58 protein-coding genes (1 of these 58 running past the window's edge) are annotated in these 57,671 nt (G+C 44.1%); 41 read left to right on the top strand and 17 right to left on the bottom strand.

Annotated elements, in window-relative coordinates; genetic code table 11:
* The 9 genes from PCH02S_RS28040 to PCH02S_RS28000 form a co-directional block, all read left to right on the top strand.
* Positions 1-640 carry the 3' portion of an amidohydrolase family protein gene (locus PCH02S_RS28040; RefSeq protein ID WP_127457402.1) on the top strand. The gene continues 491 nt to the left of window position 1, outside the view, so 640 of the gene's 1,131 nt are visible here — the last part of the coding sequence; the start codon falls outside the window, past its left edge; it ends in the stop codon at positions 638-640.
* Between the two features lie 2 nt (positions 641-642).
* Positions 643-1,014 (top strand): Rieske (2Fe-2S) protein, encoded by a 372-nt coding sequence (locus PCH02S_RS28035; protein ID WP_127457401.1) that lies wholly within the window; start codon positions 643-645, stop codon positions 1,012-1,014.
* A gap of 309 nt (positions 1,015-1,323) precedes the next feature.
* Positions 1,324-3,018, top strand: coding sequence for a DHA2 family efflux MFS transporter permease subunit (locus tag PCH02S_RS28030; protein ID WP_127457412.1), 1,695 nt, complete (start codon positions 1,324-1,326; stop codon positions 3,016-3,018).
* 61 nt (positions 3,019-3,079) lie between these two features.
* On the top strand, positions 3,080-3,640 hold the full coding sequence (locus PCH02S_RS28025; protein ID WP_127457400.1) for an NAD(P)H-dependent oxidoreductase: 561 nt from the start codon (positions 3,080-3,082) through the stop codon (positions 3,638-3,640).
* Between the two features lie 119 nt (positions 3,641-3,759).
* Positions 3,760-4,866, top strand: a complete 1,107-nt coding sequence (locus PCH02S_RS28020) for a GntR family transcriptional regulator (RefSeq protein WP_127457399.1) — start codon at positions 3,760-3,762, stop codon at positions 4,864-4,866.
* Between the two features lie 239 nt (positions 4,867-5,105).
* The gene (locus tag PCH02S_RS28015; protein ID WP_127457398.1) at positions 5,106-6,548 is read left to right on the top strand and encodes an ABC transporter substrate-binding protein; all 1,443 of its coding nucleotides are present in this window, start codon (positions 5,106-5,108) and stop codon (positions 6,546-6,548) included.
* An 87-nt stretch (positions 6,549-6,635) separates the two neighbouring features.
* The gene (locus PCH02S_RS28010) at positions 6,636-7,523 is read left to right on the top strand and encodes a carbohydrate ABC transporter permease (protein ID WP_407670137.1); all 888 of its coding nucleotides are present in this window, start codon (positions 6,636-6,638) and stop codon (positions 7,521-7,523) included.
* 19 nt (positions 7,524-7,542) lie between these two features.
* A complete protein-coding gene (locus PCH02S_RS28005) occupies positions 7,543-8,376 on the top strand; it encodes a carbohydrate ABC transporter permease (RefSeq protein WP_127457396.1) in 834 nt (277 codons plus the stop codon).
* Positions 8,377-8,504: 128 nt separating this feature from the next.
* On the top strand, positions 8,505-8,981 hold the full coding sequence (locus PCH02S_RS28000; protein ID WP_127457411.1) for a DinB family protein: 477 nt from the start codon (positions 8,505-8,507) through the stop codon (positions 8,979-8,981).
* Between the two features lie 111 nt (positions 8,982-9,092).
* On the opposite strand, the gene map is transcribed toward PCH02S_RS28000, so the two are convergent.
* Together map and PCH02S_RS27990 are read right to left on the bottom strand one after the other, a co-directional pair.
* Positions 9,093-9,839, bottom strand: coding sequence for a type I methionyl aminopeptidase (gene map / locus PCH02S_RS27995; RefSeq protein ID WP_127457395.1), 747 nt, complete (start codon positions 9,837-9,839; stop codon positions 9,093-9,095).
* 7 nt (positions 9,840-9,846) lie between these two features.
* On the bottom strand, positions 9,847-10,431 hold the full coding sequence (locus PCH02S_RS27990; protein WP_127457394.1) for a TetR/AcrR family transcriptional regulator: 585 nt from the start codon (positions 10,429-10,431) through the stop codon (positions 9,847-9,849).
* A 237-nt stretch (positions 10,432-10,668) separates the two neighbouring features.
* Here PCH02S_RS27990 and PCH02S_RS27985 point away from each other — a divergent pair, with 237 nt between their 5' ends.
* The 4 genes from PCH02S_RS27985 to PCH02S_RS27970 all read left to right on the top strand — a co-directional run bounded on the left by PCH02S_RS27985 (position 10,669) and on the right by PCH02S_RS27970 (position 14,969).
* Entirely contained in the window at positions 10,669-11,064 is a 396-nt protein-coding gene (locus tag PCH02S_RS27985; RefSeq protein WP_127457393.1) for a VOC family protein, read from the top strand.
* Positions 11,065-11,543: 479 nt separating this feature from the next.
* Complete coding sequence (locus PCH02S_RS27980) at positions 11,544-13,016, top strand: stalk domain-containing protein (protein WP_127457392.1); 1,473 nt, start codon at positions 11,544-11,546, stop codon at positions 13,014-13,016.
* A gap of 295 nt (positions 13,017-13,311) precedes the next feature.
* On the top strand, positions 13,312-14,088 hold the full coding sequence (locus PCH02S_RS36175; RefSeq protein WP_176589897.1) for a hypothetical protein: 777 nt from the start codon (positions 13,312-13,314) through the stop codon (positions 14,086-14,088).
* A 329-nt stretch (positions 14,089-14,417) separates the two neighbouring features.
* Complete coding sequence (locus tag PCH02S_RS27970; protein ID WP_127457410.1) at positions 14,418-14,969, top strand: cupin domain-containing protein; 552 nt, start codon at positions 14,418-14,420, stop codon at positions 14,967-14,969.
* A 481-nt stretch (positions 14,970-15,450) separates the two neighbouring features.
* On the opposite strand, the gene PCH02S_RS27965 is transcribed toward PCH02S_RS27970, so the two are convergent.
* Complete coding sequence (locus tag PCH02S_RS27965; RefSeq protein ID WP_127457391.1) at positions 15,451-16,545, bottom strand: DUF5667 domain-containing protein; 1,095 nt, start codon at positions 16,543-16,545, stop codon at positions 15,451-15,453.
* A 202-nt stretch (positions 16,546-16,747) separates the two neighbouring features.
* Between PCH02S_RS27965 and PCH02S_RS27960 the strand changes: the two genes are divergently transcribed.
* The 5 genes from PCH02S_RS27960 (at position 16,748) to PCH02S_RS27940 (ending at position 20,640) form a co-directional block, all read left to right on the top strand.
* Positions 16,748-17,587 (top strand): copper amine oxidase N-terminal domain-containing protein, encoded by an 840-nt coding sequence (locus PCH02S_RS27960; protein ID WP_127457390.1) that lies wholly within the window; start codon positions 16,748-16,750, stop codon positions 17,585-17,587.
* Positions 17,588-17,768: 181 nt separating this feature from the next.
* Complete coding sequence (locus PCH02S_RS27955) at positions 17,769-18,680, top strand: glycosyltransferase family A protein (RefSeq protein WP_127457389.1); 912 nt, start codon at positions 17,769-17,771, stop codon at positions 18,678-18,680.
* 205 nt (positions 18,681-18,885) lie between these two features.
* Complete coding sequence (locus PCH02S_RS27950) at positions 18,886-19,227, top strand: VOC family protein (protein WP_246069285.1); 342 nt, start codon at positions 18,886-18,888, stop codon at positions 19,225-19,227.
* A gap of 48 nt (positions 19,228-19,275) precedes the next feature.
* Positions 19,276-19,731: an NUDIX hydrolase gene (locus PCH02S_RS27945; protein WP_127457388.1), complete on the top strand. Its 456-nt coding sequence runs from the start codon at positions 19,276-19,278 to the stop codon at positions 19,729-19,731.
* Between the two features lie 270 nt (positions 19,732-20,001).
* The gene (locus PCH02S_RS27940) at positions 20,002-20,640 is read left to right on the top strand and encodes a hypothetical protein (protein WP_127457387.1); all 639 of its coding nucleotides are present in this window, start codon (positions 20,002-20,004) and stop codon (positions 20,638-20,640) included.
* A 14-nt stretch (positions 20,641-20,654) separates the two neighbouring features.
* Here the strand turns inward: PCH02S_RS27940 and PCH02S_RS27935 are convergent, their stop codons facing one another.
* On the bottom strand, positions 20,655-21,266 hold the full coding sequence (locus PCH02S_RS27935) for a hypothetical protein (protein ID WP_246069284.1): 612 nt from the start codon (positions 21,264-21,266) through the stop codon (positions 20,655-20,657).
* 160 nt (positions 21,267-21,426) lie between these two features.
* Between PCH02S_RS27935 and PCH02S_RS27930 the strand changes: the two genes are divergently transcribed.
* From PCH02S_RS27930 to PCH02S_RS27890, 9 genes are all read left to right on the top strand, one after another.
* On the top strand, positions 21,427-21,951 hold the full coding sequence (locus tag PCH02S_RS27930; RefSeq protein WP_127457385.1) for a DUF4275 family protein: 525 nt from the start codon (positions 21,427-21,429) through the stop codon (positions 21,949-21,951).
* Between the two features lie 41 nt (positions 21,952-21,992).
* Positions 21,993-22,181, top strand: coding sequence for a hypothetical protein (locus PCH02S_RS27925; RefSeq protein WP_246069283.1), 189 nt, complete (start codon positions 21,993-21,995; stop codon positions 22,179-22,181).
* Between the two features lie 339 nt (positions 22,182-22,520).
* Complete coding sequence (locus tag PCH02S_RS27920; protein WP_127457384.1) at positions 22,521-23,318, top strand: lipid II flippase Amj family protein; 798 nt, start codon at positions 22,521-22,523, stop codon at positions 23,316-23,318.
* A 42-nt stretch (positions 23,319-23,360) separates the two neighbouring features.
* Positions 23,361-23,765, top strand: coding sequence for a hypothetical protein (locus PCH02S_RS27915; protein ID WP_127457383.1), 405 nt, complete (start codon positions 23,361-23,363; stop codon positions 23,763-23,765).
* A 127-nt stretch (positions 23,766-23,892) separates the two neighbouring features.
* A complete protein-coding gene (locus PCH02S_RS27910) occupies positions 23,893-24,165 on the top strand; it encodes a hypothetical protein (protein ID WP_127457382.1) in 273 nt (90 codons plus the stop codon).
* The gene (locus PCH02S_RS27905; protein ID WP_127457381.1) at positions 24,143-24,838 is read left to right on the top strand and encodes a glutamine amidotransferase-related protein; all 696 of its coding nucleotides are present in this window, start codon (positions 24,143-24,145) and stop codon (positions 24,836-24,838) included. Before PCH02S_RS27910 ends, PCH02S_RS27905 begins: the two co-directional genes overlap by 23 nt.
* A gap of 132 nt (positions 24,839-24,970) precedes the next feature.
* Positions 24,971-26,059, top strand: coding sequence for an endospore germination permease (locus PCH02S_RS27900; protein WP_127457380.1), 1,089 nt, complete (start codon positions 24,971-24,973; stop codon positions 26,057-26,059).
* Positions 26,056-27,528: a spore germination protein gene (locus PCH02S_RS27895; protein WP_164819767.1), complete on the top strand. Its 1,473-nt coding sequence runs from the start codon at positions 26,056-26,058 to the stop codon at positions 27,526-27,528. Before PCH02S_RS27900 ends, PCH02S_RS27895 begins: the two co-directional genes overlap by 4 nt.
* Complete coding sequence (locus PCH02S_RS27890) at positions 27,525-28,679, top strand: Ger(x)C family spore germination protein (RefSeq protein ID WP_127457378.1); 1,155 nt, start codon at positions 27,525-27,527, stop codon at positions 28,677-28,679. Before PCH02S_RS27895 ends, PCH02S_RS27890 begins: the two co-directional genes overlap by 4 nt.
* Before the next feature lie 186 nt (positions 28,680-28,865).
* Here PCH02S_RS27890 and PCH02S_RS37070 read toward each other — a convergent pair whose 3' ends face one another.
* Positions 28,866-29,000 (bottom strand): DUF3973 domain-containing protein, encoded by a 135-nt coding sequence (locus PCH02S_RS37070; RefSeq protein WP_407670138.1) that lies wholly within the window; start codon positions 28,998-29,000, stop codon positions 28,866-28,868.
* Between the two features lie 276 nt (positions 29,001-29,276).
* On the opposite strand from PCH02S_RS37070, the gene PCH02S_RS27885 reads away from it, so the two are divergent.
* A complete protein-coding gene (locus PCH02S_RS27885) occupies positions 29,277-30,077 on the top strand; it encodes a hypothetical protein (protein WP_127457377.1) in 801 nt (266 codons plus the stop codon).
* Between the two features lie 60 nt (positions 30,078-30,137).
* Here the strand turns inward: PCH02S_RS27885 and PCH02S_RS27880 are convergent, their stop codons facing one another.
* Positions 30,138-31,028, bottom strand: coding sequence for an AraC family transcriptional regulator (locus PCH02S_RS27880; protein WP_127457376.1), 891 nt, complete (start codon positions 31,026-31,028; stop codon positions 30,138-30,140).
* 145 nt (positions 31,029-31,173) lie between these two features.
* Between PCH02S_RS27880 and PCH02S_RS27875 the strand changes: the two genes are divergently transcribed.
* The gene (locus PCH02S_RS27875) at positions 31,174-32,088 is read left to right on the top strand and encodes a DMT family transporter (protein WP_127457375.1); all 915 of its coding nucleotides are present in this window, start codon (positions 31,174-31,176) and stop codon (positions 32,086-32,088) included.
* A 72-nt stretch (positions 32,089-32,160) separates the two neighbouring features.
* Here the strand turns inward: PCH02S_RS27875 and PCH02S_RS27870 are convergent, their stop codons facing one another.
* Positions 32,161-32,958 (bottom strand): AraC family transcriptional regulator, encoded by a 798-nt coding sequence (locus PCH02S_RS27870; protein ID WP_127457374.1) that lies wholly within the window; start codon positions 32,956-32,958, stop codon positions 32,161-32,163.
* Positions 32,959-33,182: 224 nt separating this feature from the next.
* Here PCH02S_RS27870 and PCH02S_RS27865 point away from each other — a divergent pair, with 224 nt between their 5' ends.
* Positions 33,183-34,595, top strand: a complete 1,413-nt coding sequence (locus tag PCH02S_RS27865; RefSeq protein WP_127457373.1) for a sulfatase family protein — start codon at positions 33,183-33,185, stop codon at positions 34,593-34,595.
* A 118-nt stretch (positions 34,596-34,713) separates the two neighbouring features.
* Here PCH02S_RS27865 and PCH02S_RS27860 read toward each other — a convergent pair whose 3' ends face one another.
* From PCH02S_RS27860 to nikC, 9 genes are all read right to left on the bottom strand, one after another.
* Positions 34,714-35,793, bottom strand: a complete 1,080-nt coding sequence (locus tag PCH02S_RS27860; protein ID WP_127457372.1) for a stalk domain-containing protein — start codon at positions 35,791-35,793, stop codon at positions 34,714-34,716.
* A 120-nt stretch (positions 35,794-35,913) separates the two neighbouring features.
* On the bottom strand, positions 35,914-36,801 hold the full coding sequence (locus PCH02S_RS27855; RefSeq protein WP_127457371.1) for a DMT family transporter: 888 nt from the start codon (positions 36,799-36,801) through the stop codon (positions 35,914-35,916).
* Positions 36,802-36,816: 15 nt separating this feature from the next.
* The gene (locus PCH02S_RS27850; protein ID WP_127457370.1) at positions 36,817-38,130 is read right to left on the bottom strand and encodes a sodium:solute symporter family transporter; all 1,314 of its coding nucleotides are present in this window, start codon (positions 38,128-38,130) and stop codon (positions 36,817-36,819) included.
* Between the two features lie 2 nt (positions 38,131-38,132).
* Positions 38,133-38,831, bottom strand: a complete 699-nt coding sequence (locus PCH02S_RS27845; protein WP_127457369.1) for a response regulator transcription factor — start codon at positions 38,829-38,831, stop codon at positions 38,133-38,135.
* 12 nt (positions 38,832-38,843) lie between these two features.
* On the bottom strand, positions 38,844-39,599 hold the full coding sequence (locus tag PCH02S_RS27840; protein WP_127457368.1) for a sensor histidine kinase: 756 nt from the start codon (positions 39,597-39,599) through the stop codon (positions 38,844-38,846).
* A gap of 77 nt (positions 39,600-39,676) precedes the next feature.
* Complete coding sequence (locus PCH02S_RS27835) at positions 39,677-40,684, bottom strand: ABC transporter ATP-binding protein (protein ID WP_127457367.1); 1,008 nt, start codon at positions 40,682-40,684, stop codon at positions 39,677-39,679.
* Positions 40,681-41,712: an ABC transporter ATP-binding protein gene (locus tag PCH02S_RS27830; protein ID WP_127457366.1), complete on the bottom strand. Its 1,032-nt coding sequence runs from the start codon at positions 41,710-41,712 to the stop codon at positions 40,681-40,683. The genes PCH02S_RS27835 and PCH02S_RS27830 overlap by 4 nt, the downstream gene beginning before the upstream one ends.
* A gap of 14 nt (positions 41,713-41,726) precedes the next feature.
* A complete protein-coding gene (locus PCH02S_RS27825) occupies positions 41,727-42,647 on the bottom strand; it encodes an ABC transporter permease (protein ID WP_127457365.1) in 921 nt (306 codons plus the stop codon).
* A 60-nt stretch (positions 42,648-42,707) separates the two neighbouring features.
* Positions 42,708-43,607: a nickel transporter permease gene (nikC, locus tag PCH02S_RS27820; RefSeq protein WP_127457364.1), complete on the bottom strand. Its 900-nt coding sequence runs from the start codon at positions 43,605-43,607 to the stop codon at positions 42,708-42,710.
* A 192-nt stretch (positions 43,608-43,799) separates the two neighbouring features.
* Between nikC and PCH02S_RS27815 the strand changes: the two genes are divergently transcribed.
* The 7 genes from PCH02S_RS27815 to PCH02S_RS27785 all read left to right on the top strand — a co-directional run bounded on the left by PCH02S_RS27815 (position 43,800) and on the right by PCH02S_RS27785 (position 53,262).
* Entirely contained in the window at positions 43,800-45,026 is a 1,227-nt protein-coding gene (locus PCH02S_RS27815) for an amidohydrolase (protein ID WP_127457363.1), read from the top strand.
* Positions 45,023-46,507, top strand: coding sequence for an amidohydrolase family protein (locus PCH02S_RS27810; protein WP_127457362.1), 1,485 nt, complete (start codon positions 45,023-45,025; stop codon positions 46,505-46,507). The genes PCH02S_RS27815 and PCH02S_RS27810 overlap by 4 nt, the downstream gene beginning before the upstream one ends.
* A gap of 39 nt (positions 46,508-46,546) precedes the next feature.
* Positions 46,547-47,773 (top strand): amidohydrolase family protein, encoded by a 1,227-nt coding sequence (locus PCH02S_RS27805; RefSeq protein WP_174806831.1) that lies wholly within the window; start codon positions 46,547-46,549, stop codon positions 47,771-47,773.
* Between the two features lie 300 nt (positions 47,774-48,073).
* A complete protein-coding gene (locus PCH02S_RS27800) occupies positions 48,074-48,607 on the top strand; it encodes an RICIN domain-containing protein (RefSeq protein ID WP_127457361.1) in 534 nt (177 codons plus the stop codon).
* A 354-nt stretch (positions 48,608-48,961) separates the two neighbouring features.
* The gene (locus PCH02S_RS27795) at positions 48,962-50,530 is read left to right on the top strand and encodes a glutathione ABC transporter substrate-binding protein (protein WP_127457360.1); all 1,569 of its coding nucleotides are present in this window, start codon (positions 48,962-48,964) and stop codon (positions 50,528-50,530) included.
* Positions 50,531-50,540: 10 nt separating this feature from the next.
* The gene (locus tag PCH02S_RS27790) at positions 50,541-51,839 is read left to right on the top strand and encodes a purine/pyrimidine permease (RefSeq protein WP_127457359.1); all 1,299 of its coding nucleotides are present in this window, start codon (positions 50,541-50,543) and stop codon (positions 51,837-51,839) included.
* 229 nt (positions 51,840-52,068) lie between these two features.
* Positions 52,069-53,262, top strand: a complete 1,194-nt coding sequence (locus tag PCH02S_RS27785) for an MFS transporter (RefSeq protein ID WP_127457358.1) — start codon at positions 52,069-52,071, stop codon at positions 53,260-53,262.
* Positions 53,263-53,943: 681 nt separating this feature from the next.
* Here PCH02S_RS27785 and PCH02S_RS27780 read toward each other — a convergent pair.
* Positions 53,944-54,132 carry a sporulation protein Cse60 gene (locus tag PCH02S_RS27780; RefSeq protein ID WP_246069282.1) on the bottom strand — a complete coding sequence of 63 codons (189 nt, stop codon included), beginning with the start codon at positions 54,130-54,132 and terminating at the stop codon, positions 53,944-53,946.
* A 302-nt stretch (positions 54,133-54,434) separates the two neighbouring features.
* Between PCH02S_RS27780 and PCH02S_RS27775 the strand changes: the two genes are divergently transcribed.
* From PCH02S_RS27775 to PCH02S_RS27760, 4 genes are all read left to right on the top strand, one after another.
* Positions 54,435-55,478 (top strand): LLM class flavin-dependent oxidoreductase, encoded by a 1,044-nt coding sequence (locus PCH02S_RS27775; protein WP_127457407.1) that lies wholly within the window; start codon positions 54,435-54,437, stop codon positions 55,476-55,478.
* Positions 55,479-55,595: 117 nt separating this feature from the next.
* Positions 55,596-55,955, top strand: a complete 360-nt coding sequence (locus PCH02S_RS27770; protein WP_127457356.1) for a DUF1304 domain-containing protein — start codon at positions 55,596-55,598, stop codon at positions 55,953-55,955.
* A gap of 153 nt (positions 55,956-56,108) precedes the next feature.
* Entirely contained in the window at positions 56,109-56,909 is an 801-nt protein-coding gene (locus PCH02S_RS27765; protein WP_407670136.1) for a putative protein N(5)-glutamine methyltransferase, read from the top strand.
* Between the two features lie 32 nt (positions 56,910-56,941).
* Positions 56,942-57,451 carry a GNAT family N-acetyltransferase gene (locus PCH02S_RS27760; protein WP_127457355.1) on the top strand — a complete coding sequence of 170 codons (510 nt, stop codon included), beginning with the start codon at positions 56,942-56,944 and terminating at the stop codon, positions 57,449-57,451.
* The last annotated feature ends 220 nt before the right edge of the window (positions 57,452-57,671 follow it).

The following is a 57,671-nucleotide window of genomic DNA, read 5'->3' as shown; positions in this document are numbered from 1 at the left end:
CGGAATGGTTCAGGCGTATGTTCCGTCGGGTTCGCCTCATCCTTACGGAAATAAAATGTATCATCCGATCTATGAGGCTTGCTTGAAGCACGGCATCAATTTCACTATGCATGTAGGAGCTATAGGCGATGGGATGAACGCGCCCGCTACGAATGTCGGTTATCCATCTTACTATATTGAATACCGCGCGGCACGTACCCAAGCTTACATGGCCCATATGGCCAGCTTTGTCTTTGAAGGCGTATTCGAAATATTTCCTGAGCTGCAGGTGGCTTTTATTGAAGGAGGCGTCTTCTGGGTCGCTCCTTACTTGTGGCGTCTCGACCAGGATTGGAAAGCGCTGCGCGAGCAGACGCCATGGGTGAAGAAGAAGCCTAGCGAATATTTGCTCACCAACATGTACATCGGCTCCCAACCGATTGAGGAAACGCCGAACCGTCAAACGTTCGATACGTTGTTCGAGGCTATGCACGCGAAGGAACGGCTGCTCTTCTGCAGCGATTATCCGCACTGGGATTTCGACTCGCCGAAACTCGTTTTCCCAAAAATGGACAAAGAAACGACAGATAATGTCTTTTACAATAATGCTGCCAGGTATTATGGTCTGCCGATACCTATGCCGGACAGAACGGAGGAGTAGCGATGGCGCAACATTATGTAGGAACATGGGATGAATTCCTAGACGGCGAACCCAAAATTGTTGATGTAAAAGGGCGAAGCGTAGGCATTTATAAAGTATCCGGGAAACTTCATGCCATTCTTAATTACTGTCCACATCAGGGGGCGAGTTTATGCAAAGGACCGGTTACATCATGGGTCACATCGCCGTTGCCCGGGCAATTTGTATATGAACAAGAAGGGGAGATCGTTCGTTGTCCCTGGCACCATTGGGAATTTGACATTAAAACCGGTGCTCTTGTTGTCGATCATAAAGTCCGCACGAAAACTTACGAGGTTTTCGTAGAAACGTTTGACTTGTCGGTAGAGCAGGGAAACGTATACATCGAGATGTAGCAGATCTAATGAAAACCTTATCCGAGAACGGGAAGACTGTTTGCAGGTCTTTTGTTCGGATAAGGTTTTTACTTTAAGTAGCAGTTTCGCGACCTTACAAAATGATAAACGGAAGTTGATCTTTTTGAGCTAGGGGGTATAGATGTTTTGAACCTGCGTTTGGATACAAACCTGCCGTTCTTAACATACTAATATCAAAATTTTATATGGCAGTTAATTTAAAGTATCTGGAGAGGATCGATAGCATTGAGTGTTGCAAATAAGGAAACAGCAAGCAGTTCAATCAGAAAAGGGCCTATTTTGTTTGTTATGATTTTGGGGGCCTTCTTGGCCACATTGAATCAAACGGTTATGAGTGTTGCAACCCCCGAACTCATGAAGGACTTTGGTATTACGGCCACAACCGCCCAATGGCTGACAACCGGTTACCTGTTGGTTAACGGCGTGCTGATCCCCATTACGGCGTACCTCATGCAGCGATTCAGTACAAGACAGCTGTTTCAGGCTTCGATGATCATTTTCCTTCTCGGTACTGTAGTTGCTGCAATTGCAGTCGACTTCCCAACTCTCCTTACGGGCCGAATGATTCAAGCAGCTGGTGCAGGCATTGTTATGCCCCTCCTCTCAATGGTTATTTTAACGCTATTCGAGCCCGAAAAAAGAGGGGCCGCAATGGGCATGATGGGACTTGCCATCATTTTTGCTCCAGCCATTGGACCTACACTAGCGGGTTATATTTTGGAACACTACAAATGGGAGGTCATGTTTTATGGCATGATTCCATTTGCTGTTATTGTTATCGCCTGCGGGTTCATTTTTTTGAAAAATGTATCCCAACGAATCAACGCTCGCTTCGATATACTTAGCGTCACTTTCTCTACCATTGGATTTGGCTCCCTGCTGTATGGCTTTAGCAGAGCGGGAAGCTTGGGTTGGTCGAGTACGGAGGTTCTTGGAACAATTGCTGTTGGTGTTGTTTCGCTTATTATTTTCTCCTGGCTTCAGTTGACATCTAAGACTCCTCTGCTCGATTTGCGGGCATTCAGTTACAGTATGTTTTCCTTGACAACGATCATCGGTATCGCAGTGACCATGATTATGTATGCAGATATGATGCTGCTGCCGCTTTATTTACAAAATGCACGAGGATATACCGCTCTGGAGTCCGGACTTTTGTTGCTTCCTGGAGCTCTCGTGATGGGTTTTCTCATGCCTGTAACCGGTAAAATGTTCGATCGATTTGGTGCAAAATGGTTGGCAATCATTGGATTGCTCATTACGATTGGAACAACGCTTGGTTTTGTCGAATTAACAGACTCAACGACTTACACCTATTTGGTGCTCATGTCTACTGCACGGCGAATTGGCATGGCTTTATTATTAATGCCAATTCAAACCGCAGGTTTGAATCAATTGCCACCACGATTGAATCCTCATGGGACAGCAATCTCAAATACCATGCGTCAAGTAGCGGGAGCTATCGGTACCTCTCTGCTTGTAACTGTCATGAGCGATCGAACAAAAACGCATCTTCAGGATATGATGGCTAATGGTGGAGCAGCTGCGGGTGCAACACAGGCTCAAATGATAACAAATGCAACCATAGAAGGAATTAACGATGCCTATCTTGTTATTGTTGCCATTGGTGTTGTCGGTCTGGTGCTGTCCTTCTTTATCAAAAAAGTAAAACAAGGTACTGATGAAGTTCCATCACTACAGGAAAGTGAAATAACGCCTGCATATAAACCAACAGAACGAGTTGGAGAAATTAAATATGCGGCTCAGCACACGGCTGCTGATAATGAATTTCGTAATGCAATAAAAGGTTTTTCAAACAAATCTCAATCTGCAAAAAAAGATATGTTTTTTAACGATAGTGATTACAGGAAGGCTCTTCACGGGTTAAAGGGAAATGAGAAGGATGCGAGTGATGCGGTTGTCATTGACGATAAAGCCTATCGAGATGCGCTAAAAAAACTGAAAGAAGAGTCAGACCAGCTTTAAGTTTTTAAGAGATGGGCTATGGGAAATAGGGACAAAACTACTGTATGTAGGAGGGAATACGATGAAGATTTATATCGTTTACGATAGCGAGGTTGGGCATACAGAAAAGCTTGCTCGATCTATTGCTAAAGGCGCTAAAAATGTGGAAGGGACAGAGGTTTTTATCCATCATGTCAATAACGCAAATGTAAGGGATCTTGCTCAGATGGATGCAATTATCTGGGGATGCCCCGGACACTTTGGCACCATTAGTTCCGGCTTAAAAGCTTGGATAGATAGGCTCGGTTCGTTATGGGCGGAAGGAAATCTAGTTGATAAAATCGGTGCAGTATTCTGTACAACAGCAACCGTACATGGTGGCATCGAGGCGACTCTACTTAATTTGATAACACCGATGTTACATCAAGGCATGATGGTTGTCGGATTACCGGCTAGTATTCCAGGGAATGCTTTTTACGGCAGTTATTATGGAATAGGGGTTACCTCTCCTGATGAAGATACCGATGATGAGCTTAGTCATGCACTTTATGACAAGGGGATCTTATTAGGCGAATCTTTAGGTACACGCGTGGCTAATATGACCAAAATCTTTTTAACCGGTAGGGAGAATCTTTCCAGATAAGGCAGCTGATGATGTTCAGCTGTTTTTTTTCATTGACCGTTGGATAATAGATTAGAATTGATATTCATCCCTGAAATGATATATTAAATATATCAACATAAAGCGTTAGGGTGAATAAGATGGAGACGCATTTATACAAACAGTTGTATATGCATATCGTGCATGAGATTCAACAGGGGAAATTAAAGACTGGGGATCGTGTTTCATCCGAAAAAGAATTGGCCGAACAATTTGGTGTTAGCCGCATTACTTCTAAAAAGGCGCTCGAAAGGTTGGCAGAAGCGGGTGTTATCAAACGTATCCAGGGAAAAGGGTCGTTTGTGGCGAATGGTTATACTTCGAGTTTGGAGCAAATGCGCCAATCGGAGGAAAGAACGAATGCGGAGATCCCTGCTCAAGAAAGACCACTCATTGGATTAATTATTCCAGGCTTTTCGGATGAATATGGGTTGAAGCTTCTTCAATCCATGGAAAAGCAGAGCGCGCGGCATGGGTGCGATTTAATCATCAAGAGGACTGGCGGCAGCAAAGAGGATGAAGAGCAGGCGATCCAACTTTTTGTCAGATTAGGTGTCAAGGGATTAATCGTGACCCCCGTCCATGGCACGCATTATAATGCGGAACTCATTCGTCTGGTCTGGGACAAGTTTCCTGTTGTATTGGTCGATCGGTATTTGAAAGGCATTCCGGTATGCTCCGTTTATACGGATAATAGAAAAGCAGCGGAAGAACTTACGCTTCATCTCATCGGGAAAGGCCATCAAAACATCGGCTATCTATCTCCACCGGTCGAAAATACGTCAGCGCTGGAAGATAGGCTTTTGGGGTATACGTTGGCTTTTACCCGGGAAGGATTGAAGTTGGATCAGGATTATTGTTTAACGAATATTACAGGGACCCGTTCAGGTTCATGGGCAGAGGATTTAGAGACGCTCAAAAGTTTTTTGGAACAAAACATCCATGTAAAAGCATTTGTTGTTTCGGAATATTTGGTCGCCACCATGTTGGCTCAAGCCATTGATTCACAAGGAAAGAGGTTGGAGACCTACGATATCGTGTGCTTTGACTCCTTAAACGATTTTTTGGGAAAACCAATTTTCACTCACATTAGGCAAGATGAGAAACGGATGGGCGAAGAAGCGGTGGACTTGTTGGTCTCGCAGTTATATGGAGAAGTTGTCACTGAACAGAGAATTGTCGAACATAGAATGATTGTGAAAGAATAGCAAGTAAATTTATGAACAGAGAAACCGTGGAATACAAATTCCATGGTTTTTGTTTTTCTAATTTCTCTATCGCTGTCTACTACCGTCGAAACAGCAAAATTTTGTACATGCATGTCGCAAAATCGTAGTGGACATGGTAGATTTGCCCATATTATTATACTTAGTATACAAACACATTTACCGGCTTGTTTGTATCAGGAAGTGTCATACTATTCTTACTTTTCTGAGGAGGTAACAGTATGTATCGGAGCAATAAAAAAATGTTATCCATCTCCACCTGTGTCTTGTGTGCAACTGTGTTATTCGGCTGTTCGAAGGGGACTGAAACGACAAACACCACAGCCAGTACAACGGCCCCGGCAGCAACTAGTGCAGCTACAGCTGCAGCAAAGGAAACGAAAGCACCCGATGCTGCAAAAAAAACCATCACCATCACATATAGAGACGATGGTACTGGTGAGAACGGAACGCTCTTCAAATGGTTTAAAGATGCGGCTGCCAGCTATCCGAACAAAGATGTCATCATCAAGCAGACGCCGATCCAGGCTTCTGAAGGTGATTACTTCGCGAAAATTGCGCTAGCCCTCAAATCCAAAGACACAGCACCGGATATCGTTACAGAAGACACCTTCATGTTAAACTCCGATGCCAGCGCCGGCCTCTTATCTCCTCTGGATGACAAAGTAAAAAGCTGGGCCGACTGGACAAATGGTTCCTTCATCGAAGCGATGAAAAAAGGGGTAACAGCCGCCGACGGTAAAATTTACGGCGTACCGTATAACACGGACTCCCGGGGACTCTGGTACAACAAGCAAATTTTCAAACAAGCCGGATTGCCTGAAGATTGGAAACCAAAAACTTGGGATGAAGTCTTGAGCGCAGCAAGAACAATCAAGGAAAAAGCAGCCAAGGACGTTGTACCTTTCTGGATGAACATGGGTAAAGCGACTGGCGAAGCGACTTCCATGCAAACTTACGAAATGCTGCTTTATGGAACAGGCGAAAGACTTTATGATGATGCGACTTCAAAATGGACCGTTAAAAGTCAAGGTATTGTGGATGCGCTTACATTTGTCGATACCATTAACAAAGAGAAACTTGGCCCACCTCTTTCCAAAGTATTGAACGGCCAAGCGGGCAACTCCTCTGCTCGTGAATATTTGCCAAAGGGTAAACTCGGTATCTCCTTGGACGGTTCCTGGATTGCAGGCAACTATCTGCCGAATGGTGCAGCTCCATGGCCGGAGTATAAAGACGTGTTGGGCTTTGCTCCAATGCCGACAAGTAAAGGTCAAGCTCCTGGTACCATTACATTAGCTGGCGGGTGGGCGCTGTCTGTTCCTGCTAACGCTCAACATAAAGACGAGGCTTGGGACTTCATCAAATATGCCCTTAACAAAGAAAACACGCAGAAACTTGTAATTGCAAGCGGTAACATTACGGTTCGGGCCGACGTTGCCAAAGATCCGGGTTATACGCAAATGCCGTTTAATGCCATTGCTACGGATTATTTGAAAAATGCAGAGTTCCGACCTGCTCGTGATAAATATCCAGAAGTATCCACACAAATTCAGGCTATGGTTGAGTCTGTAGCGACAGGCACCTCACCTGCCGATGCGATGAAGAAGTATCAGCAAGACGTAACCCGTATTGTTGGAGAGGATAAAGTCAGCGTGAAGTAATGGCAACACCTTGCCCTGGCGCCCTATTTCAGACGGGGGTCAGGGCAAGCTTGGTTTGCCCTACATCCAGGGAGAAAGGAGAGAACTATGATGAGCAGTTCGGCAATCCCGATAACCTCTAGAAAGACGTACACATGGTTGTATTTTTTATTTCCTTCGTTGGCCGTTATGCTGGTTTTCTTCATTTATCCGATCTTGCTAACGTTTTTCTACTCATTTACGAACTTGGCATTGACCGGAGAATCGGCCAAACAGCTGAAATTTGTTGGTTTTGACAACTATGTCCGCATGTTTGCGGATCCAACCGTACGAGTCAGTATCTGGAACACGTTAATTTTCCTAATCGGCTCAGCTGTCATCGGTCAACAAGTGCTGGGATTTCTAATCGCAATCTTGATGAAACGTAAAAATAAAACGTTCCGCCGTGTGATTGGAACTGTCGTTCTCGCCGGTTGGGTCACACCTGAAATTGTCTGCGCATTATGTCTTTACAGCTTTTTCGGCGACGAGGGTACGTTAAACGCCATTCTAAGTACACTAGGCATTCCCACGGTCACATGGCTATACACCGTTCCGATGCTCACGATTATTTTAGCCAACGTCTGGCATGGAACAGCCTTCTCTATGCTTGTCTTTCAAGCAGCACTTGACGATGTTCCGAAAGAAATCGAGGAAGCGGCGCTTGTCGACGGAGCATCACGTTGGAAGATTTTAACTTCCATTATCCTTCCTTATATTAAAGGCACCATTACTACCAATGCGATGCTGGTCACTTTGCAGACCCTGGGCGTATTTGGCCTCATCTATGCGATGACCGGCGGGGGTCCAGGCACGGCAACGACGACCTTACCTATCTTTATGTACAACCAGGCCTTCATTAACTATCAGCTCGGTTACGGCACGGCCATTTCATTATTACTCTTGCTTCTGGGTATTGTGTTGAGTTTGTTCTATATCCGCACTTTAAAAGAGTAAAACCACAAGGAGAGTTGGTATGACTGAGATCTACCGTAAAGTCGTTTATCGCACCTTGCCCTACGCAGCCCTCACCTTTATCGGCATTTGTTTCCTGCTACCACTCTTATGGGTGCTAGTTGCCTCCGTGGATCCTAATGCCATGCAATCGCTCAAGGTTCCCAGCTCTTTGACAGCAGGCAACTATATCGATGTGATCACTAGTCGCGCGAACCAGCGCGCATTTCTAATAGGACTCTTCATTTCGGTCGGTCAAGCTTTGATTGTCGTTATAATAGGTCTGCTAGCGGCTTATCCACTTTCCAGATATCAATTGAAGTATAAAAAGCCGTTCATGTTGACCATCTTATTCATGACCTCACTGCCGATCACAGCCGTTATGGTCCCAGTGTATCAGTTGTTTTTGACTTTAAAGCTTTATGACAATATTTTCGGTGTCATTCTTTTTAAAGTCGCCTCGGCCATGCCGTATGGCATCTGGATGCTCAAAAATTTCATGGATTCCGTACCGAACGAGTTGGAAGAAGCGGCATGGGTGGACGGTGCGTCCATTCTAGCAGGCATCCGCAGGATCGTCACTCCATTGATGATTCCGGGCATATGCACGGTTGCTATCTTTACCTTCTCCGGCAGCTGGGGGAACTTTTTCGTTCCCTACATTCTCTTGAGTACGCCTGAGAAGTTCCCGGCAGCGCTCAAGTTATATCAATTCTTTGGGCAGTACGGCATGGTGAGTTATGGCAAATTAGCAGCGTTTTCTACGCTCTATGCCATTCCGTCCGTTATCATGTATATTCTCTCTCAGCAATTTATGTCCAAAGGTTTTGGCCTTCAGGGCGGGACTAAAGGGTAGGGTGAATGGTTACCATGCTTCAATTAAGGTCGGAGCGATCCAGGAACTCATTGGAGAGGATAACACAGCTTCCCCTTCACGGACTGGAAATTATCAGACGCAGCGAGCAAATGAAGGAGAGGGAATCTATGATGAAACGATTGATTGTCGGAGACTTCATGCATGAGCTGGCCACTACGCGCCTCATCCTGGAGCGTTTGCCCGAGGAGCATATGGCGTGGAAGCCTCATGTAAAATCGATGACAGTAAGCGGGCTGGCCACGCACCTGATCAATCTGCTGAACTGGCAAGTGGCTATTTTTCTTTACCCAGAATTCGATCTTTCGACCGTTCCGCTTCGGCGCGAACCTTTGGAAAGACGCGATGACATGCTGGAGGAATTCGACGCGAACGTCGTCAAGCTTGAGAATCTGTTAGCCGAATGTGACGAGTTGACGCTCGGTGCGGAATGGACCTTGCGGAACGGCGACCATATCATCCTGCGCCAACCACGGGCGATTGCGCTTCGGACCTTCGGAATAAGCCACATGGTTCACCACCGGGCGCAGCTCGGCGTTTATTTGCGGCTTCTCGATATTCCGGTGCCGGGAATGTACGGTCCCTAGGCCGATGAGGAAGTCAAATAAACGAAGACTCGACGGCATTGAACTAACAGGGAACAATAAGAGAATAAACAGGGAGCAGATTGCCGCGGCAGCTGCTCCCTGTTTTCATATTTATTGCGCGGTCAAAATTTGTGGACCTTCAGCCGTGATGGCGATTGTATGCTCGTATTGAGCGGCCAGCTTGTTGTCTATCGTCCTTGCGGTCCAGCCGTCCGGATCGATGGTCATGAAGTAGCTGCCTTCGGTAATCATGGGCTCAATCGTAAACACCATACCCTCCTTGATACGGAGGCCTTTTCCAGGCTTGCCGACATGCATATAAGTCGGCTCTTCGTGCAGATCGCGGCCGATGCCATGCGCGAGAAGGTCGCGCACGACGCCGAAACCATGTGATTCCGCATGGCGCTGAATCGCGCTCGTCACGTCGCCGAGTCGATTGCCGGGGCGCGCCTGTTTGATGCCCAGATCAAGACATTCCTTCGTGACGCGCATCAACTTCTTGGCCGTCGGCGAGATCTGCCCAACCGCGTAACTCCAGGCCGAATCGCCTAACCAGCCATCTAGCTCAGCGACAGTGTCGATCGTCACGATATCGCCTTCCACAAGTGGCTTATTACTAGGGAAGCCATGTGCAATCACATCGTTGGCGGAGGCACAGGTCGCATAAGGATAGCCCTTATAGCCTTTCTGATATGGCTTTGCGCCGTGCTTCAACATAATGTCCTCGAAGATGCGATCAATTTCGTAGGTAGTGATACCCGGTTTGATAAGCGGGGCGATTGTGCGATGGCATTCAGCCACCACTTGGCATGCTTTACGGATAGCCTCGATTTCATGCTTGCTTTTTAAAATGACCATGTTCGTATCAGAGCTCCTTCGTAATAGCTTGCATAGCGAGTCGGGCGATTCGATCGACGTCCAGGTCGGAATTGCCTGCATAGTAATGCAGTCCACAACAACCGACAAGCACGGCAAGCATATGGTCTATGTTGTCGTCTTCGCACTGGGCGATTGATTGGAGTGGAACATACAGCCGTTCCATAAATTTTCTTTTGGCGTGTTGTCGATCCCTTTCAGGCAAGCCTGCATAATGTTCCGCTGCCATTTTGTACACGAGATATGCGCGGGCATCCGACTGCCACAGCAGGAGCAACGCTTTGCAATAAGTCAACAACTGCTGGTCATCCGGGGGGCTGCCGCTGGTGTTCGCCCATTTTGCGATAACTTGCTCGCATCGCTCGAAGCCGCTTTCTAACACATCTTCTATTAATAAATGCCGGTTGGGGTAATAATGGTATACCGTGCCGTAACCAAGGCCGGCCTCGCGGGCGACGTCGCGAATATCAAAGCTTCCGCCCGTGCGAAAGTAGGAGAGCGCTGCGACATCCAGGATCTGTTCTTTGCGTTGTAGGCGTATGAGCTCATTTTGTTCTTTGGTACGGGGGGACATAACGTGTTAACCTCCTAGTATAGACCTGCAAATTTGTCGATATAAAAAATAGTAACGCATGATGGTAAGAAATGCAAAAGATTTGTTGTTGAATTACGACATGACGGCAGTCCTCATGCGTGGGGTGTTGACCGCCGCCATTCGTCGGCGACACCGCGCGCCCAGGAATTGAAGTAACGGGAGTTAAGTTGAATATTGGATATAATATGATGCAATCGTTTAAAGGAGGAGTATGAAATGGAGAAAGTAATACCTTTTTTAATGTTTCAAGATGGGAAGGCGGAAGAAGCGATGAGTTTTTATACTTCGCTCATTGAGGATTCTGAAATTACAAACCTTGTTAGGTATGGTCCTAATGAAGCTGGAGATGAAGGAACCATCATGCAGGCTACTTTTACATTAAAAGGGCAGGAGTTTATGTGTATTGACAGTCATGTTAAACATGCGTTTTCCTTTACGCCTTCGTTTTCGATTTATGTTGCTTGTAATACGGAGGAAGAGATTGATGAGCTTTATGGGAAACTTAATGAAGGGGGACAGGCTCTAATGCCATTAGGTAACTATGGGTTCAGTAAAAAGTTTGGTTGGCTGAACGACCGATTTGGAGTTTCGTGGCAAATAAATTATCTGTAGACTCATGTTAACTAATGGGAGTAGTTAGTTAAGTTAGTTCGTGGAGCAGATGCCATTATGGCATCTGCTCTTTCTGTCGTTAAGCGAACGAGAATAGTGGAGTAGTGCAGTCAATTTCTCGTAAGTTATTTCCTGGTTTTTACAACTAATTGGAATATACCATTGTAAGAACTGAAGAACCAAGATCTGGTTATCATGATGGGCATTGGAATGGGGATTTTGCTATGACAGCGCTCTGTGATTGTAAATACCATTTTTGGAATGAAGGAGCAGAAAGGGTAAGTGGAATGAGTTGGTATATCTTTTACCTAGATAAGGAAACTATTAGGATGGTCTATAGCTAGTTCTGGGAGTGGTCCCTAATTCGCTGATATTGAAATAAACAAGACCTATTCTTTATGTAAACTTGATTAGACATGTGTTGTGATTTGTTGGAAAATGTTACTCAGTGCATTCTACGAACTGGGGGAATATAAAAGATGGAAAATACGGGACTTAGTATGGAGCACTATCGATCTGATGGGCTTAGTGGCGATATTCAAATTCGGCAAAATCCTATAATCTTTAGAATTTTAGTGACGTCGATATTCGCATTACTCATAGTGTTCCTTTGTCCTTCGCTTACGAAGGCAACTGCATCAAATGGTACTATTAATGTATTATTGAACGAAAAAACTTTGGCGTTTAAAGATCAATCTCCAGTGAACATCCAAGGCACTGTTTTTGTCCCCATGAGAGGTATTTTTGAGGCTCTTGGAGCCAAGGTAACCTGGAATGAGAAAGAGAGATCAGTAACGGGCACTTTACAAAATAAGTCTGTTTTTTTGAGGTTAGATTCGCGTGACGCAATTATAAATGGCGATAGCGTGCGTCTAGCAGATCCTCCCGTACTATTGAATACAACGACTATGGTACCAATTCGTATCGTAAGCGAGGGATTAGGAGCTGAAGTATTGTGGAGTGGAGAAAACCAAACTGTCTTTATTTCCTCTATGATCACAGGATCGGACTCAAAAGTGGGACCAGCTGCTGAGAAAGATGAAAATACTGCATACGGGAATGCCACCTCAAATACACAACAATTGGGACTTGTTGTCGAGAAGGATGGGTGGATATACTATGTCTCCGTCAATGAACAGGGCAAATTTGAACTTGGACGTATGAGAACGGACGGCACTGACTATCAAAAGCTACTTGAAAAAGGTGTTTGTTCCTTGAATGCAGTTGATGACTGGCTATTATTTAAAGGTTGTGTTGGGGATAGAAGTGATCATATTTATAAAATGAGATATGATGGTACGGAGCTTACAGAGGTTGATAAAAATACAGTTTTTGTTCGCTGGATGTATTACTACAATGGCTGGATATATTATGTGTCAGCCGATAAAAATGGTATTAATCGAATGAGAATGGATGGAACTTCAAATGAGGAAATTAGCGCAGATTTTCTTATTAATGTCTCATCCACGATTGGAGATGACTGGATCTATTATACAGACTCTCTTAATAAGAAGTTAAAGAAAATGAGGCTAGACGGGTCAGATGCACACACTATTTTCGAAGACAGGATTGCGCTTGCTTTAGTTGTCGACCAGGGATGGGTATATTTCTCTGAACAGCCAGCGGGGGGATCCTTAATAGAGAGGGTAGTTACAAGAATGCGATTAGATGGTACGGAAGAAGAACGGATAGTAGGTGGTGACGAACTCATAAGTGTAAATAACTTTACCGTACAAAACGGTGTGATTTATTACGTGAATCTTTACAATATGTGTCTATATAAGCGAAATATTGAAGATGATAGTGCGGCTACCATGGTCACGAACAAACAGATAAAAAGGATCTATACGATTACAGATGGCTTGTACTTACAGTCCTATGAAGGAGATTGGTACTTTGTTGATAAAGATGGAAATATTTCTTTTAGTAGGCCAGTTCGTTCAGTGCAGTAGAAGATTTTTTTATACGACTTGACCTCTACTACCAATATCAGTCGAAAATTATAGTTGTTAATATTGATTTTGGTACATATTAGAGAAGAAAGAGGTAAGCTGTCTACTAGAATTATACAAGTTGCTTACGTTCATGGAATACGACAGCAATTACACGACGAAGAAGCGACGAGCACAATTGATATTCTTGATGAGAAGCACGTATCAAACCCTTTTAGTCCAGACTGCGCAGCTCACAGGCAAGAAATCTAGCACACCTCATAGAACACTACATTAAAAGGGGATCAAGTAAAAAATGAGTGACATATTTTTAATTTTAGTACTTATCAGCATCGTGGGTATATTCAGTCCGACACTACTAAGCAAGTTTATCAAAAAGGTGTTAAAGCGCAGATACTATGTACTTGCAACTATCGTGTTTTTCGTAGCTTTCGGCGTTTCGTCTGACAAGGAAACAGCTAAGTCCACTAGTTTGCCGATAGCGACGACACCGGCAAAAGCTATACCTGCAGCTACTATAGATCCTGTGAAAGCTAAAGCCGATGCTGATGCAAAATTGAAAGCTGACGCAGATAAGAAAGCTAAAGAGGAAGCCGATGCTAAAGCCAAAGCCGAAGCAAATGCAGAAGACATGTCAGCCATGGAACCTGGCAAAAAGCTAATGGTCGTTACGGATGTATTCGATGTTATTGGGAAAACAGAAGCTGAAGTCATTGATTGGAAGGGTGAGCCGGAAGAAACCCGTAAATCTGAATTCCGATTAAGTGGAACGAATATAAAGGTTCCGGCAAAAACATTGATATATTCTAAATTCGGAGACTATGAATATTTTCTAGTAGATGGAAAGGTGCAAAGATTTACCTATACCACGAATCCGAATATCGTTTGGGGATTTGAAGAAAAAAACCTCCATGACTTTATGTACACCTTTGGGCTTAAGGATGCAAAGCTAGTCGAGAAAAATGAGAAAGTCGCCGTATATAAGCATGATAAGCTTTATGATATAAGGGTGTTTAATGATGGCGGGAATATTAGCTATCTTTACATCATTGCTGACGAAAAATATAAATAATGTTCTTAATTTTTGATTGAAGCAAATAAAGATCCGAGCATGAGGATGAAATGAAAAGTCATGTGTAAAAGTCACTCTGCTTTGTTTTATTAATTGACAAAGAAATATTCGAAACGCTTAATAATTATAATCTTTGATATGATGTGACACGCTAATGAACCCACCAAAACGTTTACCGTTCGGGTGGGTTTTTTATTGCAACATGCCGATCAAGCATCACGCTAACGGGCAGATAACTATATAGGCTTTTGCTCATTTTTCAATCCTTTAATTAGGCAACCGCATAGGATAAAAGGTAAACAATGAAATTATTGGAGGAACATATGAATATGTACCGTAATTCGTACTATCACTATCAATGGCATAATCCTATGCATTGCAGCTGGAATAACCTAAGATGGAACTATAATTGGTATCCTCATTATTACAATTGGAACAATACCAACTGGAATCGTTATGAAAACATAAAATTGACAGATTATGGACCAAGACCATTTGTAGTGAATATTGACCAAGCTACTAAGCAAAACGATAATTACCGAACCGCTTTATGGACAGGGAAACACTATCAAGTGACCCTAATGAGTATTAATGTTGGAGATGACATTGGTTTAGAAGTTCATCCCACAACGGATCAATTCATACGTATTGAAGAAGGTCAGGGCCTTGTTCAAATGGGTGATAGTAAAGAAAATTTGGATTTTCAAGAAATGGCCTTTGATGACTATGCAATTATGATACCTGCTGGAAAATGGCACAATGTAACGAATACAGGTAATAAACCACTTAAAATTTACGTTATCTATGCACCACCTCAGCATCCATATGGTACAGTTCATGAAACCAAAGCAATTGCAATGGGATCTGAAGAAAACCACTAAATTTAGGGTACAACGTCAAAGACGGGTCATTCCGCTAATGCAGAACTATAGAACAACGACACCAGGCTGCCGGTTAGATCGGCAGCCTTACTATGCAAACTGGCAGTAAAGCTGCACAAGAGGTGTTTTATTGAACAATTCGAATATGTTTGAAAACGTATTGGTTAAGGTTGCTAATTGGTTATTAAAGAACTAATTTTCGATGTTCCGCGGGAGGACTTGCAACCAATTTCCCTCCTCATTTTTGGCAATAACTTACAGAAGAGTTGAATACACCTTATGAAAAGCTACTTGATATTAATATCTTAGCTTGTTGAAACTGAAATTTCATCTGATTCATTATCTAAAGTCTCTAATATTAGCTTGCAACTTATCGCGCATTAGGAATGGCTTTATTTACATATAAATAAAAACAACGTATAACTTTGGATAAGTTATACGCTGTTTTTTGCATTTTGATTGTCCGATGCGAGTAGCGGTACTATTCTTGTTTATTACCCTTATTCTTATCGTGACCTTTGCCGTTCTCTTTTTCCGCGCCGTCATTTCCGCTATTGTTCTTTTTTTCTTTTTCTTGTTCGGATCTGTTATCTTCTTTGTTATCTTTATTCTTTTTTGTATGATCTGCTTTTTCCTCGCCAGAGTCTTCTTGTTTTTCCTTGACAGAAACAGAATCGTTTCTAACTTGTGTTATGACTGGTGATGGAACCGATGAGGGAGCTGCTGATGGCACTGCTGATGGAACAATCGAAGCAACGGGTTGTTGTTCAGCTTTAACTGTTACATCCTCATTCGTCTGCTCCTGATGCGTTTTCTTTTCGATTTTGGATAGCTTTTTATCTAAATGGTCAAACGATTTTTCTATATTTTTCATTAGAGCTGACTGTGCTTTCGGATTACCCACTTTTTCCAATGCTGAAGCCAAAGCTAGAATGTTGTGCTGCAGATCGGTCTTTACCTTCAGTACCTGCTCAGGATGCTTCACTTCCTTCTCAGGCACGTTCACCTCTTCGATATCCGTTTGATCAGATTCTGTTGTCTGCTCAGTACCCGAGTCTGCTGTGATTGTAACCTCTGCATCAGCATCCGCCGATAGTGACGCCGTTGCAGCGGGTGTAGACGTTTCGGTTGTCGTTAATCCGGAAGCCTGTTCTGTTTTTTGAATCGCAGATTGTTGTGTTTCTAGCGATTTCTGAAGAGACAGATTCGCTTCATTCGTTTTCCCCTTAGCTAATAAGGTATTCGCTTCTGCCAATCGTTCTTGGGCAAATGCGGCAAGCAGTCTTGCCTCTTTTACGTCATTTACGGTAAGGGCTAATTGAATATTTTCATATATGGTTTTTACAAAGTAGAAGAAGTCTCCAGGAATCAGACCCAAAGTCTCCGTTCTTGATTGTGTAGAGTCAACTGTACTTTGGGAGGCATTCACTGATATAGGAGTAGAAGAAGGAGTAGGTGCTGGTATCTCCGAAGCCAACACACTGCTTGTGCCTACGCTAAACACGAGCATGCTGAGCATGACGCTCTTTGTAAGAAGGCTGTATCTTTTGGCTTCCTTTGTAAACTTTATTTTCATGTGTATTACCACCTTTTGTATGCATTCTGTCGGCCGATACTAAGGTATACGAGAACTACGATTAATTTCAGGGGGCAGGCAGATTTAAGAACGTGGGAACGCTCAGTTTATGACTTCTTTATTTAATTCAAGAATATACCCTCACAAAATTTACTAACTATGCCGAATATACTTAGTGTTACTAAAGAGGAGGAATAAAGTGATGAAAAAAAGATGGATGGTTCTCGCGTCATGTGTATTGGCAACAAGTCTTATGGCAGGATCGGCATTGGCAAAATCGGAAACAAGCCACTCGAATGAGGGCAAGTCTGATGTTGTTAAAGTTAACGTTGATCTCAAGTTGAAAGCTGATGGGGATGCGACTGTTACATCCGATACTTATGGCAATCAAGGCCATAATGGATATAAAGGGTTGCTCAACGCGATTGACAATGTGGCGGACAAGCCGGCTGGGGCTGTTATTGCAGAACTGCTATTAACCAAATATGAGACCCAGCTTACGGCTGAACAGAAAGCGGAACTTGAGGCTATCAAAGAGAAGGACGCAGCATTGTCGGTGGTTGCCGATTTGTTGGATCAGAACGGTAGCGTAACAGACGCCGTATATGTTCAAAAGGAAGCTATTTTAGCAAACATTACGAATCTTGATTCTTATAAAAAATTAGGTAAATTGTACGATAAGCTAGGAAAAAAAGGAGTGAAATTATACGTTAACGGTGAAGAGCCTGTTTTCGAAGTAGCTCCGTTTATTCGTGAAGGCAACACACTAGTTCCATTCCGTGCGATTTCTGAGGCTTTAAAAGCAACGGTTACTTGGAACGCAGAAGAGCGTTCTGTTACCGTCACACGTGATGGTATTACTGTGAAACTCTTTATTGATAGCAAGATAGCAACAGTCAATGGGAAAGAAGTGACACTTGAGGTTCCAGCGGCGATTGAAGAGGGCAGTACGGTTGTGCCGGTTCGTTTTGTGAGCGAAGCCTTGAAGGCAGCTGTTAAATGGGAAGCAGAAACTCAATCTGTCGTCATTTACGAGGAATAACTAGAGAGCCATCCGGTAACGGATGGTTCTTTACTTCTTTGTGGGGCATCCGCTGTGATAGTAGTCGCTCTTTATTATCATCCTTCCAACACCATAACTGTCCCTGCCGGCTTGTCCTTCACGTTGTTTATCGCGCGTTCCCAAAAAGACCGAACAGATGAACCAATCGGAGGAGTTAAAATTGAAAAATATTACAATTGCAATCTGTACTAGAAATCGAATTGCAGATATCACCAAGTGCATCGAATCTATAAGTAAGCAGGTTGGACTTAATTGTGAGGTTGAGGTTTTAATTGTAGATGATGGAGATATCCAAAAGGAACAATTGCATTTATTTGAAGTAATGTTATCAAAAATAAAATGCATGAAGCTGTCATACTTTAAGAAATTAAAAGGTGGAGTTTGGTGTTCAAGGGTTGAATGTGTGAAAATCGCCGCACATGAAATTATCCTTTATCTAGATGATGATGTTGAATTAGATGATCCTTACTATATAAGCAAATTACTAAAAAACTATGATAATGATGCAAGTTTGGCAGGAGTAGGAGGAATAGCCAAGGGTTTATATTCTAGTAAAATAGCAAATGTTCTGGGGGTAGCCACGTTTCAAATGTCCAGTTCATTGGGGAAATTGTCCAAAAGTGGTTTAGCAGGATCTATAGCAAATTGGAACAAAGCCAAGTCTGTTTTTGAAACAGAATTTTTTCATGGCTGCAATATGTCATTTAAAAAGAGTTCACTCAAAGACATGAAGCCCTTAAGCTGGATGGGAAATTATGCTGTCGGCGATGATTTATATATGTGTTACTATGCAAGCAACTATGGCAGATTGGTTATAGATCCGGGTTTAAAAATAATACATCACGAATCACCTCAATCTAGGGATAAGGCTGAAAAAGTTTCTAAGGCCAAAGTCGTAAATCATTACTATTTCCTTAAAATGAAACAAGCTGGGATTTTGAATTACGGAGCACTCATATGGACTATGCTATATTTAATAGTTAAAGAAATAATTAAAAAAAATAATGATGCGACATTAGGTTACTTAAAAGGAGTAAAATTCTTGTTATTTTCAAAGAAAGAAACCCTTTAAGAAGCTATATACCAATTAGAAAAACGGAAGGGAACTATCATCTAGAATGTCCAATGAGACAAAATTACCACATAAACCAGAGCGAAAAAGCTTGAGAAATCAAGCTTTTATTTTTTTTATGTAGGGAAAATTTGTGTCATAGAAAAATGCACAAAACTCCCTATTCTAGGACCCGACCTCTAGGCAGGTTGAATCGGAGTGTGTTTTGTCTTTGTGGAATAAGCTGAATGTCGATGTCATTACATTGTTCGTCGAGGACTTGCAGCAAGCGAAATCGTTCTATCAACAAGTGTTTGGCCTGCCGGTTTTCTTCGAGGATCAGAATTCCGCGGAGTTCCAATCCGGCAAAATGCTCATTAATCTGCTTGTGGAGACAGCGGCACACGAGTTGATTGAACCACAGGTTGTCGCAAGACGCGAATCCGGGAGGCCATATCTGGGAGATTGCGCACAGATGCAATCCATACAGATTAATCAGACAACCCAAAACGGCAACCTTTTTCATGATACCAAGCAGGATAACGAATTCGTCTTCGTGAATACATGATTATGTTAGAAGAACTTAACGAAGGCTAAAGTCAAAGGAGACCAATTCATGGGATACATAATGGACTTAAGAAACTTTGTTGGCTCAAGCCCGCTAATAATGGTTGGATCATGTGTACTAATTTTTAATCAAGCGGGGGAATTATTACTCCAAAGGAGAACCGATAGTAATGATTGGGGAACCATTGGTGGCTCAGTAGAACTAGGCGAATCATTAGAAGAAGCAGCGGCTCGGGAACTTTATGAAGAAGCAGGATTGATTGCGGAATCCTTCAAATTCATCACGATTTTATCAGGAAAGGATATGTACTATAAATATCCTCATGGTGATGAAATCTATAATGTTATGGCAATTTATGAAGCCCAGAATGTACAGGGCAATCCTAAAGTAAATGACAATGAAAGCCATGAACTTAGATATTTTTCTTTGGAAGAACCAATAGAGAATTTGAATCCTTTTACAAAGCATTATCTTAAAAAAGCTGGATATATAGTGAAATGGTAAAATTTCATCTAGCTATGGGATAACATCAGCTCCATACACATCCAGGAAGAGGTTGCCCACAATCGGCAGCCTTTTTAGGTTACAAAACAGTTTGGTGGAGAGTGTGAAAAGCATTGACAAAATCAAGTTATTCCAGTATTTTCTAATTAGACATTAATCTAATTAGACGAATAGTAAATTTAGCTGGGTACTTTTATCGAAAGCAGTATGTTTAGTTACATCATTATAAGCCTTTACAGTCAACAATTTGTGGACTAGATTGGGGGAATCATGTCAACGGTAGGAATCTTGGGAGTAGTTCATGACAATGAATTACGGAAGAAGTACCATTTAACTTTGGAAATAATAAGAGAGTTAATTCTAGAATTTAATCCAGATGTAATATGCGGTGAAGTACTTCCCGACAGTTGGGAGAAATACAAAACTGATTCCACACATCGAGGATATTGGGGCGAACCAGCAAGCGAGTACTGGGATCTAATTTTTCCGTTATGCGAAGAACTGAAAGTTGATTTTGTACCTATTGATTGGGTGGAACTTGATGTTTGGATGGATTTTGACCCATTCAAGAATCATAGTGAGTTGCAAAGAAGTGCTTTGATTGCTGTATCAGAGCAATGGTTTCAGAGACAACTTTCCACTTGGAATTCCAGTGCTATTCCTTTCAATTCATTAGAATACGACCATATAACGAAACAAAAGTATAAATGGTTAAAGCAAATAAACCCTGAGTCACATATATTTCGATGGGAGTGTAGACATCTAATAATGATTCAACGAATACATAACGCAATTAATAAGCATCCAGGGAAACGATTCTTGTGTATCGTGGGTGCAGACCATAATCATGCGATATACGAAGGTTTGGTTAAAAATAAGGATATACAACTTGTATACCCTTTAAAGTAGTGGGGGTAGATATCTTATTCAAATTGAACATTTTGATCCAAAATAACTTCTTTCGGTGGACTTTCCATTGGTGGAGCATAAGGGATCAAAGCGAAACGGACTTCATTCATATTGTCAGGTAAGCGTGGAGTAATTAAAAAGGTTATTTGAGTATGCCCACCACCGCCATGAGAACCATTCCTGTGGACGTTGTATTGTTGACTACCACTAATATCAAGCAACAGTTGGGGGCGTATGTAACCAGTGCTTGCGTCGTTTTGAAGTTGCTGTATTTCAACGAATACAATGCTGCTGTTTTCATGTTGCATGGAATGTGTCAGGGAATACTCAAATCCATCAACTATGGATTTCTTCATAATAGGTAGCACGTTTAAAAGTTCGCCGGATTCGTTAAGCATAATTGGAGTGTTGCTTGAATTAAGACTGTTGAGCAACCAATTGATTTGTGGAATGTCTAGACCATATTGAGTTGACCATCCTTGTACAATTTCTCTAGAGGGAATGAGTCGCCTACCATTAGATAATGCTTTGCGTTCAGTTAGTAGCCGGATAAGGGATTCGTCAATTGCTTTGACTTCATCATTGTATTCGTTCGGTATCATTTTCAGTTCAGACCAAGCCATCATTATATCCTCCTTGACTTCAATTGTATTCCTTTTCCAATTATAACAATAATAAAGCGGGAATAGAAAAAGCAGCAATGAGGTGCTGCTCGTAGCGCAACCATGTTCTCCCATTTCCGTATAAATATTGTTCAAATATAGGCTAGCGAAATGAGGTATTTTAATGAATTATAGTATGTATAGACAAGAAATTAATCAAATGATAGACAGTTTACCTGATGAAGAATTAGTGAAAGTTTACTGGTCCATTGAAGCTATCCGCCAAAAATATCTTTTTACTAAAACCATGCATGATAAAGGGGTAGTTATTGTAACTTTACTAGATAAAGAGCATGGAATTATGGATAAGTGGGATAGCGTATTTGCAAAGAGTATTAGCGACGAGACCAAAAGGGAAATTCGTTATGATCAGTATAAGTGGCATATTTTTAGTTTTAAGAAGCAAGATTGTATTGAAAAAGAAGCAGCGAGAAATGCATTTGACGCTGTAAATAAAAATGATTTATTTGTCATGTATCAAAATATACCTGATATTGTATTTGAATATAATAACGCTAGTGATATTGTTGCTTCCGATTTTGATTATGAGCAAGATATTTATCTATTTGATAGGAATTTTACATGGACGTATGTATACACTCATGAATCAATATGCGGACCATACTTTTACAAAAGTGTCCAGGGATAGTTATGGATTAACTTATTTGATGAAACTCTTAGAGGTACAATATGGAAATGAAATGGTTAGCATATCGAATCTACCCAAAGCCATTTGGAACCACGTATCCGTATATTGATTTAATGAATAAAGCTATTGTTGAAAAGCTGTTTGATTATTGTCAGATATTAGAAGCAATGATTTCTAGAGAAGGTTGGAACTTTTTGATAAATTATCATGGATATCAGGTTTTATATTGAGATAAATGAAAAGAGTAAGTGGTTTGATTGCGGAAATCTTGAAGGATTTATCTTTGAAGTTGAAGCACATATCGACATTTTGCCTCATCTTTAACGGGACACGATTGTTTAATAAGATTATTAATGGGCAGGTGCCGCGGCAGCCTGCTCATTTATTGAGTTGTAGAGACTTCATAATAGAAGGTTCAGGATAACGTAGTTGGCACTAAGATCAAAATAAGAAATAAATAATAAGGGAATTTCTCTTTTTTGGAAAAAATATCTAGGTTAATATATGTAAGAAAGTTAAGTTGGGAGATAGCTTTATTAAAAATGCAACAGATGGAGGAGGCTATTCCCATGGTTGAACGTATCGTAATAATATCGTTGCTTACACTGATTATCCATTCTGCTGAAACGCTCTCATACGCGGTGAGAATGGCGGGAATTCGATCAGGAAAATTAGCAATAGCACTATCTTTAACGGGTATGATTGTTCTTATTTCGAGGACGTCAAATATTGCTCAGGGAACGATGACCGGTAAAGTCGTTGATTTTGCTAAGAATCATTTAGAGTTTAACCTTGTCGGGAACTTTAGGATTATATTAACTGCTGCTTCTCTTGGAACTCTACTTGCAATAGCATTATTTCCTACATTTATAGCATTATCTGCGCGTATGGTATCACATTTGGAGAAAGCCGGATCAGTCCCGAAAATGATTCAAAATGTACTCCGAGTTGATGTTATTCAACATTCTTTCTATCATTTTCGAATGCCGAAATGGGAAATGATTCAGCGTCTGCGTGAAGGTGGACTCCCAAAACGATTGATGATTATGAACTGTTTTGTGACCGCTATTTATACAGTAGGCGTATTGGCGGCTTTATATGCAGCATTTTTGCCAGGGCAATATAACATTGGTGCTTCTCAATCATCTGGATTAATAAATGGAATGGCTACTATTCTATTGACTATACTGATCGATCCGAAGGTTGCATTACTGACAGATAAAGCTTTAAGCAAAAATGCTAAGTTATCTTCAATTAATAAAGTATATGGTGCTCTTATGTTCTCTAGATTTTGTGGGACGTTATTAGCACAAGTAATATTGATACCTGCAGCATATTGGATAAAAACAATTGTCCCATACTTATAGAATTTGTAGGAAGGCTGATCTGGACGAGGTAGGAGGAGCATATTGGACAAAAGAAAGATAATGTTGTTTACGCTTACTATTATTATTTTGCTGAATGTGCTAGCAAGCTTTCGATGGGATTATAACAATTTGGAAGGTGACATGAGATATAAAACAGATCGTTGGACCAATAAAGTGTGGGTTGAATTTTACGCACCTCTTGCAAATGGATCAGCAATGGAGTTTCCGTTATTATCGAACTCGGAGATTAATTCATACCCACAATTAGAGTCTCACGTAGAAAAAATCGCCATGTCTGGTTATTTGGTGAGTGAATGGCTTAAGAGAATGAAATTAACTTACTTATATTATGGTATCAACTCCTTTTTAATAATTATTTTGCTGCTATTATTGGCAATGATCACAAGAACCAGAAAGCGTCCCACGAGGAATAGAGAATTAAACTAACTACGGTTCATTCTCTCGTAATACTCGAAAAATAGCTATTCCGCTAACATAAAACAATATCTAAATACAATCAATATGGAGTACTTAATACTATCAAGAAAAGACCTGATCCAAAGGGGGACTAGCCGTGAATAGGTATGGTTTTTACTTGTTTTGTTCTGCAGTATGTATCGTGCTACCCTTGGTACTTTTGATTTATGCTTATTGGGATATATCTCAAGCCAAGGTAGGTCCTGTTGGGGATGGCGAACAGAAATTGACCTTAATACAAATACTTCCGCAAATTTGCACACTAGCTGCTGGCGTCATTCATGCGCCACTTGCTATTTACCAGTATAGAAAACATAAAAAATTCAAAAGCGAGGCTCACATAAAAAATGAAAATTGGCATTGTAGGTGATTTTAGCCCAAAATACCCGTCACAGATCGCTACGAACAATGCGCTTAGGCACACTCAAGCTAAATTAGGAATTTCTATTGAGTTTGAGTGGATTGCAACAGCAACAATAAGTAAACATTTGGAGGCCATCAAGCGGACTTACCATGGTTTTTGGATTGGCCCAGGTTATCCAGATTCAATCGATGGGGTACTTAGCATTATTCAATTTGCACGTGAAAACGATATACCTTTGCTGGGGACATGCGGCGGGTTTCAATACATTATTATGGAATATGGCAAACATAAATTGATGTTGGAACATGCAGCCCACGAAGAGCGCGACCCCTATGCTTCACAGTTACTCATTAGTAAACTGGCATGCTCCTTAGTTGGTCAGAAAGGTGAAGTTATCATCAGGAAACCTTCGAAAACCTTTGATATTTATAAGACCGAGATTACAAACGAACAATTTAGGTGTAGTTATGGACTAAGTTCCGAGTATGAAAAACAAGTTCATGATAGCGGGTTAAAAATTGTAGGAACAGATCCAGTAGGTAATCCAAGAATTATAGAAATACCTGAACATAAGTTCTTTATTGGTACTTTATTTGTTCCCCAATTAAGTTCCACTGTAGATTCAACACATTGTATCATTGACTCCTTTATCACTACTGTAAAAGGGCGCCTAATATAGGTGCTCTTTTGTTATTTATGCGGCTTTCAACGCAACTAGTCAGACTCTTCGATTTAACCTGTATCGTATAAATTCAGGAAAATGCAGCATACTACAGGAACAATTTACTAAATTGAGAATCGGAGGATGCTGATGAAAAACGGCTCAATCACCTTTTTGCAAACAAGCATGATGTTAATGCTTTCTATTGGGTTGTTAAACCATGTCATTATCATTCCGATGTTGTTACAAAAAGCACACCGCGACAGCTGGATCTCGGTTCTGCTTGCGGGCTCGTTTTTTATGATTTGGGTTGTTTTACTGTATTCGGTTATTGGCAAGAATCGGGATATACCTCTATTCCAATGGCTTAAGCTAAAATACGGCGCAATGGTATCCTACTTGCTGGCAGGTTTAGCGTGCATATACATATTTACTTTATCAACGATTACTTTAAAAGATACCGTCACATGGATTCATCTTGCCTTCTCAACAAATACTCCAATCATTGTTTTAGCCTCTGTCTTACTAATCGTTTGTTCTATTAATGCTTATAAAGGTATCGAGTCGATAGCCAATACAGCGGCTATCTTTTTACCGTTTGTTGTCATATTAGGTTTTTATGTGATGACAGCCAATTTTCCGAATAAGGAATACTCCTTGTTAAAACCTATTTTGGAATTTGGCATGAGGCCCGTTTGGCATGGGGTCATCTATGTCGAGGCAGGATTACTCGAATTATCGCTGCTGTTATTTATAAAGCATCATATCCGTACTCGTATTTCGTTCATGTCCCTTGTGGTACTGACCTTGATTCTGATCTTACTAACATTTGGTCCTTTAGTCGGCTCAATTATCGAGTTCGGTCCCAAGCAAGCCTCCCATTTAAGGTTTCCTGCTTATGAAGAGTGGAGGTTAGTGACAATAGGCCACTTTATTGAGCACATGGATTTTTTAAGTATATATCAGTGGTTCAGCGGGGCTTTTCTGAGAATTTCACTGACTCTTTTTTTGATCAACGATATTCTGGGTATTGAGAAAAAAAGGGGTAAGACATTATCCCTCTTCCTTATATGTTCTATTCAAATCCTAGCGATATGCTTGCCAATCAGCGATCCTAAATTTATTAACCTGATTACAGATGTTCTGTTACCAGCTATATTTTGGGGGATGTCGGGCTACTTCCTAATTATTATTGGTTTAATTCATTTTGGACACAGATGGAGAAGAGTGAAATCATGAGAAACAGGGTGGAATCGTTGGGATCAGCGGAAGAAGAGCCATATGGTTCATTTCAGCGGTTGTTCAAAGACTGCAGCGATGTGCATATTAACAAACTGAATGTCGCCCAACAAGATGGATCCTCATTTTTGTTGCTGTTTGTTTATTGCGATGGGCTGTGCGATACACACCGAATTCATCAATTTTTTATTCCTCACCTGATTGAAATGTTTAAAGAACATGTCATATCGAACGACAGCGAACTACAGCAGCACCTACCCTTTCAGCTGAACCCGGTCCCGCAAGACTGGGATGACGAAACCATCATAAATAAGATTTTTAATGGGGAGCTGCTGGCGTATTTCCAAGAAACGGCCTCTATGTACACATGGGATATAGCCAATGCCCCGCAGAGAAAAACGGAGGAATCGAGTGCCGAGATTTCGGTAAGAGGTCCTCGTGACGGCTTTATTGAGGATGCGAAGGTCAATGTCGCGTTAATAAGAAAAAGATTAAAAACAAATGCTCTAGCCGTAGAAGAATATACGCTCGGAACGCAGACGCAAACCAAGACATTACTGCTTTATCTGAAAGATGCGATTAAACCAACGATTGTTGAGGAGGTCACATCCCGATTGGCCAGCTTGAAACTCAAAGGGATGATCAGCAGTTCTCAACTGGAGGAGGGACTAGAAAGTAATAAGTATTTTTCGAAGTTTGTCTATACTGGGAGGCCGGATTTTGCGGTGAACTCCCTCATGCACGGCAGGTTTGTCATTGTGGTCGATGGTTCCCCAACAGCGATCATTGGGCCTGTTAACTTTACTTTTTTGTTCAATACTTCGGAAGATGCTTATACACTTAATTGGTTTGTCATGTTTACCCGATTGTTAAGGTTATGTGGAATATTTTTTTCCGTGTTTCTTCCTGGATTTTGGATCGCATTGCTTACTTATCATCAGGATCAGCTCCCATTTACTTTGCTGGGTACTCTGCTCATTTCTAGACAAGGTGTTCCGCTGCCGGCTCCTCTTGAAGCCGTTATGATGATTCTTCTATTTGAATTATTTCGGGAAGCGGGCATGCGCTTGCCATCTTCATTCGGACAGACCATCTCTGTAGTTGGCGGATTAATTGTCGGGCAGGCGGCCATTAGCGCAGGTATGACGGCACCGGGGATTCTGGTTGTCGTAGCCATCTCCGTATTAGCTTCGTTTACCATGGTGAATCAAAATATGGTTGGCTTCGTAAGTCTGATAAGATTAATCATACTGATTGTTAGCGGTGTTCTTGGTTTGTTTGGGTTATTGATTTGTATGTTAGCTATTGCTATCTATATGGTTAATCTGCAATCGTTTGGAATCAAATATCTAAGTCCGGTGGCACCAATTAATATCCGCGATTTATTGAAAATTTTATTCCGTATGCCTTGGGGGAAGAAGGAAGGTGTACCTGGCTTCATAAGAAAATCCGGAGATGATCAAACGTGAGGTTCATACCACTCTTATTGGTGATTGGAATTCTCCCTCTACTGCTTACCGGTTGCTGGGGGTTAAGGGAGATTGAGCATCTAGCCTATGTCAATTCGATTGGTATTGATTATGTAAAAGGCAAAGTGGTGTTCTATACCCAGATGATCAGTTTTAATAATATTGCCAAGAAAGAAGCGGGAGCCGGCATGAGCAAGGAAGTGGTTTCCATTGGCAAAGGTGAAGGTAGAACCGTGGATGAAGCTATCTTTGATCTTTACAAGACGTCACAGCAAAGATTGGCCTGGAGTCATGTGAAAACTATAGCATTTACGGAAGCGGCGCTGCGGGAGGATGTCATTCATGGCGTTTTGGACCAAATGGACAGGTATTATGAGTTCCGGTATACCATATGGACGATGGCAACTCACGGCTCGATCGAGGATATATTTAGCACAAGCCCAACCCAAAACATGTCGACGCTTTACTCACAATTAAATAATCCGCGTGACCGTTATTCCCAAAGTTCGCTTGTGGCCCCATTATATTTGTACAAATTTATTTGGAAATGGGATGAAAATAGCAAAATTCTGTTGCTTCCCGAATTAAGCGTCAATGAAACTAGCTGGCTAGAGAACAAAAAGCCGTCACCACAGCTTCAACAAGACGGGGTATGTGTCATGCAAAATAAACAATTGCTGGGGTGCTTTAAGATTGATGAAATTATGGGTCTGCGATGGATGGAAAAAGAAACGGTGCGCACCCCTTTGATGCTTCAGGTTGACAATAAACCAATTGCGATGATGGTTGTTAAAAAGATTAAACCCTCCATCGAACCTAAGCTAGCGAATGGCAAACTAACCTTTCACATTAAAGTTAAAATGGAAGGATCAGTAACGGAGCAAGAAAAGCCTGCAAGGGAGAGTGATCTGAAAGAACTGGCTGAGAAGGAAATAAGGAAGCAGATTCAAAAAACCTACTTGGTCGGCCTTAAATCAGATGCAGACCTTCTAGGTCTTTCTGATTCACTCTACCGATCCAATCCGAAGGAATGGCACCGACTCGTTAAAAATGGGTCTTTGCCTTTGAAGCCTGAGTCTTTAGGGGAGATCGATGTAAGTATAGGAATAACTGATGTAGGGATAGCTAAAATACTTAAAAAGAAAGATTGAGGGAACTCAAATGCCGTAGAGGAGTGCCAGGGTCTAGTCAAAAGTTTTTAGGAACGTACATTTTTACAGGATTGGTAGTAGGAATAATCTGTGGATTCCTATTTCATCTTGTAGAAAAACTAATTGTTACTCAGCTCAAAAAGAGTTAAAGATCTTTAAGCACACTTATTAGAAAGCACTACGAGATCACTTTTTTTCAATGCGGCAAACTCCTGCATGATAAAGAGTTGAATTATTATAATAGAAACCTGAACTAAAAATTAGAATTTGTTGCGATTTAGAACGCAGGTGGAGTTCTTTACACCGAATGCAATAGTACATAGGATCACCTCGTAACCTCTTATATTTATACTGAAAATGACTTGCATTCTGATAGCCTACCTGTTTGGCGACGTCAAAACAATGGAGAAATTTAAGGGATCTGGTTTGCTTTTTTTCGGTAAAAAAAATTAACCGAGCAGTATATTTTAATAATGCCTCTATCATCCTCTTCAATCTTGCAGTCGCTTCTATATAAATTGATGATCTTGTCCTGCTGCATCCGTCCATACCAAATCACTCTATTTCTCATTTCATATATAGGAATTCTTAATTCTTTTGAGAGTGGTGGTAGAGATGGCCTTTACGGTTCCTGTGGTTTCTATTTTCACTGCGGGTTCAGCTTCTGGCGGTACTTCCCAAGAACGGCAAGCCCGGCAAGGAAATGACATTTCAAGCTCGAACCTGGCATGGGGAAGCGGCTTCTCCCCTGGAGTAAGATGTGGTATGACGTTTACTGCAGCAGGCCGCTTTAACACACCTACTACAATTAATAGCAGATCCGTTACTAGTTTAGATGATCCAAGACTCGTCGCCTTATTCGATATGGCCAAAAGACAAACGAACAATGCCACTGCACTTTATGTCATCTATGTGAGCGGGGAATTCCTCACCAGTTCCGGCAACGTCATTGGCATGGGTGGACCGCGCTTCAAATTTTTTAACAGCACTACCGATTATGGTCTGTATGGTCATATCGTCATGAGCGACGGAGCACTAAATTCGTACGGGCTTGCACATGAAGCCGGGCACTGTTTATTCGGCCGGTTTTTGAACAGCAACCAGAACAGCTTTACGATTAACGATCCGTCCAATCCTGGCAGCGATCACAGCAACAATCCACAAAATCTCATGTTTCCAACGATTCCGAACGAAAATCCGCAGATTGTATCGTCACAGTGCAGCACCGCCAGACAAAGTAAAATTGTGCTGCAGAACGCTTCGAACAGCCGAGGCAGAATTATTAAAAACAATCTGACGTCGATGAAAAAACTAAACGCCAGAATCATTGCAAAAATGAGATTTATGAAGAAGGATACGTTACGTCGCCCTGTAAAGAAAAGACGTAAGCTGGCCTAATGTTTAAGCTGTCCCGAATCTGTCTTGGCGGACGATCTGGAACAGCTTTTTACATATGTTTCAGAAAATAGAGGAGGAAGAAGAGCGGAATTCCTTGGGCGTAAGGCCGCGATGTTTTTTAAATGATTGGATAAAGTGATTGACATGATTGAAACCAACTCTTCTGGCAATTTCGGTAATCGTATATTCCGTCGATGCCAGCAACACACAGCTCTTTTTAATGCGGTATTTGATCAAATAGTCGTATGGGGTAATATGGATGCTTTTTTTAAAGCCGCGGGTGCACTCCGATACACTCAAATGAGCCGCATCAGCAATTTCCTTTAACGTTAAATTATTTGTATAGTTCTGATGAATAAAGCTAAGCATCAATTGCAATCTTTCTTGTTGTAGTCTGCTATGTTTAGCGGCTTCCTCTGAGGGTAACGAAATGTTCGAGATGAGGATTAACCATAACTTGACCGTTTTGATCGAAATCTCATACTGCCATCCCCAGTTTTTTTTCCATTCAAACTCTTTTTTCATATCGTAAAGGATTTGAAGGATTTCATGTTCCCACGCTGCGTTTCCTCTGATTTCTAGCGACAGTAAGTAGGAGTTGGTATAAGGAAGTACATAATTTCTCTCCATGGCACTATCTGAATAAAAGGCGAGCAGCTTCTCCGGAAAATTAAAGCTCACATATTCTCCGTCAGGCGTAAGGTGAGTCACAATGTGCAGGACACTTTTGTTGATAAAAATAGCTTGCCCCGTGCTTAACTCATAATCAATGCCATTGATTTGAATCGTCAGTTTTCCTTTGGTCACCAAAGTCATTTGTAATTCTTCGTGCCAGTGCAAGTCGTTAACTCCTCGGCCTAGAGGAACCGATCCATGATTCGTATGGGTGTACATGATATAGGGAAAGGCTTCGTCGGGATATTGAATGGCTTCATATAATTGTTTTTTCAATGATGAACTCCTTTTTGACGATATATCCATATAAATAAGGGATATAATTGCACAAAATATACAGGGGTGATGTTATTATTATATCCAGCTTCGGCTAACCTTTACAATTCTGTGCACAGGAGTTGTTGAACAGCTTGGAGGAATTATGGATAGATTAATGAAATCTGCCTTGCAATCACATCCGTTTATTTTACTAGCCATCAGTATTTTATCCGTCTCGATCTCATCCATCATGATCAAATTTTTGGATTCGCCCACGTCCGTGGCCGGGATGTACAGATTGTTTATTTCTGTCATTCTGATGCTCGCTATTGTCCCATGGAGAAGGATTCGCTCCTTACGGATGGATAGAAAAGAGTGGGGGATCGTGCTTTTGGCCGGCCTTTTTCTTGGGCTGCATTTTCTCTTCTGGATGGAATCTCTGGTCTATACTTCAGTAGCAAGCTCCATGGTCATCTTGTCGCTGCAGCCACTGTTTGTCATGATCGGTTCTTATTTATTATTTAAAGAACAAGTGAATCGGCTAATGGCCGGCTGCTTAATCGTTGCGCTTCTGGGTTCAATTCTTATCGCTTGGGGCGATATAGGGATTTCGAAAGCAGCACTGATTGGAGACGGCTTATCGTTAGCAGGGACGCTATTTGTTTCCGTGTATTTATTGGCGGGGCAGAAAATAAGCCATAAAATAGATGCGAATGTATACAGCATTATCGTCTTTTTCATTGGCGGAACCGTCTTGCTTCTCTACAATGTAATGAATCATATCCCGCTTACGGGTTATGACTCATCCGAATGGACGTATTTCTTGTTGCTTGCCATCATCCCGACTTTATTCGGACAATATATTTTTAATTTATTATTGAAGTCGGTGGGGGCAACGACAGTCTCAGTAGGCATTATCGGTGAACCGGTTCTTGCTATTATTCTTGCTTATTTATTATTAGGGGAGGCCATTTCCTTATTTCAGTTTTTAGGCGGTATGCTGACTTTATTCGGTATGGGCATGTATTTCTGGTTCAAAACTTTGACTGGGGGCAGGAAGGCCACTAATCGGCATTGAAAATCGAATCGTAAAAAGCGCCACCCGGGATGGGAGGCGCTTTTTCATATCTTAGCGTGCAATCTTTTTCAGTTAAAAAAGCTGCAGCGATGGAGGGTACACTCCCGAAAGCTTATACGCTGTCGGAGACATAGACGTATACTTTTTGAAAATACGAAAGAAATAAGAATGATCGTAATAACCTAAATAATTGGAAATTTCGGATATAGAAAGGTCGGAATTGGTCAACAGATTGCATGCCTCTTTCATACGCAGTAGGTGAATGTACTGAATGGGAGAGACGCCCATAACTTCGCGAAACATGGAGATTGTATAGTTCGACGAGCGGTGTATGAGGGAAGCGAGTTCATCAATCTGAACAGGTTGCCTGTAGTGAGCGACCATGTATTTCTGTAATTCGTTCGCGAGCTTCAGCTTGATCGGAGCTGCTTCCACAAGTTCAAATTCACGTGCGGCCATCCCGACTAATTCCTGTAAAATCCCGCTGACCAAATAGCGATTGAATTTGCCGTCTCCGATGACTTCGAGATATAGCTTTTCGAATCGGTGCTTGAAATACTCAAAGTTACGGATTTTGCATTTGATGAACTGTCCTTTTCTGAAAATGGGAAGCTCCTCTGAATCCTCTTCGCTGTGATTAAACAAAACGGTGAATTTCTGATGTTCACCTTCATGGTTCTCACCTGTACGCAAGGTGTTAATCGGTAGGAACAGTAATTCTCCTTTTTCTCCAATCACCGTACGATCGTTGATCGTGTATTTGATTTTACCCTCGATCATGAGTACCAGCACATTATGGTTTAACAACATCAAGTTAGTACGCCAGTTCGGAATACGATTATCAAAGTGTACGGAAAGCAGGGACAGCATAGGATAGTTCCTTTCAGGTAGTTTAAATAGACATTAGCAGTATACATGCAAATATTCAATAATCCTTTTATAAATGAGCGTTTTAATTAAAAAATAGAAGAGAATTGTACACATGATCCATGTAATATGCATGGACGATCCGCTAGTGTGTTTAGTACTATTCACATTAAGGAGAGCGTTTTCAAAGATTAGTCTTGAATGACACGAGAAGGAGCGTTTAAAAGATGAGAATCTTGCTGCTTGATTTGGACTCCACCAGACCCGATCATTTAGGGTGTTACGGTTACCAGCGAAATACGTCACCAAACATTGACAAAATGGCCGAGGAAGGCGTCAGATTTTCAAATTATTATACGTCGGACGCACCCTGCTTTCCATCACGGACAGCGCTCATGACAGGACGATTTGGCATTCATAACGGAGTTGTTGGACATGGCGGTACAGCTGCTGACGTTCGGCATGAAGGAGAGGACCGACAGTTTCGCAGTCGCTTAACGAGCGAATGTTTCCCTGCCTTATTTCGCTCCGCCGGTATGAAAACGGCTCTCATCAGCCCTTTCGGCGAAAGACATTCCGCTTGGACATTTTATGCCGGGTTTAATGAAATTCATAATACAGGAAAAGGCGGCATGGAATCCGCCGAGGAGGTCACTCCGCTCGTTTTGAATTGGATTGAGCAAAATGCGAAACAAGACGATTGGTTCCTGTACGTCAATTACTGGGATCCGCATACCCCGTACCGCGCACCGGAGGAGTTCGGCAATCCGTTTGCCAACGACCCTTTGCCTGCATGGATTACGGATGAGGTCTTGAAGGAACATACGACACTTAAGGTTGGCCCACATAGCGCCCGCGAGATCAGCATGTTTGATAATAAAACGAATCCGAAATTCCCGCGCCACCCGGGAGATTTCACGGACCGTGAGGGATTGCGCCGTGTCATCGACGGCTATGACTGCGGCATCCGCCATATGGACGATCATATCGGTATGTTATTTCGTGAGCTGGAGCGTCAAGGTGTGATGGAAGACCTCGTCGTGATCATTACGGCTGACCATGGTGAGAATATAGGGGAACTCGGGATCTACGGAGAACATGGAACCGCCGATCAAGGCACCTGCCGAATTCCGATGATAATCCGCTGGCCGGGGATGATGAAGAACCATTTGGATGAGGGTCTGCATTACCATCTGGATATTTTGCCGACGATCGCCGAGCTGCTGGGCAAGTCACCGGCTCCGTCTTGGGACGGCAACAGTTATGCTGCGGCCTTGCAGACAGGTGAAGCCTGCGGCCGAGATTATTTGGTGGTGTCGCAATGCGCGCATGTCTGCCAGCGAAGTGTTCGCTTCGGCGATTATTTGTACGTGCGGACCTATCATGACGGCTATCATTTGTTCGATAAGGAAATGCTCTTCAATCTGAAGGAAGATCCGCATGAACAGCACAATCTTGCACAAGCCGAGAGGAATCTATGCAAAGATGCGGTGTACTACCTGAATGAATGGCATGACGCGATGATGGACTCAATGGAGTTCGATAATGATCCGCTATGGACGGTTATGAAAGAAGGCGGACCTTACCATGCGAAGGGCCATCTGCAAGGTTACGTCAGCTGGCTGGAACAGACGGGGTGAGCGTATGCGATTCCTGAGCTTAAACGCCGGCATCCGGCGGAGTTCAAGTAGGATGGAAAAAGAGGCTCACCCCTCGTCATTCATATGACTTGGGGCAGCCTCTTTTTTATCAAAATGATTATCTTCTAGCGTTAAAGCCAACAAAAGCTTTTGTGTTGAAATCGAACACAGCTGTCAGCGGTCCAAGAAGCTCGTCTTGGTCTGTGTTGTAAGTAACCGTTACGAAATTGCCGTTAGCAGCTTGTACTTCAGCGAGCAATTTCTTTTGCTCATCTGTGGAAGCCAATACGCCTGCTTCTTTAGCAGAAACAATTTGAACAGCAGCTTCGTCTTGTTTCGATGTAATATGGGAAGCTTGCTCTTTCACTTGCGCCCATGCCAAGTTGCGGTACTCTTGAGCTGCCTCTGGCGACATTTTCGGAGTGCCGATTACAGGGGATTGGGCTTGAACAACGAGCAAGTAAACTGGGCTTTGAGGAGGAAGGCTCTTAGTCTCCATCGGACCGTAGTAAGCTTTAACTTTCGTGCCGGCTTTCAAATCTTCCCAATTCACGGATTCACCTTGGGATGTCATAACGCGAGTTTCTTTACCTGCGTTTAGTACTAAACCATCTAATTGAACTTGCCAGCCGTCATCTGTATGTTTGACTTCTTTAATGGCATCTTCTTTGACCAAACGGTCTGCATAAACGTTAATGTTTACAGCATGTGCTTGACCTGGGTAGCTCATCGCCATCGCTGGTCCGAATCCGGCATCAATTTGAGTTCCGACTTTCAGATCGGCTGCAGTTAACGTTTTACCGTCTAAGCCTTTAATAACAGTGGATGAATCTACGTTTAAAATAACCCAAGTGCTGCCCAGCAGCTCGATGCGGGCGCTGCCGTCTTCCTTAGCTTGTACGCTTACAACGACACCGGTTGCACGCATCAAGTCAGCCGCTTCGTCGAGCTCGATTTCTTTGTTAGCTTCGTCATATTTTACAGTATATCCAAGCTGAGTTGCAGCATCGCGTACTGGGAGATAGGCTTTTCCATCAATGTAAACAGGTGTAAGTGCGCTGTCTTGTCCATTAACAATAATTTTTACATCCTTTTGCAAGTAACCTGTTACTTTCTCCACGATTCCTTCTGCCCCGACTGCCGCCGTTGTACCAAGGATCCCAGCCAAAGTTAATATTACAGTTAGTTTCTTTTTCATATGATAAAGCTCCTTCCGGTTTTTGAAATGTAGGTTGATTTATGTCGACAATTCATCAAACGGAAGTTGCTTCGAAAAGGTTGCAGTTGTCCTAAAAAATTTGTTTGTCCATGAATCCGCTCACTGCGAAAGCACCCTCTGAGACCTTCTTTTAGTAAAAGTCAAAGATGCCAATGTAACGCCGCCAACGATAAACACGGAACCAAACATTTGTTGTGAAGTAACGAGCTGGCCGAGAACAAGATAGCCAACAATCATCGCGACAAACGGTTCCAGGTTCGAGAACATGGCTGCCTTCGCCGCCCCAACCTTTTGCAGTTGGCTGTTCCAAACGAGGGTGACGATGCCGTGCATCAGGATAGCCGTGACAATGAGCAAAATCCATGCCCATGCTTCATGGCTGATGTTCCAGCCTGTCCCATTCGCGAGTACAATCGGTACCATCGTGCCGAATCCGACCAAGGTCGAATACACAGTGATGATGATAGGCGGCAGCCTGCGAGCCAGCAGACGTACTAAGACAATGGAGGTGGCAAACGTAATCATCGTAATAAAAATCCATAGGTGACCGATATGAAACTCCAGTCGGGAGCCGTTGAAAACAACGAGAAATATACCGAAGATGGCCATTAACGAGCCAACCAGCATGCTTGGCGTTAAGGCTTCTTTTAAAAATAGGGCTGCCAAAAGGGCCGTCGTAATGGGGGTTAGCGCGAGAATAAGCGCTGAGGTGGTTGGGTCGGCTGTTTCTAACCCTTGATAAAATGACCACTGGTTAATAAATACACCGATAACGCCAAGCAGGATAAGCAGCTTCCACTCCTGTTTGTTCATGGGAAGGAAGCGGTGCCGCATCCATGTATAGCCAAGTAGAAATAAGGATATGAAAAGCAAGCGAGCCACAGCAATAAACAAGGGGGAGAATTGTTGGACAAGGATGTTGCCAAAGACAAAGTTGCTCCCCCAAACGGTCACGCAAAAGATTAACAACAAGTAGGAACGAAGCATGTAAGTGAATTCCTCTCAATGATTTCCCAGGTGTTTCTTCATCACTTTACCGCACCAATACACAATCACGAGCAGGCTTGACACCATCATGCTAACCCAGACGGCCTCTAAATTTCCTAGTGTGTATCGGCTTGAATAGCCCGCGATCAGTCCGATCAATGCGCAGAGCGGGATGAAATTATCCACTTTGCCTTTGCTGAAAACGATGAACAGAAGAGGGACAATGAGTGCCGCGTAGATGATGCCAAAGAAAAAGAGCAGATCCAGAAGTGTAGGGGTGTAAAAATAAGTAAGCGCAAACGACAGAACGCCGATCGCTATCGCCAGCATATATCCCATGCGCATTTTCTGTTTCTCATTGGCGTCAGGCTTCAAGAGTGGATACACGTTGCCCGCAATGAGACTGATCATGGAGTGCAGACCTGCCCCGAAAGCGGAGGTCACAGCGCCGAAGGAACAGAGAACGAACAAAACCAACAGGAAGATTGTGTCAATCTTACGGATGAGATCAAACAGGAGCGAATAAATGTTATTAAAACTGCCTGTAAAGATGACGACCATGATTAACGATGAAAAAGCCAGCGGAACGGTTGCCCAGATGAGCCCGGAGAGCAGAAAGGTAGGCACGATTTTTTTGCCTTCGATCATGTACAGACGCTGCCACGTTGCTTGGTCGACGAAAATTTGTCCGAAGCCGATTAATAGGCCTGTGCACATAAAAAATAAGCCTTCATGATTGTTCAGCACAAGCAAATAAGGATGATAGAGGCGAATGCCTTGGTAGACGTTTTCAACCCCTTTGGCAATGAAGAAATAAAGCGGGATCAGGATCGCTGCGGCAAACATCAGGATGACTTGAACGAATGCCAAACGCTGGATAAGCGCCATGCCGCCAAAGCCGACATAGATCACGCAAAGCAGGAAAAAACAAAGCATGCCGATCGAAATCGGAACGCCCAGTAGAATGTTGACAAGCACGCCGGCGGCCATTCCCTGCGTAAACAAGCCCTCAATGCTGGTGATAAGCAGGATCACAATCATCATCCAATAGCCGAGGCCGTGCAGTTTATTTTGGAAAAAATCTCCAATAGTCAAGCCGTCGCCGTACTCTCTACGCACCTTTTTTCCCAGCCATCCGAAAGCCATTAGCGCGATAGCTCCCATCAACGCGTAGCCAATTCCACCAAAGATGCCGTATTTGACGAGTGCTTCGGGAGAAGCGAAGATGGTAATTCCGGTTACCCATCTGGCTAAGATCGCTATGACCCCGAGGCCAATGCCAATCTTGGCTGCTCCCTGCGCATATTCACGAAACGATTGGTACTGCAAGATTATTTCTCCTTCTCGCGAAATTCTTTCGGTGTTTGGTTGGTGCTTTTGCGGAAAATGGTGCAGAAGTAATGCTGGCTGTTAAAGCCGCTTTTCTCCGATACGGTAGAAATACTCCACTCGGGATGGGCGATGAGATACTTTTTGGAAATCTGGATGCGGTACTGCATTAAGTATTCAGAGAACGACACACCCACCTCGTCATGGAAACGCCGGCTTAAATAGGTTGGGTTAATATGAACCTCCGCAGCAAGGTCGGCAAGCGCGAGCTTCTCTGCATATTTTTCATGGATAATAGTAAGCGCGTCATGAATGACATGGGAGTACTTGGTTTGCGGCATTTTGTTGCGGTATTTGCTTAGAATATCCACTAATTCGCTTTGAATGACCGGCTTTGTCATGTAATCCACAACGCCTAGTCGGATGGACTGTTTGGCATAATGGAAGTTTTGGTAAGCGGTGACGATAATGAATTCCATATCCTGATTGTGCTGACGCAGCTCTTCGCCAAGCTCCAGCCCTGATTTGCCTGGTAAATTGATATCCAGAAAGGCCAGATGAATTTTCACCTTTTGGCTAACGGCGGCAGCCTGGCTGCTATCGGATGCTTTGTACAAATTCCAATAAGGAAAAAGCGGGTGAATCAGATACTCAAGCTGCTCCAGCTCAAGGGGCTCGTCATCCACGAGTAATACGTTCATTAAGTCACCTCTTTATAAGTTAGGTTCTAGGATGAAAGGCCATTTGACCTGCACTTTCGTGCCTGTCTCCGGAATCGATTGAATCTGCAAGCTGGCGTGATCGTTGAAGTAGAGATGCAGACGGCGTCTGATGTTGTCCAAGCCATGCCCGCTTTTCTCCTCGATAGCGGCTTCCATTTGCTCCATCGTGCCATTATCGAAGACCGTAAGGTTAGCCATTTCTTGCTCGAGGAAAAAATGGATGTCCAGGTTCACGGCGCCAATTTTCCTCTCCAGCCCATGCTTAAACGCATTCTCAACGATGGTTTGCAAAACAAAAGGCGGGATAAAGGCTTCCTGAATGTCTTCCTCACACGTTAGCGTGACCGTCAGGCGAGCGCCGAAACGCAGCTTTTGAATCTCGATGTAGTACTCTGTGTAACGAATTTCCTCCCGAAGAGGAATGACAGGTTCCGTCGTTTTATATTTAAACTTAAGGAATTGGGAGAAAACCTCAAGGGCTCTGACCAACTCTTCCGTTCGTTCCAATCGCGCCAGGGTTAGAATCACATTCAACGAGTTGAATAAAAAATGGGGCTGAATTTGCTGATTTAATTGGTTGTAAAGCGATTGCTGAAGCTCTTTTTCCAGCTCAATCTTCTTCGTTTTGTTCTCCAAGAGATCGATGCGCTTCTCGAAAACGAACAAAAATAATAAAGTAATAGCTCCAATAATTGGAGCTAGAATGAACAATAAAATGAGTAAGGTAAAACCCTCAAAGCTAAGCATGAGATCCCTTCTGCATACGTTTTAATATATGGTTTCTCTACCAGTTTAAATTATTCGTCATGATAAAGCGAATGATGTCAATAATTACCTGAGGCAATCAAGTGGCAAGCGACTTGATGTCCTTCACTGGTGTAGCGCAGCTCGGGCTCTTGCGATTTGCAAGCTTCGACGGCGAACAGGCAGCGTGTATGAAAGCGGCATCCTTGAGGCGGATTGATTGGAGAGGGAACATCGCCGGTCAACAGGATGCGCTCCTTCTTTTCCTTCTGATTGGGTACAGGAATAGCGGAAAGGAGTGCTTTGGTATAAGGATGCTGCGGGTTATCGAAAAGCGATCTTTTGTCTGCGATTTCTACGATTTTACCCAGATACATGACCATCACCCGATCTGAGATGTGGCGCACCACGCCTAGATCATGAGAGATAAACAGATAAGTCAGTTTATACTGTTTCTGCAGCTTCTTCAAGAGGTTCAGCACTTGTGCCTGAATCGACACATCCAGGGCGGATACGGCTTCATCGCAGATGATAAGCTTCGGCTCTACAGCGAGTGCGCGTGCGATGCCGATTCGTTGTCGTTGGCCACCGCTGAATTCATGCGGGTACCGATCAATATGGTCCGGCCGTAACCCGACGTTGTCGAGCAGCTCCTTAATACGTTCTGTCCGCTTTTCCTTCGGAATGACATCTTGTATGGCCAGCGCTTCGCCGAGAATTTGGCGGACAGTTTGCCTTGGATTCAGCGATGCGAAAGGATCTTGGAAAATAACTTGCATGTCCTTGCGCAGCTTTCTGAGCTCGCTTTTATTCAGGCCCAGGACATCTTTATCCTGAAAAAGAATATCTCCTCCGGTCGGTTCATCCAGGCGCAGCAAGGCTCGTCCTGTGGTTGATTTGCCACAGCCTGATTCACCTACAATGCTAAGCGTTTCACCCTCATAGATGCTGAAGCTGATGTCGTCCACAGCTTTTACATGGTTGACGGTTCGTCCCAAGATGCCGCCTTTGATCGGAAAGTATTGTTTCAAATGGTTGATTTCAACTAAAACGTTTTTCTCCACGTCACGTTCCACTGGTATGGTCATTGGATGGAATCCCCCGCTTTCTTACGCGCATCAGGCTGTGCGTCCCATTCCGGCGTATACATCCAGCAGCGAACCTGACTGTCGTTGCCGACATCGGTTAGCTCCGGCATCGTTGTTTGACATAACTCTCTGGCGTGAGGACAACGAGGAGCGAAACGGCATCCCTCCGGCATGTTGTACGGGCTTGGGACACTGCCTTTGATCGCTTGCAGCTCTTCTTGGTCTTGGTCCGCGCGAGGCAGAGAGTTAAGTAACCCGATGGTGTAAGGATGTTTCGGATTGGCAAACAATTCACTCGCATCGGTATATTCGACGATTTTGCCGGCATACATGACAGCGACGCGGTCACATGTTTCCGAAACGACGCCTAGATCATGCGTGATCATGATGATACTCATGCCCAGTTGCTTTTGCAGCAGCTTCATTAAATCGAGAATTTGCGCTTGAATCGTGACATCAAGAGCCGTTGTCGGCTCATCCGCAATCAGTATTTCCGGGTTGCAGGCCATCGCCATCGCGATCATCACGCGCTGCCGCATGCCTCCGCTCAGTTCATAAGGCTCTTGTTTGGCGCGTTTCTCCGGGGACGGAATACCGACAAGACGCAGCATGTCGACGGCTTTCTCCCAAGCTTCCTTTCGGCTCATCTTCTGGTGATGGCGAAACACTTCCGCTATTTGTTCTCCAACTGTGTACACGGGATTTAATGAAGTCATAGGTTCTTGGAAAATCATCGAAATTTCGTTGCCTCGGATGGCACCCATTTCTTTATCCGTTTTCTTCAATAAATCTTGCCCTTTGAACAGGATTTCCCCGTTAAGGATGCGTCCTGGGGGACTTGCGATCAGCCTAAGGATGGAAAGCGATGTAATGCTTTTACCGCAGCCCGATTCGCCTACAAGCCCGAGTGTTTCCCCTTTATGGAGTGTAAAATCAATCCCGTCAACAGCTCGGCTTACGCCTTCATTGGTAAAGAAGTGTGTCTGAAGATTGCTTACTTCCAGAACCTTTTCTTGTTGTTTAAGCATCTCATTCCCTCCTTTTAATCCAGCTCGATACGTTTGTTGAAGTTGCGATACAGTACATCGACTGCAAGGTTAACCAAGACGAAAATCATGGACGCGACCAGTACGCCGCCTTGAACCACAGGCAGGTCACGCATGCGGATGGCATCTACAATCAGCCGTCCAAGTCCGTTGATAGCAAAGACAGACTCTACCAATACCGTACCGCCGAGCAGTACGCCGAATTGTAGACCAACCACGGTAATGACAGGGATTAGCGCGTTCTTCAGGGCATGCTTATAGATAATAATGCGTAATTTCAAACCTTTCGCTTTGGCTGTTCGAATATAATCCTGGCGAATGACATCCAGCATGGTCGAACGCGTCATCCGGGCGACAATGGCGGCACCTGAAGCACCAAGTGTGATCGCTGGGAGCACAACATGTTTCCAGGTTCCCCAGCCTGCGACAGGAAAGATGTGCATTTTCACGGAGAAAAAGTAAATCAGCGAGAGCCCGAGACAGAAGCTGGGCAAAGATACACCGAGCAAAGCGATGATCATGATCGTAATATCCGATACCGTATATTGCTTCGTTGCGGATATGATGCCGGCAAGCATCCCCAAAACAATGGTGATGAAAATACTGGCCACAGCAAGTTCGATAGTGATAGGCAAACGAATCATGATTTCTTTAAAAACAGGCAGATTGGAACGTAGTGAAGTCCCGAAATCTCCTTGAACCACGTCAAAGACGTACTGGACATATTGAATAAATAATGGCTGATCCAGCCCCAATTGATGCCGGATGCGTTCTACGGTCTCAGCGGAAGCCCCTTCTCCTGCGAGCAAAACGGCCGGATCTCCCGGTACGAGCTGCATAATCAGGAACACGACTAGAATGACGCCGAGCAGTACCGGGATCATCTGGAGCAGCCGGCGAATGATGTATACGAACATGGTTATCCCCCTTAGAGTCTTCCTTTAGGAAGACTGTCTTCGAAAGCATACGCTTAAAGATTACTGTTTCATTCTTGGATCCAGAGCGTCTCTTAGCCCGTCTCCAAATACGTTAAAACCAATAACTAATGTAGAGATAGCTAGTCCCGGAAATAAAGCCAAATAAGGGACTGTGAATAAAAAGTCGCGGCCATTGCTCAGCATGGCACCCCACTCAGGCAAAGGCGGTTGAGCGCCTAGTCCCAAGAAAGATAAGCCTGCGGCAGAGAGGATGGCCGTTGCGAGCCTTAGAGTCGCTTGAACGATAATCGGAGACAGGATGTTCGGGAAAATGTGCACGAAGATGATCCGCATATCGCTGGCTCCTAATGAGCGAATGGCGTCGATGTATTCCAATTTTTTAACCGACAAGGTCGAACCGCGAACGATCCGGGCGAACATCGGAATGGAAAATACGCCAATGGCGATCATGACATTGATTAGACTGGGGCCTAAGGCGCTTACGATGGCGAGGGCTAGCAAAATGCCCGGGAAAGCAAGCAAAACGTCAATCACACGCATGATGATCGTATCCACCCATTTTCCATAATAACCGGCAAATAAACCGAGAACGATTCCGAAGAAGGCTCCGATAAATACGGCTACGAACCCTACAGAGAGTGAGAGGCGCGTCCCGACAATCAACCGGCTAAGCACGTCGCGACCCTTATCATCCGTCCCCATCCAATGTTCGACTGAGGGAGGTTTTAGTTTGTTCACTAAATCAATATGATAGGGATCGTATGGTGCTAGCAGCGGAGCGAAGATTGCGACAAGGAAGTAAAAAAGAATTACGTACCCACCCAACATCGCTAACTTATTTTTCCGAAGCTTTAAATAAAATGTTCTCCACTTGCCAGGACGAGCGGAGAGAGCCTGTTTTGGTAGCGCTTGCTTTTGTCCAGCATATTCAACATTCATCTAGCAGTCCTCCTTTGTTTAATTAAAGTTATCAGAAAACAAGGCGAAGTAAATAAGCTTTGGGCAACTCGTAAAGATACCTTAAATAGAAGTAAAGATTGTGAAAATAAAACACAGAATATTCTTTATAATTGAGGGAGTACGAGCAAATCACACCGAATTTTGGGAAAAGGAAGGAAGGGTGAGCAATTCGTGAGTTCATCTTATTGGTTAACCAATGTTCGTCTGGAGAGCGGCTATTTGTATGAAAATGGCGTGATCTCCGGGACAGAAACTGAAATCTGCCATCTGCGTATAGAGGGTGGCGTCATCAATGAAATCGTTACAGCGGATAAACCGCTAGAAACAGATCTTCCAAAGCAAGACGGAAAGAACCTGCTGTTATTGCCATCATTTATTGAAAAACATGTTCATTTGGATAAGACGTTAATTGGGGATACGTGGCGTGCAGTCACCCCTGTAGCTAATATCATGGGACGTTTCGAAGTGGAGAAACGGATTCTTCCTTCACTGCCGACTTCGACCCAGGAGCGAGCAGAAAACTTGCTGGCTACGCTATTAAGTGCAGGTTCGACGGAAGTGCGGACGCATGTGGATATTTATCCGGAAGCAGGACTGCATAACCTGGAAGCCGTGCAGAAGGCGTTGGATACTTATGAGGGGAAACTTTCTTATGAAATAGTAGCTTTTCCACAACATGGCTTATTGCGATCCGGGTCCAAAGAGCTGGTTAGAGCAGCCCTTCGTGAAGGCGCTACGCTGATTGGCGGCGTCGATCCCGCCATGGTGGACGGGGACGTTGAAGCTTCTTTGCAGCAGATGATGGAGCTGGCTGTTGAGGCGAATGCGGGAGTCGATCTGCATCTGCACGATCCGGATTATTTGGGCACTTTTACGATGAGACGGTTGGCAGCGCTTACGATGGAAGCGGGTTTGCAAGGAAGAGTGGCGATCAGCCACGCGTTCGCTCTTGGCGAAGTGCCTGCCGGTGAAGCTGCGGATTTGTCCGCTATTTTAGCCGAGGCCGGCATTACGATCATTACAAGCGCGCCACACAGCAGAACACTGCCGCCGGTACCGCTTTTGCATGAGAAAGGGGTGGCTGTTGCGGCAGGCTGCGATAATATTTTTGATACTTGGCAGCCTTTCGGGAACGGGGACATTTTGGAACGGGCAGGCCGCTTAGCCGAACGTTTCCGCTGGATTGACGAGTTGTCCTTGTCGCAATCGCTCGGTTTCATTACCGGCGGAAAGACGCCGCTGGATCGAGACGGCAAACGTGCATGGCCTAATGTCGGAGATGAGGCAAGCGTGGTTCTGGTGGAGGCTACTTCCACAGCGGAGGCTGTCGCGAGAAGAGCTGAGCGTAAGGCCGTCTTCTACCGCGGGACGTTGGTGGCAGGAGGACTCCAGCCATGATTGATTTACTACTCGTTCATGGCGTCGTGATTACCATGGATCAAGATCGTCGCATTCTCGAGAATGGGGCTGTCGCGATCCACGATGGGAGAATTCTGGAGGTTGCTGACACCGAGCAATTACTTGCGAAGTATGAGGCGAAGAAAACGATCGATTGCAATCACCACTGTGTCCTGCCTGGCTTGATCGATGTCCATGGTCACGGCGGCCATTCCATGTTCAAGACAATCGCCATGGACAATATCAGTTTCTGGATGCCGATCATGACGCATACGTATAAGCACTTTGTAACGGATGAGTTCTGGTATTACGAAGGTAAGCTGAATGCGCTTGAACGTTTAAAAGCAGGGATTACGACAGGCGCCTGTGTGCTTGGTTCGATGCCTCGCTCCGACGATCCGATCTTTGCGCTTAATCACGCCAAAGCTTATTCCGAAGTTGGCATTCGGGAGATCGTCTGTACGGGCCCTTGCAATCCGCCGTGGCCGCATTCGTTCAGCCGTTGGGTGGATGGGAAGCGGGTAATCAGAGAAGTAACTTACGAAGAAGTGCTGCAAGGTGCCGAGTCGGTCATTGAAGCTTTGCATCATGCGCACGACGATCATATTCGTGCTTTCATCACGCCTTTTGTAATCGTTACTTCGGTTAATCCGTCAGCCCCGACGCCGCCGGACCAGTTATATGGCTTAACCGATCATGATCGTTATCAAGCGAAAAAAATTCGCGAGATCGCTCGAAAATATAACACGCGGATTCACTCGGATGCCTTCGGAGGCATGATTCACCTGGCGATTCAAGATAAAGAAAACGCTCTGCTTGGGCCAGATGTGCATCTGCAGCATTGCCGCGGCATTTCGTTTGATGAAGCGCGAATTTTGGCTGAAACAGGAACCAATGTTAGCTCTGCACCAGGATTTGGACAAGTGAATGCGCGAACGCCTATTACGGAACTGATGGAGATGGGCGCAACTGTGGCGATTTCCACGGACGGTACCTCACCTGCAGCCAGCTTTGACATGTTTCAAGCAATGCGCAAGACGCAGATGATTCATCAAGCGGCGCTTAAAGATTACTACTATTTGCCGGCCGGCAAGCTGCTTGAGATGGTCACGATCGATGCCGCCCGCTGTGTAGGCTGGGATGATGAACTAGGCTCTTTGGAAGCTGGGAAAAAAGCGGATGTGATTACGGTCAACATGCGCCAGCCTCATTTGACACCTGAGTATATGTATGTGCACCGTTTGGTCCATCAGGCCGTGGGGAGCGACGTAGACAACGTTATTGTGAATGGGAAAATCGTGATGGAAGATCGCAAAGTGCTAACGGTTGATGAATTCTCGGCACTTGATGAAGCGAATGAAGAAGCGAAACGGACGATTGAGCGCGCAGGGCTGCAGAAATATATGGAACCGACCAAATATTTCTGGGGTCACACCAGAGCTTATGTGGATGAGAAGCGTTTTGATCCTGAGTTGCTGTAAGAGATTACAAATTTGACAGGGAGAAAGGGTGTAACCAACATGAGTATGACAACGGCTTATTGGCTAACTAACGTTTGTTTGGAGAGCGGCTATCGCTATGAAAATGGAAGAATTGCAGGTACGGAAACGGAGATTTGCCACCTGCTTATTGAAGATGGGAAGATTGCGCAAATCGTGTCTGCTGACGCAAGCTTAGACAGCGATCTGCCTAAGCAAGACGCGAAGAAGCTGCTTCTTCTTCCAGCGTTCCGCGATATGCATATTCATATCGATAAAACGTATTACGGAGGGCCGTGGAAAGCTTGTTCCCCGCCTGTGAACATTTTTACTCGTTTAAAGGAAGAAGAGACGCTGCTGACAGAGCTGCTCCCAACTGCCAGGGAACGAGCTGAAGCGATGCTTGGACTGCTGCTGAAAAACGGAACGACCCACGTCCGCAGCCATTGCAACATCGATCCCTATATTGGCTTGAAAAATCTTGAAGCCACTCTGCATGCTTTTGAAACTTATTCCGGCAAGCTGTCTGGCGAAATCGTAGCCTTCCCGCAGCACGGGCTGCTGCGCAGCAACGTTGTGGAAATGGCGCGCGAGGCGCTGCGAATGGGAGCGACATCCATGGGTGGCGTAGACCCGGCCTCCGTCGATCAGAACATTGAGAAATCGTTAAATACGATTATGGAATTGGCTGTAGAGGCTGATGCTGACGTGGACGTTCACATCCATGACCCGGGCCATTTGGGGATCTTTACTTTCAAAAGGCTTGCCGCACTAACCGAGGAAGCGGGTTGGCAGGGGCGCGTAACCGTCAGCCATGCGCTAGGTTTCGCTGACGTTCCGGTCGAGCTGCAAAGCGAGGTGGCCGAGTTGTTTGCGCAGCTGGGCATCGCGATTACCTCCACCGTGCCAATTAACCGAGCGACGATACCGATTCCGCTGCTCAAGCAAAAAGGCGTATCCGTCTCGCTAGGCGACGATAGCATCACGGATCATTGGTCCCCATTCGGCCAAGGAGACAGTTTGGAAAGAGTCGGCCGCCTGGCGGAGCGATTCCGCTGGAGTGATGAGCGTTCGCTGGCGCAGGCGCTCGGCTTCATTACAGGCGACAAGATTCCGCTTTCTGCGGAAGGTGCTCGCGTCTGGCCGGCTGTTGGCGACGAAGCAAGCGCGGTGCTTGTTCACGCGAGTTGTTCGGCGGAAGCGGTAGCGCGGAGAGCCGAGCGTCAAGCGGTGCTGTATCGCGGGAATGTCGTTTCCGGTTCGTTGTAATCACCAAAGGCATAGTTTTCTCTCATTCGGGAGAGGGCTATGCCTTTTTTTGTTGTGCGTTTCTCAAATCCTTGATCATTTTTGTCATGCTGTAAGGAACTAGTAAGGAATACCCTGAAAATATCAATGAAAAGAGTGAGGCCAGTAGTGTAGGATGGAATTGAAATTAATCCCAAATAAAGAATTTAATGAGAACTTGATTGCCTGACTGATTTAGGAGGTGATTAAAGTGTAATACATAAAACTCGTTCTTAAACATCACTGGCGTATGTTAATCAATTAAAAAGGGAGTGCACTTTCATGAAACAATGTCTAATTAGGTACGGATGGATAACGATATTGGTGCTTGTGTTAGTTGCATCCATCTCGCCATTCGCAGGAACTTCGACGTCGTACGCATCGGGAACACAATTTGCTCTGAAACTTATTAATGAACGCAGCTTAAAGGCGCTATCCGTCAGCGGATGGGATAAACAAGCGGAAGGTGCGCTAATTCAACAATTTCCGAATGTAGAAGGGGATTATCAGAAATGGTATCTCGAATATTTAGGAAACGGATATTATCATATCAGAAACGTAGGCAGTGGATATTTATTGGATGTTAGCGGAGTATCTTCCTCTGATGGGGCCAATGTCATTCAATGGCCGGACAATAACGGGTGGAATCAACAGTGGGAAATTATCGGAACCGGTGAAAATGATCCGGTGAAAATTAAAAACCGTGGCAGCGGCAAATTGTTGGATATGTCGGGACAATCGACATCCGATGGAGGGCAAGCCATTCAATGGTATGATAATGGCGGCCACAATCAGCACTGGTATTTATTATCATAACGAATACTCGTTAAACTTAATAAAACTGTCAAGGTAAGGTGAACTTGGCGGTTTTATTTTTTTTAAAGAAAAAGAAGTAAAGATTATATAAATACAAGTAAAGATTGTGAAACTAAATAATCTGAAAATTATTTATTATCGAAATAAGAAGACCATTCATTCGTAAAGGGGATTTTGCATGAAAGATACTATGTTAGCGCTTTCCTGGTTGTAGCTTGTTTGCATATTAAAAATAGTAAAGATATTGTAAATAGACGTAAAGAATGTGCAATGTTCTAAAGCTATTTTTTTCTATAATGCTAATAAGCCATTTTAAAGTAGTAGATAAACGATAGAAATAGGAGGGTTTATACAATGAAAAGAAAACTTATTCTCGGCGGCTTTCTCGCGATATCCCTTGCAGGTATGTCCGTGTTGGCCGGATGCTCCTCTTCACCAGATTCGACAACAGATAATGGGAAAGCCGCGGAAGCTTCCCAAGCGGGCGGTACGCTGACCATCGCAAGAAAAGCGGACGCGAACAACCTGGATCCGCAATTTATTACAAACATTCCTTCAGCGAACTACATTTATGGTAAAGTTTACGAAGGCCTGCTCATGACAGATAAAAATATGGAGTACAAGCCTTCTCTGGCATCAGAATGGAAGCAGGTCGATGACTTAACTTGGGAGTTCAAGCTGCGTCAGGGTGTGAAGTTCCACGATGGCACGCCGTTTACAGCAGATGCGGTTAAGAAGACTATGGAACGTGCTTTGGATCCAAAAGTTAATTCGCCAAGAGCAAGCAATTTCTCCATGGTCAAAGAAGTGAAGGTTGTGGACGACTACACGGTTCAATTCATTTTGTCCTATCCGTATGCTCCTATTCTGTCCATTCTAGCTAGTACCGAAGGCAGTATCCTTAGCCCGAAAGCCATTGCGGAACAAGCGGACAAGCTTTCCAAAAACCCGATTGGCACAGGTCCATTCAAATTCCAGTCATGGACGCCAGGACAAGAGATGGTTCTTGTCAAAAATGATAGCTACTGGGGCGAGATTCCGAAAGTAGATAAAGTTGTTTACAAAGTAGTTCCAGAGGATACTACGCGTGTCGCCATGGTGGAATCGGGCGAAGTTCAAATTAGCGATCAATTGCCTGTAACCGAATTAGACCGCGTGAAAAATTCTTCTTCCATGACACTGGCTCGCACCGAAGGGCTTGGGGTAGAATACATCGGTTTTAACACAAAGAAAAAACCGTTCGATGACCCGCGCGTTCGTCAAGCATTCTCCTATGCCATTGAAAAGGACTCCATTATCAAAGGCGTTTATAACGGTGTGGGCAGCAAAGCGATCTCCGCTCTTTCTCCTAAGATGATCGGATTTAATGCTAATTTGGCCGAATATACGTACAACATCAACAAGGCGAAAGAATTGCTTGCCGAGGCTGGTTTTCCAAATGGATTTAAAACATCTATTGTAACTGACGATAGAAAAGAGCGCATCAACTTGGCAGAAGTGGTTCAATCTCAGTTGAAAGGGATTGGCATCGACCTTGAAATCAAAGTGATGGAGTATGGTGCTTACCTGGATATTACCGGTAAAGGTGAACATAATCTGTTTATCGGCGGTTGGGGCAATGCGACCGGGGATGCGGATTACAATCAGTATAATGTGTTTCACAGCTCTTCCCATGGAAGCAAGGGCAATCTGGCTTTCTATACCAACGCGGAAGTGGATAAGCTAATTGAAGACGGCCGTCGTGAGAAAGATGTGGAGAAACGTAAAGAGATTTACGCCAAAGTGCAAGATATCGAGATGAAAGACAGTCCGTTAATTCCAATTCGGACCATTGATCACGTAGCCGTAACAGCTAAAAATGTCAAAGGATTCTCGTTGAGTCCAATCGGATATCTGATGTTAAACGATGTTACCGTAAAGTAAGGGAGGTACAATGGAAACACAAAATCGCCGGTTCTACGGCAGCTTAAGCACATTTCAATGGTTTATTTTCCTGCTGGCCAATTCTGTCGCACTGCCTATCGTCATCGGTGGCATTTTTCACTTATCGATAGAGGAAGTTTCGGCGTTGATGCAGAGAACATTTTTGGTCGTTGGCTTGAGTTCCTTCATCCAAGGATGGTTAGGGCATCGGTATCCGATCGCAGACGGTCCCGCAGGTTCATGGGTCAGTGTGTTTGTGATATTAGCAGACGTAGCAGTCAGACAGGGGCAAAGCTTGAAGGAAACGCTGCAAATTTTGGAGGGGGGATTTCTTATTGCGGGTCTACTCCTCCTTATCCTTGGCTTGAGCGGATATTTCCACCGATTGCTGTTCCTGTTCACCCCTCTGGTTACCGGTTCTTTTCTTTTGATCTTGGCGCTTCAGCTTAGCGGTGTTTTTATGAAAGGAATGATCGCGCTACAAGGAGAATCATCCTTGCCTGATTATGGAACTGCAGCTATATCGTTTGGCGTGTTTATTCTCGTCATCCTTCTTTCGGTCAAAGGAAAAGGTTGGATCAAAAACTATGCCGTGCTGATCGGAATCTTATCCGGGTGGCTGCTATATACGCTGCTCGGCAAAAGTTCGGCTTCCGTTAGTACGAACGAATCTTGGGTTAAGCTGCCGGAGTTGTTCGCATGGGGAAATCCGCATTTTAATGCCGGAATCGTGATCACGGCCATTCTGTTTACGTTTATTTTAGTGTCCAATACGATCGCTGCGGTTTCCGCTGTCAGCCAAGTCGTACCGGAAGCTCCGGGGAAATTAAAAGAAACCTTGAATCGCGGCGGAATAGCCGGCGGAATTTCTCACTTCTTGTGTGCTGTATTCTCGACAATTGGCGTCGTTCCCTTACCGGTATCCGCGGGCTTTATTCGACTAACCGAACAGACCCGCGTTCGCCCGTTTCTTGTGGCTTGTTTGGCCTTGTCGGGGATTTCGCTGGTTCCGGTTATCGTGAATTTCTTGGCGCTGCTCCCAGGACCGATCGCTACGGCGGCATTACTGGCATCTTTTGTTCAAATGATCGGGATCGCATTCCAGTCTATTCTAAGGGAAACGCTGGATCAACGCCGACTGACGATTCTAGGCATCACGCTATTGATTAGCATTGGGCTTATGTTTCTGCCGCCAACAGCATTCCAAGGACTTCCATCGATCTTGCAATATGTATTTAGCAATGGACTGCTTGTAGGCACGATGATTGTGATTTTGCTTGAACAACTATGGAAAGCCGATAAAGCATAAGCATATATCTATAAAAATTGTCGCTATCTGGCCTCAGAGCTGGAGAAGCGGCAATTTTTTGCGTAGGCAACGGTCAGTGCCACCGAGAACAACTAAATCTTGTATTGCCCTTACATACAACTTCTGCTAAGATGATCTAGACTTATTAAAATGATTTAATAAGTGTTGGCGCTGTAGTGATATCCGCGATACAGGCGATGCTTATAATTGAAGGAGAAGGGGTGGTACGATGGCAACCATGTTCTTAGTTGTTATTTATTTGGCATTTATTAGCCTGGGAATTCCAGACTCCTTGCTGGGATCGGCGTGGCCTGTGATACGACCCGATATCGGCGCTTCATTTGGCTTCGCGGGAATCTTGTCGATGATTGTGGCAGGAGGAACCATCGTATCCAGTCTGGCAAGCGGGCGTTTGGTTCAGCGAGTGGGGACGGGCAAAATTACCCTGATCAGTTGCTGCCTTACTGCAGGAGCGCTGCTTGGGTTCTCGATGGCGCCTTCGATGATCTGGCTTATCTTTTTAGCCATTCCTCTTGGTCTGGGCGGAGGTGCGATTGACGCGGCGCTAAATCATTATGTAGCTGAAAATTATAAAGCCCATCACATGAACTGGCTGCACTGTTTTTGGGGTGTAGGGGCAACTCTTGGGCCTATTATCATGTCCTTTTATATTGCTGAGCACAACTCCTGGAGAGATGGTTATACAACGGTATCCATGATACAGTTCGCACTCGCTATTGTATTGCTTGTTACGCTCCCTTTATGGAAACGTGTTGCGGTTAGCAGGGAGGCTGAGGGTCTTAACAGTGAGATTCTACAAGAGCAGGTCGGAGAGCAGATACAACTGGCGGCTAGTTCCAAAGCTAGCGTGCTTCAGATTAAAGGTGTTAAACAGACACTTATCGCCTTTTTGTTCTATTGCGGTGTTGAATCGACGGCAGGATTATGGGGAGCCAGCTATTTGGTTGGCGCAAGAAATATGACAGCCGAGACAGCTGCCGGATGGATCTCTTTATACTATGGCGGAATAACGATTGGAAGACTGATTACAGGGTTTATTACAATGAAAGTCCACAATCGTGTGTTGATCCGGTGCGGTCAGAGCATGGCCATTGCGGGTGGGTTAATGCTGTTGCTTCCGCTGCCTCAAATTTTCTTGGTTGGACTCATTCTGATTGGCATCGGGCTTGCTCCCATCTATCCTGGCCTGCTGCATGAAACGCCTGCACGCTTTGGTCGCGAAAACTCCGCCAAGCTAATGGGATTTCAGATGGCAGTCGCGTATACGGGATCCACGTTTTTACCACCGCTCTTTGGCTTGCTCGCTTCACAGATGACCATCAATTTGTTCCCTTTTATTGTGCTGGCTTTTATTGTTTTGATGATGTTGAGTACAGAGCAAGTAAACCGTATTTTAAAATAAGGGCAATTCATTTAGCGAAGTTATTTGCTAAACGGATTGCCCCAAGGTGGTGACACTATTTTACGGACTCAGCAGCCGTTATTTTGTCTTTTTGGTTAGATTGGAGAAATTAACGGACCGAGGAGCCGTTATCTACTGGTTTGCAGTTGTTTTAGGGACATTTCTTGGCGAATAGCGGCATGTGAGTCCGTTAGATTCCAATTCTATTCCAAAAGCAACCAATAGCGTCATCCCAGTCCGTTAGCACACAGAAAAGCTCAGAAAGTGGTGAGATGACATCCCTGAATCCCGCTAATAGCCGCTCACCAATTTAGCCCTCTCTAAAGCCAACTCCCAACAGCCTCCTACAGTCCCCCATCGCGGTTATACCAGGACTTGAGCCATTAAATTTCACACATTCCTCTATGGTTCATCGTAAATTCCTCCGGAAATGATCAGACGACAATGCCAATACATGTTCATATTGCGAACCTCCCTGCTTTTAAAAAGTAAAGCCTATGCTCTTAAAACCTTTTCGTGGCATCCTTTACCGGGAATTCAGATATTGCGTAAGATGACATATACCAATACTCCTGCGAGAAAAAGTGTTGAGACCAATGAGATTAACTTAAGGAAAGTTTCAACCCTTGATTTCATATCCGTACCTCTTTAATAGTTGATAAAACGCAGGAAAATCGGCATTTATTCTTTTGTCCTATAAACAATCAGAATGGAACTTCGTTGGAGTCCAGCATCATGTTTCCCTGTCTTAAAGATAGAGCCGTAGCATACGTTAATCACCTGATCATCCGATAGCTCAGTCAGAAATTGGTTAGCTCTCGACTCTGCGTAGGATGAATCCGTGTCCAAAAATTCTTTCACTTGAATCACTTTCAAAACCTCCTTTCGTAATAAATACATGAAATGTAAAAAGGACGAAATACAACAAGACATTCCGATTTAGACGTGGAATGCCTTGCGTATTCCTCTGACCATACCACTGAAAGTAAACGCTGTCAATTCGGCGTAGTTTTGTTAGTTGAGCTGATAATGCCTAGTGGAATTAGCGGATATTGCCGCCCCAAATTCTTACATATGGTTGACGATTTCGATTAAATAATATTATAATTCCTAATGTTAGGATAAATAATATTATGGGTAAGAAGATAGATCATTATGGGGGGACTTTAAACGTGGAAATAGGTGTAGATACATTTGTGGAAACAACGCCGGATGTTCATACCGGCCAAACGATAAGTCATGCGGAGAGATTGCGTGAGGTTGTCGAAGAAATCGCGCTTGCCGATCAGGTTGGGCTCGATATATTCGGAGTCGGCGAGCACCACCGTAAGGAATTTGGGGATTCCGCTAGTGTTGTAGTCTTGGCAGCCGGGGCGGCTGTGACCAAAAATATACGTTTAACCAGTTCGGTTACCGTGCTCTCAGCTGCCGATCCAGTCCGTGTATTTCAGGAGTTTGCAACGCTCGATGGCATTTCCAATGGACGTGCAGAAATCATTGTGGGTCGAGGCTCTATGGTCGATGCGTTTCCTTTGTTTGGTTACGATCTGAACGACTATGAAGAGCTATTCGAGCAGAAATTGGAGCTTTTACTGAAACTGAGGGACTCGGAAAAAGTATCCTGGAAAGGAGGGCATCGCCCCGCCTTTACGAATTTAGGTGTTTATCCGCGTCCTGTTCAGAGCCCTCTCCCCGTATGGATTGGCAGCGGGGGGAACCCGGAATCGGCCATCCGCGCAGGCGTATTGGGAGTGCCGCTTGTTTTGGCGATCATTGGCGGGAGCCCGGTGCAATTTGCTCCCATCGTGAAGCTCTATAAGGAAGCAGCTACGCGTGCAGGACATGATGCGTCAAAATTACCTGTGGCTGTACACTCGCTCGGTTTCGTAGCCGAAAGCACCTCGCTTGCCGTCGACAGGTATTTTCCACCTACTCAGGCTTCCATGAATATATTTGGTAGAGAACGCGGATGGGGGCAATACAGCCTTGCACAGTTCGATGCTTCTCGCAGCCTGGAAGGTGCACTATATGTAGGCGATCCCGAAACGGTGGCCAATAAAATCGTGTATATGAGCAAACATTTAGGTTTCTCGCGATTTATCTTGCATTTACCTGTTGGTACAATGCCTCATGAGGAAGTTTTGAAAGCCATTGAACTTCTGGGAACGGAAGTCGCACCGCGGGTTCGGGAGCAGATCGCAAGCATCGAAGCCTAAAGGATGATAGGAGCTTCCATCGTGGAGGCTTCTTTTTTACTATCGAAATTGAAGTTAATAAAATATAATAAACGTACTGGGGTGCATCCAATATAATTTTAGGAGGATAAGCTTATTATTGCGATAATTGCATCAATTTTCGTGGGCATAGTGGCAATAGAACATGTGTATATTCTTGTTCTGGAGATGTTTTTATGGACTAGTCCTCGCGGGATGAAAGCTTTTGGCATGACGAAAGAGCAGGCAGTGGCCACCAAATCGCTGGCTGCCAATCAAGGATTATACAATGGATTTTTGGCGGCTGGGCTCATTTGGGGACTTGTTCATCCAGATCCATTGATCGGGCGCTCCATTCAACTCTTTTTCCTTTGTTGTGTGATTGTTGCTGCCTTGTACGGCGGGGCAACCGCAAAAAGGTCGATCTTACTCGTGCAAGGTTTGCCGGCTGTGATTGCGTTGCTGTTTGTTCTCTTGTGAGTCAATACATTGAAAAGGTCCTGTTAGCACGGGGCCTTTTTTGCTGTCCAGTAAGCTTGAACGAATTAATGGAATGAGCGGAAGGAAAGTTCTTTATAAAAGATTTCTACCTGTGCGGCAAACGGCATAAAGGATAAAATGAGTTTATTGCTAATGAGAAACGTGGTGATTTTTATGGAGATTATTACTTATGATGGTCTGGTTGCTGGACTTCGGGCTGCGGGTTGTGTTTTCGCAGAAGATGAGGCTCAAATGCTCATTTCGGCAGCGAGGTCGCCGATCGAGTTAGCCGCAATGGCGGATCAACGTGTTTTAGGTCATCCGCTAGAACACGTAATTGGTTGGATGGAGTTCTGCGGTCTTCGGATCGAGGTGGACCCTGGCGTCTTCATTCCACGTCTACGTACAGAGTTTCTTGTTCAGCGGGCCACCGAAATTGCCCAATCAGGAGACGTCGTCCTTGATCTATGCTGTGGAACCGGCGCATTGGGGGCGGTTTTGGCTGCAGAGGTGAAAGACACTGAGCTATACGCCGTGGATATCGATCCTAAAGCAGTGCAGTGCGCCCGCAGAAATATTACAGCCGTGGGAGGCCATGTATTCGAAGGTGACATCTTTGCCCCCCTGCCCGTGACATTGCATAACCGTATTGATATTCTGCTGGCAAACGTACCTTACGTACCAACCGAAGCAATTGAGCTGCTTCCCTCAGAAGCTCGTATCCATGAGGCACGCCTGGCGCTTGATGGGGGAGAGGACGGACTTGATGTGCTGCGGCGTGTTGCACTTGAAGCTCCGCTTTGGCTGGCGCCTGGCGGACACCTGTTGGTTGAGGTCAGCGAGCGGCAGGCGCTGCAAGCCGTAGAGATTTTTGTTCGGAACGGTTTGATTCCGACCGTGTCCAGATTCGAAGAATTAGATGCTACGGTTATCGTGGGAACGAGACATATTTGACATAGAACATGTGTTCTGTTAATATTTTATCTATGAAAACACCACATGTCAAATTATTATCTTGGTCGGAATCTAATCTTGATTTGCTTCGTAAGATCAATGCCCCTGAGATGATGGAACACCTAGGTGGCTCTGAAACGGAGGAGCAGTTGCTAAAGCGCCACCAACGATATCTCGAGATCGGGGACAAGGGATCAGGTCGCATGTATAGCATTATACTGCTTCCAGACAATGAGACGGTCGGTAGTATTGGTTACTGGGATAGCAAGTGGAAAGAAGAGAGTTTCTATGAGATTGGTTGGAGCGTCCTGCCTGCCTATCAAGGGAGAGGCATAGCGACAGCAGCGGTATTAGAAGCAATTGCTAACGCAAATATGGAGAAGAAACATAAGCATATTCACGCATTCCCATCTATTCATAACCCGGCATCGAATGCAGTTTGCGAGAAGCTTGGCTTTCAACTAATCAGTGACTGCGAGTTTGAATACCCTCCGGGGAACTTCATGCAGTGTAATGATTGGAGACTAGGGCTCGATGTATGAAAAAAGTTTTTTAGATTAAAAGGTTGTAATAGTTTTAAATCCATGGTATATTGCAAATCCGCCATTCAACGCGGATGAATAACGTGAGTAATTCATTTAGCTTCGCTTAAAGAATAGACATGAAGTAGTCAGACAAATTGATTAAATAACATGTTGAAAACTTTAAGAATGGCTCAAAAAAAACACTTGCATTTGAAATTCTTACATGGTATATTACTTC

It is taken from the genome of Paenibacillus chondroitinus NBRC 15376, from assembly GCF_004000765.1.
GTDB lineage: Bacteria > Bacillota > Bacilli > Paenibacillales > NBRC-103111 > Paenibacillus_E > Paenibacillus_E chondroitinus.
The sequence above is the reverse complement of the archived record's forward strand: the minus strand, read 5'-3'. Positions and strand labels throughout refer to the sequence as shown.

Coding starts and splice junctions, on each gene's coding strand:
- PCH02S_RS28035 (WP_127457401.1), top strand. CDS start 643: ATGGCGCAACATTATGTAGGAACATGGGATGAATTCCTAGACGGCGAA.
- PCH02S_RS28030 (WP_127457412.1), top strand. CDS start 1,324: ATGATTTTGGGGGCCTTCTTGGCCACATTGAATCAAACGGTTATGAGT.
- PCH02S_RS28025 (WP_127457400.1), top strand. CDS start 3,080: ATGAAGATTTATATCGTTTACGATAGCGAGGTTGGGCATACAGAAAAG.
- PCH02S_RS28020 (WP_127457399.1), top strand. CDS start 3,760: ATGGAGACGCATTTATACAAACAGTTGTATATGCATATCGTGCATGAG.
- PCH02S_RS28015 (WP_127457398.1), top strand. CDS start 5,106: ATGTATCGGAGCAATAAAAAAATGTTATCCATCTCCACCTGTGTCTTG.
- PCH02S_RS28010 (WP_407670137.1), top strand. CDS start 6,636: ATGATGAGCAGTTCGGCAATCCCGATAACCTCTAGAAAGACGTACACA.
- PCH02S_RS28005 (WP_127457396.1), top strand. CDS start 7,543: ATGACTGAGATCTACCGTAAAGTCGTTTATCGCACCTTGCCCTACGCA.
- PCH02S_RS28000 (WP_127457411.1), top strand. CDS start 8,505: ATGATGAAACGATTGATTGTCGGAGACTTCATGCATGAGCTGGCCACT.
- map (WP_127457395.1), bottom strand. CDS start 9,839: ATGGTCATTTTAAAAAGCAAGCATGAAATCGAGGCTATCCGTAAAGCA.
- PCH02S_RS27990 (WP_127457394.1), bottom strand. CDS start 10,431: ATGTCCCCCCGTACCAAAGAACAAAATGAGCTCATACGCCTACAACGC.
- PCH02S_RS27985 (WP_127457393.1), top strand. CDS start 10,669: ATGGAGAAAGTAATACCTTTTTTAATGTTTCAAGATGGGAAGGCGGAA.
- PCH02S_RS27980 (WP_127457392.1), top strand. CDS start 11,544: ATGGAAAATACGGGACTTAGTATGGAGCACTATCGATCTGATGGGCTT.
- PCH02S_RS36175 (WP_176589897.1), top strand. CDS start 13,312: ATGAGTGACATATTTTTAATTTTAGTACTTATCAGCATCGTGGGTATA.
- PCH02S_RS27970 (WP_127457410.1), top strand. CDS start 14,418: ATGTACCGTAATTCGTACTATCACTATCAATGGCATAATCCTATGCAT.
- PCH02S_RS27965 (WP_127457391.1), bottom strand. CDS start 16,545: ATGAAAATAAAGTTTACAAAGGAAGCCAAAAGATACAGCCTTCTTACA.
- PCH02S_RS27960 (WP_127457390.1), top strand. CDS start 16,748: ATGAAAAAAAGATGGATGGTTCTCGCGTCATGTGTATTGGCAACAAGT.
- PCH02S_RS27945 (WP_127457388.1), top strand. CDS start 19,276: ATGGGATACATAATGGACTTAAGAAACTTTGTTGGCTCAAGCCCGCTA.
- PCH02S_RS27940 (WP_127457387.1), top strand. CDS start 20,002: ATGTCAACGGTAGGAATCTTGGGAGTAGTTCATGACAATGAATTACGG.
- PCH02S_RS27935 (WP_246069284.1), bottom strand. CDS start 21,266: ATGATGGCTTGGTCTGAACTGAAAATGATACCGAACGAATACAATGAT.
- PCH02S_RS27930 (WP_127457385.1), top strand. CDS start 21,427: ATGAATTATAGTATGTATAGACAAGAAATTAATCAAATGATAGACAGT.
- PCH02S_RS27925 (WP_246069283.1), top strand. CDS start 21,993: ATGGAAATGAAATGGTTAGCATATCGAATCTACCCAAAGCCATTTGGA.
- PCH02S_RS27920 (WP_127457384.1), top strand. CDS start 22,521: ATGGTTGAACGTATCGTAATAATATCGTTGCTTACACTGATTATCCAT.
- PCH02S_RS27905 (WP_127457381.1), top strand. CDS start 24,143: ATGAAAATTGGCATTGTAGGTGATTTTAGCCCAAAATACCCGTCACAG.
- PCH02S_RS27900 (WP_127457380.1), top strand. CDS start 24,971: ATGAAAAACGGCTCAATCACCTTTTTGCAAACAAGCATGATGTTAATG.
- PCH02S_RS27895 (WP_164819767.1), top strand. CDS start 26,056: ATGAGAAACAGGGTGGAATCGTTGGGATCAGCGGAAGAAGAGCCATAT.
- PCH02S_RS37070 (WP_407670138.1), bottom strand. CDS start 29,000: ATGTACTATTGCATTCGGTGTAAAGAACTCCACCTGCGTTCTAAATCG.
- PCH02S_RS27875 (WP_127457375.1), top strand. CDS start 31,174: ATGGATAGATTAATGAAATCTGCCTTGCAATCACATCCGTTTATTTTA.
- PCH02S_RS27870 (WP_127457374.1), bottom strand. CDS start 32,958: ATGCTGTCCCTGCTTTCCGTACACTTTGATAATCGTATTCCGAACTGG.
- PCH02S_RS27865 (WP_127457373.1), top strand. CDS start 33,183: ATGAGAATCTTGCTGCTTGATTTGGACTCCACCAGACCCGATCATTTA.
- PCH02S_RS27860 (WP_127457372.1), bottom strand. CDS start 35,793: ATGAAAAAGAAACTAACTGTAATATTAACTTTGGCTGGGATCCTTGGT.
- PCH02S_RS27855 (WP_127457371.1), bottom strand. CDS start 36,801: ATGCTTCGTTCCTACTTGTTGTTAATCTTTTGCGTGACCGTTTGGGGG.
- PCH02S_RS27845 (WP_127457369.1), bottom strand. CDS start 38,831: ATGAACGTATTACTCGTGGATGACGAGCCCCTTGAGCTGGAGCAGCTT.
- PCH02S_RS27840 (WP_127457368.1), bottom strand. CDS start 39,599: ATGCTTAGCTTTGAGGGTTTTACCTTACTCATTTTATTGTTCATTCTA.
- PCH02S_RS27835 (WP_127457367.1), bottom strand. CDS start 40,684: ATGACCATACCAGTGGAACGTGACGTGGAGAAAAACGTTTTAGTTGAA.
- PCH02S_RS27830 (WP_127457366.1), bottom strand. CDS start 41,712: ATGCTTAAACAACAAGAAAAGGTTCTGGAAGTAAGCAATCTTCAGACA.
- PCH02S_RS27825 (WP_127457365.1), bottom strand. CDS start 42,647: ATGTTCGTATACATCATTCGCCGGCTGCTCCAGATGATCCCGGTACTG.
- nikC (WP_127457364.1), bottom strand. CDS start 43,607: ATGAATGTTGAATATGCTGGACAAAAGCAAGCGCTACCAAAACAGGCT.
- PCH02S_RS27810 (WP_127457362.1), top strand. CDS start 45,023: ATGATTGATTTACTACTCGTTCATGGCGTCGTGATTACCATGGATCAA.
- PCH02S_RS27805 (WP_174806831.1), top strand. CDS start 46,547: ATGAGTATGACAACGGCTTATTGGCTAACTAACGTTTGTTTGGAGAGC.
- PCH02S_RS27800 (WP_127457361.1), top strand. CDS start 48,074: ATGAAACAATGTCTAATTAGGTACGGATGGATAACGATATTGGTGCTT.
- PCH02S_RS27795 (WP_127457360.1), top strand. CDS start 48,962: ATGAAAAGAAAACTTATTCTCGGCGGCTTTCTCGCGATATCCCTTGCA.
- PCH02S_RS27790 (WP_127457359.1), top strand. CDS start 50,541: ATGGAAACACAAAATCGCCGGTTCTACGGCAGCTTAAGCACATTTCAA.
- PCH02S_RS27785 (WP_127457358.1), top strand. CDS start 52,069: ATGGCAACCATGTTCTTAGTTGTTATTTATTTGGCATTTATTAGCCTG.
- PCH02S_RS27765 (WP_407670136.1), top strand. CDS start 56,109: ATGAGAAACGTGGTGATTTTTATGGAGATTATTACTTATGATGGTCTG.
- PCH02S_RS27760 (WP_127457355.1), top strand. CDS start 56,942: ATGAAAACACCACATGTCAAATTATTATCTTGGTCGGAATCTAATCTT.